This is a genomic window from Candidatus Zixiibacteriota bacterium, from assembly GCA_019038695.1.
Lineage (GTDB): Bacteria > Zixibacteria > MSB-5A5 > GN15 > FEB-12 > B120-G9.
On record JAHOYZ010000031.1, the window covers coordinates 1 to 55,885 of the forward strand.

45 protein-coding genes and 3 tRNA genes are annotated in these 55,885 nt (G+C 50.1%); 40 read left to right on the plus strand and 8 right to left on the minus strand.

Annotated features, from left to right (window positions below):
- Positions 1-82: 82 nt before the first annotated feature.
- The gene (locus KOO62_10510; protein ID MBU8934425.1) at positions 83-853 is read right to left on the minus strand and encodes a DUF4184 family protein; all 771 of its coding nucleotides are present in this window, start codon (positions 851-853) and stop codon (positions 83-85) included.
- Between the two features lie 176 nt (positions 854-1,029).
- Here KOO62_10510 and rpsU point away from each other — a divergent pair, with 176 nt between their 5' ends.
- The 22 genes from rpsU to KOO62_10620 all read left to right on the plus strand — a co-directional run bounded on the left by rpsU (position 1,030) and on the right by KOO62_10620 (position 22,357).
- A complete protein-coding gene (gene rpsU, locus KOO62_10515) occupies positions 1,030-1,227 on the plus strand; it encodes a 30S ribosomal protein S21 (protein ID MBU8934426.1) in 198 nt (65 codons plus the stop codon).
- 5 nt (positions 1,228-1,232) lie between these two features.
- Positions 1,233-1,679: a GatB/YqeY domain-containing protein gene (locus KOO62_10520; protein MBU8934427.1), complete on the plus strand. Its 447-nt coding sequence runs from the start codon at positions 1,233-1,235 to the stop codon at positions 1,677-1,679.
- A gap of 61 nt (positions 1,680-1,740) precedes the next feature.
- Positions 1,741-2,373, plus strand: a complete 633-nt coding sequence (locus KOO62_10525; GenBank protein ID MBU8934428.1) for a CvpA family protein — start codon at positions 1,741-1,743, stop codon at positions 2,371-2,373.
- Positions 2,374-2,474: 101 nt separating this feature from the next.
- Positions 2,475-4,838, plus strand: coding sequence for an endonuclease MutS2 (locus KOO62_10530; GenBank protein MBU8934429.1), 2,364 nt, complete (start codon positions 2,475-2,477; stop codon positions 4,836-4,838).
- Between the two features lies 1 nt (position 4,839).
- Positions 4,840-6,564, plus strand: a complete 1,725-nt coding sequence (gene dnaG / locus KOO62_10535) for a DNA primase (GenBank protein MBU8934430.1) — start codon at positions 4,840-4,842, stop codon at positions 6,562-6,564.
- Positions 6,561-8,222, plus strand: a complete 1,662-nt coding sequence (gene recN, locus KOO62_10540; protein MBU8934431.1) for a DNA repair protein RecN — start codon at positions 6,561-6,563, stop codon at positions 8,220-8,222. The genes dnaG and recN overlap by 4 nt, the downstream gene beginning before the upstream one ends.
- 36 nt (positions 8,223-8,258) lie before the next feature.
- Positions 8,259-9,296, plus strand: a complete 1,038-nt coding sequence (gene queA, locus KOO62_10545) for a tRNA preQ1(34) S-adenosylmethionine ribosyltransferase-isomerase QueA (protein MBU8934432.1) — start codon at positions 8,259-8,261, stop codon at positions 9,294-9,296.
- Between the two features lie 41 nt (positions 9,297-9,337).
- On the plus strand, positions 9,338-10,036 hold the full coding sequence (gene ispD / locus KOO62_10550) for a 2-C-methyl-D-erythritol 4-phosphate cytidylyltransferase (protein ID MBU8934433.1): 699 nt from the start codon (positions 9,338-9,340) through the stop codon (positions 10,034-10,036).
- A complete protein-coding gene (gene ispF / locus KOO62_10555) occupies positions 10,029-10,517 on the plus strand; it encodes a 2-C-methyl-D-erythritol 2,4-cyclodiphosphate synthase (protein MBU8934434.1) in 489 nt (162 codons plus the stop codon). Before ispD ends, ispF begins: the two co-directional genes overlap by 8 nt.
- Positions 10,510-11,136 carry a DedA family protein gene (locus tag KOO62_10560; GenBank protein ID MBU8934435.1) on the plus strand — a complete coding sequence of 209 codons (627 nt, stop codon included), beginning with the start codon at positions 10,510-10,512 and terminating at the stop codon, positions 11,134-11,136. The genes ispF and KOO62_10560 overlap by 8 nt, the downstream gene beginning before the upstream one ends.
- Complete coding sequence (locus KOO62_10565) at positions 11,137-12,150, plus strand: D-alanine--D-alanine ligase (protein ID MBU8934436.1); 1,014 nt, start codon at positions 11,137-11,139, stop codon at positions 12,148-12,150.
- Positions 12,151-12,159: 9 nt separating this feature from the next.
- Positions 12,160-12,897, plus strand: coding sequence for an HAD family hydrolase (locus KOO62_10570; GenBank protein ID MBU8934437.1), 738 nt, complete (start codon positions 12,160-12,162; stop codon positions 12,895-12,897).
- Between the two features lie 94 nt (positions 12,898-12,991).
- Positions 12,992-14,068, plus strand: a complete 1,077-nt coding sequence (locus KOO62_10575; protein MBU8934438.1) for a M42 family metallopeptidase — start codon at positions 12,992-12,994, stop codon at positions 14,066-14,068.
- A 7-nt stretch (positions 14,069-14,075) separates the two neighbouring features.
- The gene (cysS, locus tag KOO62_10580; GenBank protein ID MBU8934439.1) at positions 14,076-15,479 is read left to right on the plus strand and encodes a cysteine--tRNA ligase; all 1,404 of its coding nucleotides are present in this window, start codon (positions 14,076-14,078) and stop codon (positions 15,477-15,479) included.
- A gap of 73 nt (positions 15,480-15,552) precedes the next feature.
- Positions 15,553-15,625 (plus strand) — tRNA-Thr (locus tag KOO62_10585).
- Between the two features lie 277 nt (positions 15,626-15,902).
- Positions 15,903-16,475, plus strand: a complete 573-nt coding sequence (locus KOO62_10590) for a hypothetical protein (protein ID MBU8934440.1) — start codon at positions 15,903-15,905, stop codon at positions 16,473-16,475.
- A gap of 122 nt (positions 16,476-16,597) precedes the next feature.
- Complete coding sequence (locus KOO62_10595) at positions 16,598-17,551, plus strand: ABC transporter ATP-binding protein (protein MBU8934441.1); 954 nt, start codon at positions 16,598-16,600, stop codon at positions 17,549-17,551.
- A complete protein-coding gene (locus KOO62_10600) occupies positions 17,548-18,339 on the plus strand; it encodes a hypothetical protein (GenBank protein ID MBU8934442.1) in 792 nt (263 codons plus the stop codon). Before KOO62_10595 ends, KOO62_10600 begins: the two co-directional genes overlap by 4 nt.
- 95 nt (positions 18,340-18,434) lie before the next feature.
- Positions 18,435-19,802 (plus strand): dipeptidase, encoded by a 1,368-nt coding sequence (locus KOO62_10605; protein ID MBU8934443.1) that lies wholly within the window; start codon positions 18,435-18,437, stop codon positions 19,800-19,802.
- 2 nt (positions 19,803-19,804) lie between these two features.
- Positions 19,805-20,584 carry an SDR family oxidoreductase gene (locus KOO62_10610; protein MBU8934444.1) on the plus strand — a complete coding sequence of 260 codons (780 nt, stop codon included), beginning with the start codon at positions 19,805-19,807 and terminating at the stop codon, positions 20,582-20,584.
- 25 nt (positions 20,585-20,609) lie between these two features.
- Complete coding sequence (locus KOO62_10615; protein ID MBU8934445.1) at positions 20,610-21,443, plus strand: class I SAM-dependent methyltransferase; 834 nt, start codon at positions 20,610-20,612, stop codon at positions 21,441-21,443.
- Between the two features lie 11 nt (positions 21,444-21,454).
- Complete coding sequence (locus KOO62_10620; GenBank protein ID MBU8934446.1) at positions 21,455-22,357, plus strand: DMT family transporter; 903 nt, start codon at positions 21,455-21,457, stop codon at positions 22,355-22,357.
- A 109-nt stretch (positions 22,358-22,466) separates the two neighbouring features.
- On the opposite strand, the gene KOO62_10625 is transcribed toward KOO62_10620, so the two are convergent.
- The gene (locus tag KOO62_10625) at positions 22,467-23,603 is read right to left on the minus strand and encodes an aminopeptidase (protein ID MBU8934447.1); all 1,137 of its coding nucleotides are present in this window, start codon (positions 23,601-23,603) and stop codon (positions 22,467-22,469) included.
- Positions 23,604-23,898: 295 nt separating this feature from the next.
- Here KOO62_10625 and KOO62_10630 point away from each other — a divergent pair, with 295 nt between their 5' ends.
- Positions 23,899-24,399: a chemotaxis protein CheW gene (locus tag KOO62_10630; GenBank protein MBU8934448.1), complete on the plus strand. Its 501-nt coding sequence runs from the start codon at positions 23,899-23,901 to the stop codon at positions 24,397-24,399.
- Positions 24,400-24,461: 62 nt separating this feature from the next.
- Here KOO62_10630 and KOO62_10635 read toward each other — a convergent pair whose 3' ends face one another.
- Positions 24,462-25,202, minus strand: coding sequence for a protein-L-isoaspartate(D-aspartate) O-methyltransferase (locus KOO62_10635; protein MBU8934449.1), 741 nt, complete (start codon positions 25,200-25,202; stop codon positions 24,462-24,464).
- 330 nt (positions 25,203-25,532) lie between these two features.
- Between KOO62_10635 and KOO62_10640 the strand changes: the two genes are divergently transcribed.
- The 3 genes from KOO62_10640 (at position 25,533) to KOO62_10650 (ending at position 31,697) form a co-directional block, all read left to right on the plus strand.
- Complete coding sequence (locus tag KOO62_10640) at positions 25,533-27,185, plus strand: SpoIIE family protein phosphatase (GenBank protein MBU8934450.1); 1,653 nt, start codon at positions 25,533-25,535, stop codon at positions 27,183-27,185.
- A complete protein-coding gene (locus KOO62_10645; GenBank protein ID MBU8934451.1) occupies positions 27,179-30,310 on the plus strand; it encodes a protein kinase in 3,132 nt (1,043 codons plus the stop codon). Before KOO62_10640 ends, KOO62_10645 begins: the two co-directional genes overlap by 7 nt.
- A gap of 163 nt (positions 30,311-30,473) precedes the next feature.
- A complete protein-coding gene (locus tag KOO62_10650) occupies positions 30,474-31,697 on the plus strand; it encodes an MFS transporter (protein MBU8934452.1) in 1,224 nt (407 codons plus the stop codon).
- Between the two features lie 3 nt (positions 31,698-31,700).
- Here the strand turns inward: KOO62_10650 and KOO62_10655 are convergent, their stop codons facing one another.
- From KOO62_10655 to KOO62_10665, 3 genes are all read right to left on the minus strand, one after another.
- Entirely contained in the window at positions 31,701-34,187 is a 2,487-nt protein-coding gene (locus KOO62_10655) for a hypothetical protein (protein ID MBU8934453.1), read from the minus strand.
- A 140-nt stretch (positions 34,188-34,327) separates the two neighbouring features.
- Positions 34,328-36,895: a hypothetical protein gene (locus tag KOO62_10660; protein ID MBU8934454.1), complete on the minus strand. Its 2,568-nt coding sequence runs from the start codon at positions 36,893-36,895 to the stop codon at positions 34,328-34,330.
- Between the two features lie 240 nt (positions 36,896-37,135).
- The gene (locus KOO62_10665) at positions 37,136-39,469 is read right to left on the minus strand and encodes a S8 family serine peptidase (protein ID MBU8934455.1); all 2,334 of its coding nucleotides are present in this window, start codon (positions 39,467-39,469) and stop codon (positions 37,136-37,138) included.
- A 386-nt stretch (positions 39,470-39,855) separates the two neighbouring features.
- Here KOO62_10665 and KOO62_10670 point away from each other — a divergent pair, with 386 nt between their 5' ends.
- The 5 genes from KOO62_10670 (at position 39,856) to KOO62_10690 (ending at position 45,037) form a co-directional block, all read left to right on the plus strand.
- On the plus strand, positions 39,856-40,539 hold the full coding sequence (locus KOO62_10670) for an outer membrane beta-barrel protein (protein MBU8934456.1): 684 nt from the start codon (positions 39,856-39,858) through the stop codon (positions 40,537-40,539).
- Between the two features lie 72 nt (positions 40,540-40,611).
- Complete coding sequence (locus KOO62_10675; GenBank protein MBU8934457.1) at positions 40,612-41,985, plus strand: sigma-54 dependent transcriptional regulator; 1,374 nt, start codon at positions 40,612-40,614, stop codon at positions 41,983-41,985.
- A gap of 193 nt (positions 41,986-42,178) precedes the next feature.
- Complete coding sequence (locus tag KOO62_10680) at positions 42,179-43,033, plus strand: hypothetical protein (GenBank protein ID MBU8934458.1); 855 nt, start codon at positions 42,179-42,181, stop codon at positions 43,031-43,033.
- A 20-nt stretch (positions 43,034-43,053) separates the two neighbouring features.
- The gene (locus tag KOO62_10685; protein ID MBU8934459.1) at positions 43,054-44,661 is read left to right on the plus strand and encodes a DUF4384 domain-containing protein; all 1,608 of its coding nucleotides are present in this window, start codon (positions 43,054-43,056) and stop codon (positions 44,659-44,661) included.
- A 61-nt stretch (positions 44,662-44,722) separates the two neighbouring features.
- Entirely contained in the window at positions 44,723-45,037 is a 315-nt protein-coding gene (locus KOO62_10690; protein ID MBU8934460.1) for a hypothetical protein, read from the plus strand.
- A gap of 61 nt (positions 45,038-45,098) precedes the next feature.
- Here the strand turns inward: KOO62_10690 and KOO62_10695 are convergent, their stop codons facing one another.
- Together KOO62_10695 and KOO62_10700 are read right to left on the minus strand one after the other, a co-directional pair.
- Entirely contained in the window at positions 45,099-47,276 is a 2,178-nt protein-coding gene (locus KOO62_10695) for a T9SS type A sorting domain-containing protein (protein ID MBU8934461.1), read from the minus strand.
- Positions 47,273-48,760, minus strand: coding sequence for a T9SS type A sorting domain-containing protein (locus KOO62_10700; GenBank protein MBU8934462.1), 1,488 nt, complete (start codon positions 48,758-48,760; stop codon positions 47,273-47,275). The genes KOO62_10695 and KOO62_10700 overlap by 4 nt, the downstream gene beginning before the upstream one ends.
- A gap of 175 nt (positions 48,761-48,935) precedes the next feature.
- Between KOO62_10700 and hisS the strand changes: the two genes are divergently transcribed.
- The 9 genes from hisS to KOO62_10745 all read left to right on the plus strand — a co-directional run bounded on the left by hisS (position 48,936) and on the right by KOO62_10745 (position 55,884).
- On the plus strand, positions 48,936-50,378 hold the full coding sequence (hisS, locus tag KOO62_10705; GenBank protein ID MBU8934463.1) for a histidine--tRNA ligase: 1,443 nt from the start codon (positions 48,936-48,938) through the stop codon (positions 50,376-50,378).
- A gap of 55 nt (positions 50,379-50,433) precedes the next feature.
- Positions 50,434-51,402, plus strand: a complete 969-nt coding sequence (locus KOO62_10710; protein MBU8934464.1) for an ROK family protein — start codon at positions 50,434-50,436, stop codon at positions 51,400-51,402.
- Between the two features lie 26 nt (positions 51,403-51,428).
- Positions 51,429-51,803 (plus strand): hypothetical protein, encoded by a 375-nt coding sequence (locus tag KOO62_10715; protein ID MBU8934465.1) that lies wholly within the window; start codon positions 51,429-51,431, stop codon positions 51,801-51,803.
- Positions 51,804-51,860: 57 nt separating this feature from the next.
- Positions 51,861-51,933 (plus strand) — tRNA-Phe (locus tag KOO62_10720).
- A 458-nt stretch (positions 51,934-52,391) separates the two neighbouring features.
- Entirely contained in the window at positions 52,392-53,453 is a 1,062-nt protein-coding gene (rfbB, locus tag KOO62_10725; protein ID MBU8934466.1) for a dTDP-glucose 4,6-dehydratase, read from the plus strand.
- Positions 53,454-53,465: 12 nt separating this feature from the next.
- Positions 53,466-54,359, plus strand: a complete 894-nt coding sequence (gene rfbA / locus KOO62_10730) for a glucose-1-phosphate thymidylyltransferase RfbA (GenBank protein MBU8934467.1) — start codon at positions 53,466-53,468, stop codon at positions 54,357-54,359.
- The gene (gene rfbD / locus KOO62_10735) at positions 54,346-55,251 is read left to right on the plus strand and encodes a dTDP-4-dehydrorhamnose reductase (protein ID MBU8934468.1); all 906 of its coding nucleotides are present in this window, start codon (positions 54,346-54,348) and stop codon (positions 55,249-55,251) included. The genes rfbA and rfbD overlap by 14 nt, the downstream gene beginning before the upstream one ends.
- On the plus strand, positions 55,236-55,706 hold the full coding sequence (locus KOO62_10740) for a dTDP-4-dehydrorhamnose 3,5-epimerase family protein (GenBank protein MBU8934469.1): 471 nt from the start codon (positions 55,236-55,238) through the stop codon (positions 55,704-55,706). Before rfbD ends, KOO62_10740 begins: the two co-directional genes overlap by 16 nt.
- A 96-nt stretch (positions 55,707-55,802) precedes the next feature.
- Positions 55,803-55,884, plus strand: a tRNA-Tyr gene (locus tag KOO62_10745).
- Position 55,885 lies beyond the last annotated feature (1 nt).

Here is a 55,885-nt window from a genome sequence, read left to right on the forward strand (position 1 = left end):
AAAGCAGCATGAATAATATGGATACACACTTTTACACACAACTCTTGACATTACCCACAACTCTGGGTGCACAGTTCCTGCCTTAGTGACGCCTTAACCATCGAACACTTGAGTAAAGCACAACCGTCCAGAACATCCCGGCCCAACTACCTAACCCCAAAGTGTTCACCAGACGAATCTCTAGCGACGGGAAAATCGAACTATAGAAGATCAAGATTCCGACTGCGAAAAGCGCTGAGGAAATTCCGATTCCTAGCCAGAACCAAAGTTTCTGGTGTTGACTTCGCGAAACATTGTCGGTGATCTGCTCAGGCAAGATAGTTCCCTTGACGGCATAGACCACAATAGCCACTGCTCCCAACACAGTACTGGCATGTTGCATTATGGATACGATATGTACTTCAAGATTTAGAATGCTAATTCGTGCGTGAAGGAGTGGAAAGTGGTGGGCAATTTCGCCTTCTGCATGCGTGCAGGCATCCCACAGGAAATGGCTGAGGATACCGACAATAATTGAGCTCAGATAGACAAGCCACCATCGGAGACCGTTCGGTTTCCACCTACTTGCGGCCAGACCGGAAAGCCGACGGTCGAACGGAGACGGCAGGTTTCGGATGAAGTGGTATTTAAAGAGCCAATGGAAGGCGAAGCCAAACAGTGCCCCAGCCGGCAGACAGAAGAGAAATAATCCTGACCAAGAGTGGCTGACACCCCTCGGAACAGTGGTAGCGATCAGGAAATACAACAGGTCGGGCGCCATCGCGCCAGCCATGAGACCAGTGAGTGAGAAGTACCGCGGCCAGATTGTTTTCAACGGCAGGACAATGGCTGGATGAGAAGTAGTAAAAGGCATATCTATTATAGTCGGTCAAAACAATCTGGTTGCATCGTTATTGCCAGTTGTTTTGCCGTGTTTCGAGATTCAAATATGTGTTGACAAGCTGGCCGATTACGGTATCATACCGATAGAAAGGGCATTGTAGCCCTGAGTTGTTTAACCTCAAGAGTTGTTCGAGGAGGTGTTTAGTATTGCCGGGCGTAAAAGTACGGGACGATGAGTCCTTTGAAAAAGCCCTACGTCGTTTCAACAAATTCTGTGAGAAGTCGGGAGTTCTCTCTGACATCAAGAAGCATCAGCATTTTGAGAAACCGTCGGAGGCCCGCAAGCGGAAACTTGCAGCAGCCAAGCGTAAAGTCAGACGACTGAGACGATTGGAACGACATTAAGATCGATGAGTCTTCTCGATAGAATAGACAAGGATCTGATTAAGGCCCTGAAAGCGCGTGAAAAAGAAAAAGTCACGGTGCTTCGGGGCCTTAAGTCTGACCTGAAATACCGGCGCATTGACAAGCAGGAAGATTTAAACGAGGAGGACATAATCACGGTCCTCTCCAGCTGTGCTAAGAAATGCAGGGATTCTTTGGTCGACTTCGAGAGGGGTAACCGGGATGACCTGGTGAAAAAGACCCAAGTTGAACTCGACATAATCAAGGTTTATCTCCCGGAGCAATTATCTACTGAGGAATTGCAAGACCTTATCAGGGTCACTATTGATGAAACAGGGGCGGATTCTCCACAGAAGATAGGGCTGGTAATGCAGGCTGTTATGCCGAAAATACGCGGCCGCGCCGATGGTAAGGTCATCAGCAAGCTGGCCTCACAAATGCTTGCCAACTGATTTAACAACTCCCTATATTTCTCCTAAGAGCTTCTCCAATCCTATATCGGAGTGAGGATGAATGAATTGGGTTGATGCTGTGCTTCTGGCGCTGTTGCTGGCGATGGTAATTGTTGGCATGAAGAAGGGACTGATTCGAGAATTGACAGCCCTGGTGATTTTCTTTGTCGCTATCATTATTTCAATTAATTACATAGATCACTTTGCTGTCTGGGTCCACAATCAGTTAGGTGGCTCGCCCGTTGTATCCGCCTTTTTGTCCTTTGTGATTCTTTTGACCGGAAGCTATGCCGCCTTCAAGATCGTTGGCCTGATTTTCTACAAGATCGCCGACATCAAATGGACTGGTAAGAAAGATCAGATGGGCGGTGCGCTGGTCGGATTCCTTCGTGGCTGGCTCTTGATAGGCTTTGTTACTTTCCTGGCTTTTTTATTGCCGTTGCCCAATTCTTTCTACATATCGTTTGAGAACTCTCTATTCGGTCCTGCGATTGCCAAGACCGTACCTTTGATATATGATGGGACATCGCTTTTACACCCGAACAATCCGGATTTCATAGAAAAGATCGAAACTACACTGCTAATGACCCAATCACAGACCGAGGGAGGAGCAACGTCGGAGGCCAGGGATGAGGTCTATACCGCACTACAGAATCTTCATCGGTTTTTCAATACTGGACTGGGTAGTTCCTGATTTGCCTTTCATTTCCATATGATCTGCTTATATTGTGTCCGGCCGACGGGGAAGTTACCGTCGGTCAGTGGTTTGAACTATGCTAACACCACTCGCGGGACATGATGATGTTTGATAGCCACACTCTGGAAGTACTGGAGTTCCCCAAGATCCTCGAGCTGATCTCCGGCCGGTGCATGACTCCGTTCGGTCGTGCTGTCGTGGAAGAGATTGGCCCGCTCTCCGATACTGACGAAATCGAACGCTGTGGGACTGAGATATCGCAGATGAAGGACATCATCATCTTCGGTCAGGCCTTTCCTCTCTATCGATTAGAGGACTGCCGTGAGCTGTTGAGAACATCTCAGACTGAGGGTGTTTTCATTGACCCGGAGGAGATGCTCAAAGTTCTTGAACTGGTTGAAGTATCGATGGATATCCATGACTACGACGTAGAGCGTCGTGAGCATTTTCCGACAATAGCTGTCTACCTTGAGAAAGTGCGCGCATTCCCGGAATTGAAAAAGGAAATACGGCGTTCTATCGACGAGGATGGTCACATTCGAGACAGCGCCTCATCGAAACTGAAGCAAGCGCGGATTGACCTGGCGAACAGTCGAAGACGCATTATGGCTCGTCTTCAGAATATGCAGGCAGATCAGCCGAAACAGGCCGGATACCAGGACGATGTCGTTACTATGCGTAACGGCCGATATGTCATTACGGTTCCATCTCACCGGTATAAGAGCAGTCTCGGGATTCTTCACGATCGCAGTCAAACCGGTGCCACTTTGTATATCGAGCCACAGGAGACGGTGGAACTCAACAACCGGATCAACATGCTGATGCAAGAGGAACGGTTAGAGATGGACCGTATTTTGCGCGCTATCACTGCCGAAATCGCTACACGCTCCGAGGCTCTTCTGGAGAATACGCGGTTGATAGGCAGTCTTGATGCGATTCATGCCTGTGCAGAGTTCTCCAAACGGACCGAAGGCAACCGCGCCACTGGAGCCGACAGAGCATCCTTTAATCTCATTGAAGTACGTCATCCTTTGCTCCTAATGCAAGCCGGCAAAGCCGAAGATGTTGTCCAAAATAGTCTGGAACTGAACGAAACGCGACAGGCGATTCTCGTCACCGGCCCGAACACCGGGGGCAAGACGATCGTTTTGAAGACGGTCGGCCTGGCTGTAGTGATGGCTCAGTCGGGGTTGCATATTTCTGCTGACGAAAAATCATCGGTGGGGCTATTTACGAATGTTCTGGCTGACATTGGCGATGAGCAATCGATTGAGTTGTCCTTATCGACGTTTTCGTCGCACATGGTTAATTTGATCCGGGGTGTTAAGCAGGCATCTGAAGATACGCTCCTGTTGTTTGACGAGATTGGTGCCGGAACCGATCCCAGGGAAGGGGCTGCGTTGGCGGAGGCAATCATTCTCCATGCCATCGACCACGGGGCACGCCTGTTGGTCAGCACGCACTATTCGCAATTGAAAACATTGGCCATGGATCACCCGGAGCTGGAGAACGCCTCGCTTGAATTTGACCGCAAGACTTTAGCACCCACCTACAGGCTACGGCTTGGAATCCCCGGTTCGTCCTACGCCGTTGAAATCGCCCGGCGGCTGGGTTTGCCGGATGAGTTATGCGGCGTGGCATTTGATCTGGTCGGTAGCAGTGAGAAATCCCTGACCAATCTGATCGCCTCTCTCGAAGGAGAACTGGCAATCGTCAGGAAAGACCGGGCAGATTTGACTGAACGACTGGCCCGGGCTACTGAGCTTGAACAATATTATAAAGTCCGCTCCGAGAATCTCAAGAATGACATCGAGCAGGAGAAGAAGCAAGCTCTCCAGGAGACAGAGCAATTTCTCGATCAAACCCGACGCGAGATCGAGGCGCTGGTGGCCGAAATCCGACATTCGCAAGCTGACCAGAGCAAGGTGAAGGAGTTTCATCATCAGGTCAAGAGTCGTCAGAAACGAGCCAGGGACCTTCGGAATAAGATGCGCCCCGCGCCCTCGGCACCGGATCGATTCGATGTCGGTAACAGAGTGGAGATTCTCTCACTGAGTCAGAAAGGGGAGATCGACGAGTTGATCGGGAAGAACAAAGCGAGGGTGAAGGTCGGCAATGTTCTGACCACCGTTGATATTCGTAATCTTCGCAAACTCAATCAGCCTGCCGGCCCGGCACCGCAGCCGACCTCTGCCCGCGTATCTGTGGACAGCGATCTCTCTCCAGAGATTCATCTGCTCGGCATGACTGGCGACGAGGCCAAGGAGGCGATGGACAAGTTTCTCGACCAGGCTTCTCTGGCTGGACTGTCGCAGGTTTACGTTGTGCATGGCAAGGGAACAGGGGCGCTTCGACGCATTCTGACAGCGTACTTGAAGGGTCGTCGTGAAGTCGACTCCATTCGCCTTGGTAATTGGAATGAAGGCGGTTCTGGAGTTACAATCGTCAAGCTGAAGAAGTAATTTGATTCCATCGGAGACCATAGAGCAAGTACGCCTCGCGACTGATATCGTTCAAGTTATCGGCGGGTATCTCAAGCTGAAGAAGCGGGGATCACGTTATCTGGCCGTCTGTCCATTTCACACAGAGAAAACGCCGTCATTTAGTATCTCGCCGGATAGACAACTCTACTATTGTTTTGGATGCGGACGGGGTGGGACAGTGTTCACTTTCCTGTCCGAACACGAAGGTATGTCATTTGTTGAAGCGGTGAAGTATCTGGCCGACAAGGCCAATATTCCAATTCGCGAAGACCGCGCATCAGACCAACGTCGGGAACAGACAGAAAAGATCGCTTTCGCCAACCAGGTTGCGCTGGAGTATTTTCGGAAACAACTGTCAGAGCCACGTTATGCTAAGGTGTTGGATGCTTATCTCATGACGAGGCGTGGTATCACAGCCGAATCGATTGAGAGCTTCTCACTGGGGCTGGCCGGTGAGGGATGGGACGGCCTCATCAATTATGCTAAACCGAAGGGACTGACAGCGAAGGATTTGGCCGATAGCGGCCTGGCTATCTTCTCAGAGAAGAGTGGTAAACACTTTGACAGGTTTCGGCACCGGTTGATGATCCCGATTTTCAGTTTGAGTCAGAAGCCGGTGGCATTCGGCGGTCGCACTCTGAAAAAGGGCGAACCGGCCAAGTACGTCAACTCTCCCGAGACAGCTATGTATTCTAAAGGGAATGTTCTCTACGGACTCAACACAGCTCGGGATTACATCAAGAAGACATCCTCTGCTATTGTGGTCGAAGGGTATTTCGATGTCATTTCTCTTTGGCAGGCAGGCGTCAGAAACGTCGTTGCTTCGTCGGGAACAGCTTTCACATTGGCCCAGGCAAGATTGTTGGCTCGATTTGCTGAAGAGGTCTTCCTGTTTTTCGATGCCGACTCAGCTGGCCGTAAGGCGGCTATGCGTTCGGTGGATGTTCTCTACGAAGCCGGTTTGGAAGTCAAGGTTGTGGTCGCTCCGGCTGGAGAGGACCCGGACTCGGTGGCGCGCGAACATGGCGAGGAAGGGATAAAAGAGCTTCTTGAGGCTTCCCGTGATTACCTCACTTTTCGTCTGCATGACCTTGATGTCGGGTCAGCAGGTATTATCGGGCGTGAAAAACTCGTCAAGGAACTGGGCGCTCTGGGCAGTAGAATCAGCGATCCTACTCGTCGCTCGCTTTTTCTGGCCGAGGCAGCCGCTGTCCTTGGAGTCGCCGTTGATCTGATCACCAACGTGCCGAGTGAACCAAGTCGATTTGTCGAAGACGAACAGAATCGCCCCCATCGACTGCATGCGGTTGAATCGGACCTGCTGTCACTTCTTATGAGCAATCCCGGAGCTATTGATAGTGTCTTCGAGCAGATTGGCCCCGACGATTTCGAATCGCCGGAACTTCCCCGGCTGTTTGCAGCCATGGCGCAGCAATATCGTGATCTGAGTCAGTTGGACGCGGGAGCGCTTGTTGACGCAGTACAGGATAACAAACTGGGATCATTGATTTCTTCAATCGCGGCCAAAGAGTGGAACAAAGATAAGATCGACAGCGAACTACACAGCGTTTTCACTCAATTCCTACAGAAGAAACAGAAGCGAATTCGCGAACGGTTGAGAGGAGAGCTGGAACAAGCGGAGGCGACCGGTAACCAGGAGGCGGCTAACCGCATAATGGAAGAACTGAAGAAACAAGGGTTATGATTCTCAAGCGACTTACAATTCGCAACTTCGCTCTCATCAATGAGGCCATAATCGATTTCGAAGCGGGCCTTACGGTCTTAACAGGCGAGACAGGCGCCGGCAAATCGGTTGTGGTCGGCGCGTTGGCGTTGGCCCTTGGCGGTCGAGGGGACAAAGAGTTCATTCGTCACGGTTGCGACTCGGCTAATGTTAGGGCTGTGTTTGACAATCCATCGGATGCGAAAGAGATAGAGATAAGTCGCCAGGTCAGCCGGAAGGGTGCCTCCAAAGTAAGAGTAGACGGTCAGCCATCATCAGCAAAGCAATTGCGTGAATTGACCGCGCCAACGGTTCAGATTGTCAGTCAGCATGCCGGTCAACTACTGACGGACGAGGAGAACCATCTTGACTTTCTGGATCATCTGGCTGGTACCTCGGAACTGTGTGAGGAAGTTGCGGATCTTTATGCGAGTTGGCAGCACAGCGCAGTCGAACTCCGTCGGGTTTCAAATCGACGCCAACAGTTGATCAACGAGCGTGAACTGTTGCTGTTTCAGAAGGGTGAAATCGAGCAGGCGTGTCTTCGATCCGGGGAAGAGGAAGAACTGATAACAGAGCGCAGACGTCTTGACTCGACCCAGAGTTTGATGGCTTCCGCATCTCAGATTGTGGGGAATCTTTCCGGTGACGCTGATCATTCGGGAGTGGTGGATATGGTGGGTGCGGTTCGCAAAGAACTGGAGAACATGGCCGAAGATGATCCGACGCTCAGCAAACAAGTCGAAGCGGTGGCAGAGATTGATTTTCAAGTTGAAGAACTAAGGCGTTCTATTGAGCAGTATGGTGGAACGCTTCATGATGATCCGGTTCGTCTAGAGGAAGTCAATCTGCGGTTGGATGAAATATATAAATTAAAAAAGAAGTATGGCGGTTCCGAAGAAGCTGTACTGGTGACGCTGGAGGATATTACAGCTCATTTGAAGGACCGTCCAGATATTGACGGCTTGCTCGACACACTGACTGCCGAGACGGACAAACGACGTCAGACCTATGCTGGGAAAGCGGTTGCGCTTCATCGAGCACGGAAGAAAGCCACAAAGGATATTGGTCGGAACGTCGTTAAAGAACTATCCGGTCTGGCTATTGACGGCGCTCGATTTGAATGTGAATTGGTAAGTGATGATGATGATGACGGAATTTTCGTTAATGGCCGTGCTCTCAAACCATCCTCTTATGGTTTGGAGACAGCCCGGTTCCTCTTCTCCGCAAATCCGGGTGAGCCTATGAGGTCGTTAGTGAAGACGGCATCAGGGGGCGAGATGTCCCGTGTTCTGCTGGCGTTGAAATTGATTGAGCGAGGTCGCGCCGGACTAAAAGAGAATCTGTTAGTGTTCGATGAGGTTGATGTCGGTATCGGCGGCCGTACGGCGATTGAGGTTGGGCGCAAATTGAAGACGTTGTCGGAGAGTTGTCAGGTCGTTGTCATTACTCATCTGCATCAGATCGCCCGCCTTGCCGACCACCACTTCCTGGCTACAAAGATCGGCGAGAGCACGAGTGACATATCTGAGAAGAGCGGAATCCGTACGACAATAACGATCCGTAAGCTGGACGCAGTAAATATTGATTCTGAACTGGCGCGGATGGTGGCGCTCCCGGAAGAAGAAGTACAACCGTAGGCATATGAATTTTGACAGCTGCGATACTAACCATCTATGAATATCGAACTATTTGACTACGAATTACCACGCGAGCTGATCGCCCAGTTTCCGGCTCGTCGGCGAGATCAATCGCGTCTCATGATTCTGAACCGCGACGATGACAAAATATCGCGTATCTGTTCGTTTGGGAATATTACCGATTATCTTCATTGTGGCGACGCGCTCGTTGTTAACAATACGAAAGTGTTCAAGGCTCGTCTGTTTGGCCATCGTAAGACCGGTGCCAGGGTTGAGGTCTTTCTTATCCGCACAGTCGGTGACGACAAGTTGGCCTGGTATGCTTTTGTCTCTCCATCGCGACGAGTCAAAGTAGGTGAGACGGTTCTATTTGACGTATTGGGATTGCTTCTGGAGCAAGATGTCGGTGGTGGGCGTTGGATAGTTCGGTTTGGATCACTATCTCAGCGTGAGAAGATCATCAGTCGCTATGGCCATGTGCCCTTACCACACTATATCAAGCGTGATGATATCCCCGGTGACCTACGCCGGTATCAGACGCTTTTTGCAGATCAATCGAAGATCGGAGCAGTTGCAGCACCTACGGCTGGATTTCATTTCACTCGCCCATTGTTGGGTTCGTTAAAGGAAAAGGGCGTTCGTCTTGTTGAACTTACATTGCATGTCGGTCCCGGCACGTTCAAGCCTGTCTCGGTTGATAAAATTGAGGATCATGTGGTCGATCCGGAGTTTGCGGAATTGACGCCGGAATCGACAACAATCCTAAATGAAGTCCGACGAGAAGGGGGGCGAGTCATGGCCGTTGGCACGACATCAGTGCGAACGCTCGAATCGGCGCCGATTGTCGATGGTGTTATCCAACCCTTTTCCGAGATGGTCGATCTGTATATTCGACCAGGATACGATTTCAAAGTTGTTGACCACTTGATTACAAATTTCCACCTGCCCAAATCTTCATTACTGATCTTAGTTTCCGCCCTGGCTGGGCGGCAGCGTATTATCGAAGCCTATCACGAGGCGATTAGGCAACGTATGCGCTTCTACAGTTATGGCGACGCAATGCTGATACTATAAAACCCTTTCTTGACCGAAGTGTCACACTTATATTCAACAACATGAAGATCGGTGCCATTATCGTAGCGGCTGGTAGTTCGGTTCGCTTTGGTGGAGATGTCCCCAAGCAGTTCCGTCAGGTATGTGGTCGACCATTGCTGTCATGGACAATCAGCCGGTTTCAGGCATCTCAGCGGGTTAGTCAGATAATAGTGGTGGTGGCTGAAGAACACCTGTTGTTCGCGGCTGAGAAAGTGGTTGATCCGTTTCGATTTGACAAGGTAACCAATATTGTCAAGGGCGGTGATACGCGGCAAGAGTCGGTAGCTCGTGGTCTCGCGGCGTTGCCAATCTCTACGGAGTATGTGGCTATTCATGACGGCGCACGTCCGCTGACCTCGACAGGCGATATCGACCGCGTGATTGACACGGCCGTCAAAGAACGGGCGGCAATACTGGCCGTGCCGGTGGCCGACACGGTCAAACGGGCCGCTGATGGCTATGTCATTGCCACACTTGATCGGTCGCGGTTGTACGGGGCGCAGACACCACAGGTGTTTCAGTACGATCTCATAATAGAGTCTCACCAGGCTATGGAGACGGGTGATTGTGAATTCTCCCCGACCGATGATTCGGAATTGATCGAAGCGCGTGGATTCAAAGTCAAACTGGTTGAGCCAGAAGACATCAATCTAAAAGTAACCACCCGCGATGATCTGGCAATTGTTGAGGCCATTCTTCTGAGGGACAATAATGACTGAGATAAGAATTGGATCTGGTTTTGATGTTCACAAGCTGGTGGAAGACCGCGATCTTGTTATCGGCGGAGTCAGGATTCCGTATGAGCGTGGGCTGGAGGGTCACTCCGATGCCGACGTATTGCTCCATGCAATCATGGATGCTCTACTCGGTGCGGCAGGGTTGCCTGATATCGGGCAGCAGTATCCGCCTTCTGATCCTGCTTACAAAGATGCCGACTCGAAGGGGTTGTTGGCTCAAGTAGTTCGCATCGTACAGGATGCAGGTTTCGGACAGATCGTGAACATTGATGCGACTATCATAGCTGAACGACCGAAGATGGCGAACCATATTCCAGCAATGAAAACGGCGATAGCTAACCTCCTGAAGATCGACCCTGGGCGGGTGAATGTGAAGGCAACTACCACCGAGGGGCTTGGGTACATTGGCCGAGAGGAAGGAATAGCCGCCAGCGCGGTTTGCCTTATCAGCAACGATGGGTGAAAATGTTCAACAAGTAAGCCAGTGGTTGGATTGGATATTTACCTATGGTTCAGGATGGGTGTATGTCGTTCTTTTCGTGGTCTGTTTCATAGAGAATGTGTTTCCGCCGTTTCCGGGTGACAGTTTTATCGTTGCTACGGGAGTACTCGTGGCGTTTGGTCGACTTGACTTTGTGTTGAGCGGTGTTCTTATCGCGGCCGGTGGACTTTCGTCGGTGATGCTCATGTATTATCTCGGACGACGATATGGACGAGATTTCTTTATGCGAAGGAACTTCAAGTATTTCCCAACTGATGATATTGTTCGTTTTGAGAAACAACTCAAGAAGTGGGGGGCATTGCTGATGATCTTCTCGCGTTTCGTAGTCGGTTTCCGTTCAGCGATTGCGGTGGGTGCCGGTATGGGGCGCTACGCTCCGGTGCGTATGGTTGCCTATTCATTCATTTCGTACACTTTGTTTGGCGGTTTGTTGATCTATTTGGGTTACGCATTGGCCGAGAACTTCGACCGTATCGCATATCTCTGGCGCACCTATAACTCAGTAGCCTGGGGTGTCGTTATCGTTCTGGTTAGCAGTCTGGTTACCTGGAGAGTCCTTAAGGTGAGGAGAGGAGTATAGATGAAAGTGCTTCTGTTAGCAGGCGGCAGCAGCTCCGAGCGGGAGGTTTCTTTTGATTCCGGACGGGCCATCTATGAGGTGCTGCATCGTCTGGGACATGAGGTGACGGCGCTTGATCCTGCTTTTGGGGTTGGACTTCTAAATGAAGACCAACGATATGTTATCCCCGAATCAATAGAGGGGGAAACGTTACCCAATACGATTGACGAACGGGCCGTCGTTACTTCACTGACACCTGACGCGCTCGAAGATGTAGACGTTGTTTTTATCGGTCTGCACGGCGGGACCGGTGAGAATGGGACGATCCAATGTCTGCTTGATCTGGCTGGGAAGAAATACACCGGGTCCGGCATGACTGCCTCGACGGTGGCGATGGATAAGAATATGACCAAACGTCTCGCAAGGTCAGCCGATGTTCGCACTCCGACCTGGGCACTCTGTTCCATCGAGGACGGCATAGAAGAGACGGAGATCCTCGAACAGATTCGCAGCAATTTCAGTCTACCTTTGATAGTAAAACCCAATCAGGGTGGTTCGACGGTCGGCCTGACAAAGGTCGAGACCCTTCGACAACTCTATCCAGCACTGGTAAAGGCTTCTGCGGAGTGTCCTCAGGTGTTGGTGGAGCAGTACATCAAGGGCCGTGAACTGACAGCAGCGGTGTTGGATGGTGAGGCATTACCGGTGGTCGAGATAGTACCCGAAGGCGGCCTGTATGATTATGAAGCGAAATACACCGAGGGGAAGTCTAACTATATTGTCCCGGCGGAGATTAGCCGCGAGATCAAGGAGGGGTTGCAGGAAGATGCGACCATCTTATATGACATGGTGGGGGCGTCAGGTTTGGCACGAGTAGATTTCAAACTTGATGAGAACGAGAAGCACTTCTTCCTGGAAATAAATACATTGCCAGGAATGACCGCGCTATCTCTGGCACCTATGGCGGCCAAGGCAGGTGGGATCACATTTGACGATTTAATTATCAGGCTTCTGGATTCGGCACTCAAAAGATAAGGTACGTTTGTGGATAAGTTATCACCAAAGGCAGTCATTTTTGACCTCGGATCAACACTAATCGAATACGAAACGCTCGGTTGGAGTGAGTTGGCCATGCAGGCCACAAACAGTACCTGGGATTTTTTGTCTTCCCGGGGATATGAGATTCCTGAGAAGGAACACTATGTTGAAGTGTTCGAGAGCATCAAACATCGCTATCGCGATCATGCTCTCAAGACTCTCCAGGAGTGGACTGTTCCTCAGGTTGCGACTGAGGTGTTGAAGGGGCTGGGATTGGAGCCGGACGGTAAGTTGATCGATGATTTCTTTGCCGCCTACTATGCTCCGGTAGAGGCGCAGTTGTTCGCCTACGACGACACTATTGAAACTCTTGAGAAGATTCGAGGGACCATTCCGGTCGTGGGTTTGATCTCCAACACGATCTTCCCTGAGCAAACGCATCATGGCGAACTAGAACGTTTTGGAATAACACCCTTCCTGGATTTCACACTCTTCAGCTCCACTTTTGGCAAACGCAAACCGCACGAGGATATCTTTATCAAGGCGGCTAATCTTGCCGGACTGGCTCCGGCGGAATGTGTGTATGTGGGGGACCGGTATGTCGAGGACATTGAGGGTCCATCCGGAGTGGGGATGTCGGCTATTCTCAAGATCAAGGAGGGTCGGGAGTATCCTGAAGAGATGCCTCTGGCGACGCGCAGGATTCACACCCTGGCTGAGCTTGAGGAGCATCTCGAATTATGAGTGGACGAGTAATGCGGGGTGGATTATATTCTCTGAATGTCCCGACCGCCGCACGAAACGGCAATGAAAGACACGAGTAATTAATGGAGATAATATGGATCGCACAGAACTCTTGCTAAAAGAAATCACCGAGGCCAATGGCGTGTCCGGCTATGAAGGTGAGATTCGCCAGATACTGAAGCGCGAAATGGAAGGGCTGGTTGACGAAATTCAGCATGACCGGCTCGGATCGATTATCGGCATCAAACCTGGAACATCCGACCGACCCCGTGTGATGATGATTAGCCACATGGACGAAATTGGCTTTATGGTCAAGGAAATCACATCTAACGGCTACATCAAGTTCCTGCCCCTTGGAGGTTGGTGGGGTCATTTAGCTATGGGCCAGCGTGTGCGGGTTATGACATCCAAGGGACCGGTATTGGGAGTCGTTGGTTCTCAACCACCTCACATGGTGCCGATGGAAGACCGCAAGAAGGTTGTGGAACTTAAAGATATGTACATCGATGTGGGTGTTCAGAAGAAGTACGACATCAAAAAGAAACTGAGTATAAAGGTAGGCGATCCGATCGTACCCGACAGCGAGTTCACAATTATGGGCAATCGCAAGATGTATATGTCCAAGGCGTTTGATAATCGGGTTTCCTGCGCCATTGTTCTTGATGTTCTGAGGAAACTCCAGAAGACCAAACACGCCAGCACAATCCTTGGTGCTGCTAGTGTGCAGGAAGAGGTTGGCCTTCGTGGTGCTCAAACAGCCGCGTTTGTCGGCGACCCTGATGTCTGCATCGTTATTGATACTGGTATCGCTCGTGATATGCCGCCGGAGGGGATGGATCGTGACGAGCGTCTGGGAGCCGGACCCGCAGTGTTGATATATGACGCTGTGATGATCCCAAATCTCAAATTACGCGATCTGGTGATTAGTACAGCCGAAACCAAGAAGATACCATATCACCTGTCGTATATGGAACGAGGTGGCACAGATGGTGGTCCCGTACATAAGACAGGTGCCGGAGTACCTTCGATTGTGATCGGTCCGCCCGTTCGGTACATTCATACCCATAATGCAATTCTGAATCGTACCGACTATGACAATACGGTCAAGCTGGTTGTGGAAGTGATTAAAAAACTCAACGACCGGACAGTTAAGTCATTTACGAAGGATTAAAACGACTATGGCGCTGAGATTCAAGAACAGCTTTACGCGGACCAAGGAAGAATTTCGCTCGATTGACGAGGGCAAAGTGCGTATGTACACCTGCGGCCCGACGGTTTACAACTATGCCCATATCGGCAATTTTCGGACATATATGTTCGAGGATTTGTTACGACGGTATCTCAAGTACAAGGGTTACGATGTAACCCAGGTGATGAACCTGACAGATATTGATGATAAGACGATTCGTGATTCGCAGAAGGAAGGCGTGTCGCTGAAGGAGTTCACGGACCGGTTTGTCAAGGCGTTCTTTGATGACCTGGACAGTTTGGGTATCGAGCGTGCTGAGCACTATCCACCTGCTACCGAACATATCCCCGAGATGGTAGTGTTGATCCAGAAACTGGTCGAGAATGGACTTGCCTACGAAGTCGATGGCAACTACTACTTCCGCATATCAGCGTTCAAGGACTACGGCAAATTAGCTCATCTTGACTTGGATGGCCTCAAAGCTGGAGCGCGTGTTGCGGCTGACGAATATGAAAAAGATTCAGTCTCGGATTTCGCACTCTGGAAAGCATGGGATGAAGCCGACGGTGATGTCTACTGGGAAACGGAACTTGGCAAGGGCCGTCCGGGTTGGCATATTGAATGTTCGGCTATGTCGATGAAATTTCTTGGCGAGACATTTGACATTCACACCGGCGGCGTGGACAATATGTTCCCCCACCATGAGAATGAGATTGCTCAATCGGAAGGGGCTACCGGTAAGAAGTTTGTCAACTACTGGATGCACAGCGAGTACCTCATTGTTGAGGGACGCAGGATGTCCAAGTCCCTGGGCAATTTCCACACGCTTCGAGACCTGATGAAAAAGGGATACTCCGGCGTTGCCGTACGATATTTGCTACTGGCGACTCATTACCGCCAGCAGTTGAACTTCAGTCTTACCGGTTTGGATGCTGCAAGAAAGGCGGTCAATAGGTATCTTTGCTGCGTGTCGAATCTGGGCGAGTATTCCGGAGGAGATTCTTCGGGAGGTGAGGTCGAGAAAGTTATCGAAAAGGCGAAGTCCGGGTTTGAATTGGCGCTGGATGATGATCTTAATATCTCGGGAGCACTGGGTGTCGTGTTTGATTTCATTCGCGACATCAATCGGCTCAAAGCGGAGAATCGACTTTCAATTGAAGAGCGCGACAATGCCCTATCCACGATTCGTCGGCTTGATGAAGTCCTGAATTTCTGCTTTGAGGCTGGAGAAGAAGGCATCGATGCTGAGATTGATGGCCTGATTGAGCAGCGAGCAGAAGCCCGTAAGAACAAGGATTTCGCATTGGCCGACAAAATACGAGATGACCTGGCTGCGTGTGGAATTATTCTTGAGGACACTGCTCAAGGTGTAAAGTGGAAGCGGAAAGCATGATTCTCATATTTGTCGAGCGATCTTAAGGACTTGACAAGGACGTCCGTTTTTCGTACAACCAAGTGTTGATATGGCCGGCGTAGCTCAGATGGTAGAGCAGCTGATTTGTAATCAGCAGGTCATCAGTTCGATTCTGGTCGCCGGCTTATCTTACACCGCAACAACTTAACAATTGTCAATTATGCGTCTCTGATTGGAGTCAGCAGGTCTCCATCAGGGGCGCATTTTCCCACGACAATCGGGCCAGTCCTTTCCAAAGCGCATATTGGGCCACGCCGACATCAGAGAAAGGTACGTTCACATAGACGAACGTGCCATGGTGGCTGTTCATGAAGCCCACAGTCCGGTCAGAAAGTTGGGAGTAGGTTGACAAATGAGAATGCGAAGCGTATAGTCGGGATACGCTAACAGAGGAGAGAAAGAATGAAACAAGTAGCGACTATTCTTATATGTCTACTCACTTTAGGGTGTACTCGAACATCTATACAATCTTTGATACACCCTGAGTTGGGAGACAGGGTATATACACATATTTGTGTCCATGGTAATTTCGACAATATTGAATTGAAGAAAGCAATCGAGGATAAGGTAGCTTCTGAAACGAAGAAGCGCAGAGTTGAATGTATCAAATTCAGCGAAGTCTATTCGTTCTACTCCAGCGATGATTCTATCCTTGCCGATCTCCATGCTAAACGAGTACAGGCGATACTTGTTATTACGCCAGGTAAAGCGGGGACAACTGAATTCTATATCCCACCAACAACTACTTCGACAACGACAGGTTCAATAACCAAGACAACTGCATCAGGTGGCTATAGGGGGGTGAATCCTTGGTCTACCACAACTGCTGAATTATACGACATTCAGACGGGGAATAAAGTTTGGAGAGCATCCGCCTCAACAAAAGGTAACGCTTTTGCTAATTTTAAAAACTTAGCGCGTTCTGTCGGAGGGAAGATAGTTGTAAAACTTATGCAAGACGGACTTATCCCCTAATGCACCCTCGCTATTGGTGGCTGTTCAATTGCTAAGTTGCTCGACCGACAAGCCAAACATTTTCTTGACTTTGTCGTATTGGATATGCAATACAGTTGTAAGAATGCAAATGAAGGAACGTGATGACCGTTATTGATGCACAGGAACTGTCCAAGGCCTATACCGATGGGTTCAAGAAACGCAGTATCCTGGCGCTTGATGCCGTCACGTTTTCTGTCACTCAGGGGGAAATCTTCGGCCTGCTGGGACCTAATGGGGCAGGCAAAACCACGTTTATGAAGGTAGCGCTGGGAATCGTGCAGGCTACATCCGGACGAATAAACATTACGGGGCGACGCCCCTCTGATCCTCGATCGCGCCGCAAAGTGGGTTATCTTCCAGAGAATCATCGTTTTCCGATTCATCTTACCGGTCTGGGATTGCTTCAATTTACCGGTCGTCAATACGGTCTTAGTGCTTCAGAAATCAGTGATCGGACAGATTTGTTGCTTCCGATGGTAGGCATGGACAAGTGGGGAGAAACGAAGATTCGAAAATACTCCAAGGGCATGCAGCAGCGTATCGGTCTGGCGCAGGCACTGATGCCTGACCCGGATGTGCTGATGCTCGACGAGCCGACTGATGGTGTCGATCCGGTGGGCAAGGTAGAGATACGCACCGTGCTAGAACGGATCAGGGGGGAGGGGAAGTCGATTGTTCTCAATTCGCATCTGCTGGCGGAGGTCGAGAGCGTGGCTGATCGAGTCGCTATCTTGTCGCGTGGTCATATAGTACGGATCGCCAGTATCGACGACCTTACCCAGCGTCAGTGCCAGTTCAAAATCAGAGCTGAGATTGGCAATCGTCTGGTTGAGGTACCCGAGGAAGTGGGTAGAATACTGAGCTTGTCCTCTGGAGGGCTGGTGGTGGAGTTGGTAGACGATGATAAGATTAACTTCGTTATCGACGAGCTACGGATGAAGAAAATAGCCATTCGATCCGTAGAGCCACTGAAAGTATCGCTGGAACAGTCTTTCATCGAGGCCATAACCCAACCAGTTGCGGACGATGGGGATGGAGAAAAGGCGGAATCATGAATGGGATGATACATGACTGCCTGCTGGAGATGGTTGACCGCAAAGCTATCTGGATGTTCGTGGTGGTGACGATCATTGCCGCACTCATCATAGTGGCTACCAGTTCGTTCAGCGCTCAATTCGAGATCGAGGGTCAACCCGATGTTGACCCACTTGGCGGTGTGATCGATGTTGCTGCCACCAAGGGACTGGCGTCGCATCTGGGCTTCATGATGTTTCTGGCTGTGTTTGCAACGGCTGGAATTATCCCCAATATGCTGGTGCGCGGACGGGCGGAATACTATCTGTCGAAACCGATTTCGCGTACTACTTTCTATCTTGGTCGTTTGGTCAGTATCTGGTTGGTGTACGGTGCCACGATTGTTGTTTGTGGCCTTGTTACGTTGCTGCTTCTGTATCTATCCCACGGTTATTCGAATGCGAACGTGGTCTATCTTTTCGTCGAGTGTTTGTTTTCGTATTTTATATGGCTGAGCATCACGACTTGCGCCGGGATTGTTTTTGGCTCGACGGCGCTGGCGATGATGACCGCTTTTCTGACGTATGTCTTGCAGATAATATTGAGTTTCCACGAAGTATTCCACGATTTCGTTGGCGATAAGGCTATCGCCAAAGTGGGTGACTTTCTCTACTATATATTCCCGAAGACGGGCGAGATCGGTGAGATCGGCGAGAGTTTGGCTATGGGTGAGACAGTTGGTAGCTGGATGCCCGTCTGGTCGTCGCTTCTGTTTGCGCTGGCTCTAATCTGGACTACAGTGCTTGTGTTCAATCGCAAGGACTATTAACAACCGGGGCACTGACTCAATCCGCTTTACACTCCAAAGCTTGCGTCATATATTCCGCTAGCTAAAATTGGTGATAATGACTCAAGGAGGACTCGATGACGCCGTTCGCCTACCTGAAGAAAACTGAGAAGCAACGCAGCAAAGACCTCTTCACATTTCTGAAATTCCCCTCCGTCTCTGCCAAGTCCGAACACAAAAAAGACGTAGCGGCGTGTGCTCGTTGGCTCAACGATCACTTGAAGGGTATTGGATTCAAATCCCGCGTCGTCAAGACAGCTGGACATCCAATAGTCTATGCCGAGTACATGGTCGACAAGAAACTTCCGACCGTGCTCTACTATGGTCACTATGATGTCCAGCCACCAGAGCCGCTTGAGCTATGGAAATCACCGCCATTCAAACCGGAAGTCAGAGCCGGGTACATTTATGCTCGTGGTGCTACCGACGACAAAGGACAGACGTTTGCCCAGATTAAGGGTCTTGAAGCTGTGATCAAGACGACCGGGACGCTTCCCATCAACGTCAAATTCGTTGTTGAAGGAGAGGAAGAAACACACTCGGTCAACCTCCCGAAGTTTATTCGCCAGAACAAGAAGCTGCTTAAAAGCGATATCGTGGTTGTATCCGACACTGCCCAGTTCAACAAACAGCTACCGGCCGTAACTTACGGTTTGCGCGGGATTGCATCAGTTGAAGTATTCGTATATGGTCCCAATCGCGACGTACACTCTGGATCATTCGGCGGTGCCATTGCCAATCCAGTGAATATTCTTTGCTCGATGGTTGGTCAGCTCCATGACAAGAATGGTCGAGTGACTATACCTGGTTTTTACAAAAATGTGAAAGCTCTGACCAAATGGGAACGTACTCAGTTCCGCAAACTGCCCTATAAGGAAAAGGACTACAAGAAGTCGCTAGGTATCGGGGCGATTCATGGTGAAAAAGGCTACACGACTTATGAGCGTCAGTGGGCACGTCCTACTTGCGATGTCAACGGAATAACCGGCGGATATCAGGGTGAAGGTGCCAAGACGATCATACCGTCAATGGCGTCCTGCAAGATTACGATGCGTCTGGTGCCGAACATGGACCCTAAGGACGTTTGCAACAAGATCGAGAGATTCCTGCAGAAGATCGCTCCCAAATCGGTCAGAGTCAAAGTTGACAAGCATGGCGGCGCCAAGGGTGTTGTTGTGCCTACCGATGGTCCCTGGCTGGAAGCATCAGCACGGGCTATCAAGGCCGGTTTCGGCAAAGCTCCGGTATTTATGCGTGAGGGAGGTTCGATCCCGATCGTTGTCGATTTTAAGGAAGTCCTTGGTTTGGATACCCTGCTGATCGGGTTTGGTCAGAACGATGACAACATCCATTCACCGAACGAACGTTTCCGAATCGCCGACTTCGAGCGCGGTTGCAAGACATCGGCCGTGCTGCCGGTGGAACTCGCAAAAGTGGACAAGTAGCCATGGACTTGGGATTGAATGGTAAACGGGCGCTGGTTACCGGCGCCTCGGCCGGGTTGGGCAAAGCGGCCGCGACGGCTCTGGCTCAAGAGGGAGCTATTGTTACTATTAATAGTCGCGATCAGGAAAAACTGGCACAGGCAGCCTCCTCAGTTGAAGAACAAACGGGGCAGAAGCCAGCCCTTGCGGTGGGTGATCTATCAAATCCGGAAGATGTAGCAAAAGTCATTAAGACCGCCGGTCAGGTTGATATTCTCGTATCTAATACGGGCGGTCCGCCACCGGGAGATTTCCTCGTTCATTCCGCTGAACAATGGACTGAGGCAGGGGAGTTGTTGCTGCACTCAGCGATCAATCTCACCCGTGCGGTTATCGGTCCCATGAAAGAACAGGGCTGGGGACGGTTGATCTATATTACGTCGGTGGCTGTGCTGCAGCCGGTGGACAGCTTGATATTATCAAACGCGTTTCGGGCTGGATTGACCGGGTTTTGCAAAACAATATCAAACACCTACGCCCAGTATGGTATTACCGCCAATACCGTCTGTCCGGGATATACGGCCACTGAGCGTCTACAGCAACTTGCGGATAAATTGGCTGCCGATGCCGGATCTTCGCCTGATGATATAATGGCGGGATTTGGCGATGCAACTGCGGTCGGAAGAGTTGGCCAACCGGATGAGCTTGCCTCACTGATTGCGTTTCTCGCCGGAGACCGGGCAGCGTATATCACTGGTACTTCGATTCCGGTCGATGGTGGACTGGTCAAGAGCCTGATTTGATTCACTGCCCCCAAAGGGAAGATCGATGAAGATATTTCACCCGCGAGGAAGAGCAATCGAACTAGCTCTGAACAAGCTGAAACAGGATGGTGTTGTACACCCGGAAGCCCAGTTCAATTACGAAGCTGAGGACGGTTTAAGGCGAGAAGTGACCTATCGTGACGACGACCTGCAATATCGGCTGGGTAGATCTCCGGCGGAAGTAGAGGTAGTAGATACTGCCCTTGAGATGCTCATATCGATGAAGCTTGTGTCTACCGATGCCGGCTACAACAAGCAGAGCTTCGACAGCCTTAGGTTTGCAGTGAAAAAGGAATTCAAGGGTTCGTGGACAAGCATTACGCCTGTGATGGAACGCTTGCTGTATATGCTGACTGCGGTCAAGAGACCTAAGCGACTTGTTGAGCTTGGCAGTTTCTGGGGCAATACGCTGGCCTGGTTTGCGGGTCCCTGTGTTGGACGTAACAGGGAGTACCAGGCAGAGAGAATCTATGGCATAGACATTGATATGAAAATGACAGAACTGGCGAAAGAGAACTTCGCCCGATTGGAGAAAACTGAGTCAGTAGAGTTGATTGGCGAGGATGCCGCTGTCACATTGGAAAGAATCGACGCTCCGATAGATTTTCTGTATCTGGAAGCAAAGGATGAGAACTGCAACAGCGGTTACCTCGAGTTCCTTCAGCAGGTTTATGACAAGCTACCCGAAGGATCGTGGGTGATCGCGCACGATACGACAGCTTATGATCATCAGGATGATCTGCGAGAATACCTGGTCTGGGTGCGGGATGTACGCAATTTCTCAGAGAGCATTTCATTCGATGTCGACCGCTTCGGCCTGGAGCTATCCATCAAGTAGCTGATTACCTGATGAGCAATACAGCACCAGAAAAGTCAGAGGCTACCACATCGGGCGCTCTGGTCGTTGGTGTTCTGCTAGGGCAGCAACTACTCGGAGCGCTGACGTTTCCAATTGCTAAATTCGGCCTGGACTTAATCGAACCCTTTACATTTGCCTTCTATCGCTTTGTACTGTCGTCAGTTGTATTGTTGGGTATCGTTCGATGGCGGAAGGCCGGTATTCCGATAGAGCGCAGTGATTACATCAAGATTATTGGTCTTGGGTTCTTGATTATTCCGTTTAATCAGGTTGCTTATCTGTATGGACAGAGGCTTACTGCCGCCGGGCATGGGGCATTGCTTTTTGCAACGGTGCCGATTTGGGTGTTCATCGCGGCACTGATTCATCTCAAGGAGAAGTTCGTGTTACGCCGGGCAATCGGAGTTGCCATAGGTCTGATTGGTGTTTCCGTAGTGGTATCGACTGGCGCTATTGAGTTGGGAACCGAGTATCTTCTGGGAGATCTCATTATCCTCGGAGCGGTGATTGCCTGGGCATACTATTCCGTATGGGGGAAGCCACTGGTGGAAAAATACGGCGCTCTTCGTGTTACAGCTTATGCTTTGGCCTCCGGGTCGGCTCTGTATTTTCCATTTGGGCTGTATCGGGCAACTATCTTCGACTACACTGCAGTATCGATCGGGGCCTGGCTGTCGGTAGTGTACGTGGCCCTGGGTGTATCAGTAGCGGCGTATGTGATGTGGTACTGGGTTTTGGCGAGGAGAGAGGCTTCAAGTGTCGCGGTTTATCACAATATCCAACCGGTGATTGCTGCGGTGGTAGCTTACGTCTTTCTGGCCGAACCGATCGGCTGGCCATTCGTAATTGGCGGTGTGGTTGTTCTAGCCGGTGTCGTTATTACTGAGTCTTAGCGAGTATCTCCCATTCCGGTGAGTAGCTTTTTCAGCATGATACAGTGCAGTAAACGTGGGCAGGCGATTACGCCCGCCCACGTGTGAGCTTGTGACTATTTCTTCAAACTCAAAATGCGTCTGATTTCAGATTCGCCGCAGAGAAATCCTGCTCCATTTTATCGTCGGTGAACACGCCGTCTTTACGGATCAGTTTGTCGTCAAAGAAAATCTCGCCACCGCCATAGTCTTTGCGTTGAATGAGAACCAGGTCCCAATGGATAGTCGACTGGTTGCCATTGGGAGCTTCATCGTAACACTGGCCGGGGGTTAGATGGAACGAACCGGCGATCTTCTCATCAAAGAGCGTGTCTTTCATTGGATGCAAGATGAACGGATTGACACCGATAGCGAATTCGCCGATGAAACGGGCGCCCTCATCGGTATCGAGAATCTCATTGAGCTTTTTGTCGTCGCCGTCACAAGTGGCCTTGACGATCTTGCCGTTCTCGAAAGTGAACGAAATCCCAGTATACACGTTGCCCTGATATAGCGACGGGGTATTATAAGTAATAGTACCATTGATGGAATCCCGCACCGGGGCAGTATAAACTTCACCGTCAGGGATATTCCGAAGACCGTCACATTTGACAATCGGGATATCTTTGATCGAGAGAGTCAGGTCGGTACCGGGTCCTTTGATATGAACTTTGTCGGTCGCTTCCATCAGGGCCAGCAGGTCATCCTGTGCCCTTGACATTTTGGGATAGTCAGCGCAGCAGACTTCGAAATAGAAATCCTCGAACGCTTCCTGGGATGTCTCGGCCAATTGCGCCATCGCGTTGTTGGGATAGCGAAGAACAACCCAACGGGTGCGCTTAACTCGTTCTTCCAGATGGACAGGTTTATAGAAGATGTGGTTCTGCTTCTCCAGTTGCTTGATCGGGATGTCGGCCATATCAAAAGGATTGTCCGATCCGCGCAAACCGATGTAGGCGTCAGCGCGTTTCATTAATTCCAGATGCAAGGCCGCCTGGGTTTCGAACTGATCATCATTGGCATGACGAATCCATTGGCGCAAGAGCGATTCGTCATTGTAGAACCAGAATGGAATTGCGCCTTTCTCGGTGGCTAGACGAATGATCTGCTTGCCTAATTCAAGCGTTTGCTTGCCCTTGATTTCCAAGTAGAGGATTTCATCTTTCTGTAGCTTGACCGAGTAGTCGATCAATTGGCGGGCGAGAATCTCGTTACGTCTATCTTTCATGATGTGTCCTTTTCGGCTTAAGGTCTTATTTGTTTTGGGCCGAAGATACAACATTTCGATATCATTGGCAACCATCCAAGTCGGTGTCGTATGAAAGTTACACGCTTGGAAGGAGTTAGCGTTTCACTATGAAACGGCCCATCAATTCGTGGAATACCGAGTTTCGACAAGTTCAATAAAAGGACTAAAGGGTTTACACTATGCACCGACATTTTTGGTAATAGGTGGGCTTATGCATGATTCAGAGGTCTCGTGCTATATTGAAGAAAAGAAATCTGCTATAGAGGGAGTTACCATGGGAACAAGTATTTCTGCAGAACCTGGTCAGTCACTGGGAACGAAGGATTCCGGAGAACTGCTACAGATGGTTTCGTTCAAGATTGCTTCCGAGGAGTTTGGTGTCGATATCCTGAAGGTACAGGAAATCAACAGAATGGTCGAGATTACGAAAGTTCCACAGGCTCCACACTATGTTGAGGGAGTTATTAACTTGCGTGGTAAGGTGATTCCGATTGTTGATTTACGTAAGCGATTTGGTCTTCCTGACAAAGAATACGATAAAGATACACGGATCGTAGTCGTGGATATTAGCAGCAACATTATGGGTATGGTCGTTGATTCCGTAGCTGAAGTGCTCCGTCTGCCGGCCGATACAATCGAACCAGCTCCGGAAATTGCCGCCGGTGTGAATTCTGAGTATATCAAGGGAGTCGCCAAGTTGGAGAATCGTCTTCTGATATTCCTTGATCTCTCAAAAGTAATTGATATGTCAGAACTTGCTGGTATGGACGCCTGAGCTACACGGATGTAAATTGGGTTTGTGAGTGAGGCCGGTCAGATGACCGGCCTTTTATTATGTCATTTCCGATCTTCGTTAACCCCCTTGCCGGTCATCGGAACAAAGCGCACCGGGGTAATCTTGGTTTTCTTGAGCTGGCCATTTTCCTTTTCCAGTAGCACCAGTTCCTGCCAATTCACCCCAACCGGGAGAATCATGCGACCGCCCTCGGCCAACTGCTCAACCAGCGGAGAGGGAATCTCCGGCGGCGCACAAGTGACAATAATGGCGTCGAACGGCTCTTTCTCGGGCCATCCCCGGTAACCGTCACCACATCGGACTACGATATTGGTGTAGCCAAGACTGTCCAGTAGTTTCGCCGCGCGCGTGGCCAACGGTTCTACAATTTCGATAGTGTAGACGGTATCAACCAGTTCCGCGAGAATCGCAGCCTGGTAACCGGAGCCGGTGCCTATTTCAAGAACACGATCAAGGCTGTCCAGCTCAAGCAGGTTGGTCATAAGGGCAACGATGTAGGGCTGTGAGATTGTCTGACCGTCACCGATCGGCAACGGATGGTCGTTGTAAGCCAGGGTCTGATGACCTTTCGGCACAAAGAGATGCCTTGGCACACGACGCATGACCTCCAACAGCAGGGAATCGGAAATGTCTCTGGACTCAATCTGGGTCGATACCATAAGCTTCCTGGCTGGAACATCCCAGTTGAGATCGTTGGGGTTCCCCTTGTTTGTGTCGTCGCCAGAGGTTGTCGAGAGAAAGAAAACCAATAGTCCGATAATAACGCGCATGATAACCCTCATTGATTCGACTGATAATCCGCCCACTATTGACATATAGCAGGGCGAGACATATCTTCGAGACGATTTTATGTTCCAAGATGTCAATTTATCAGGAGCGGGTCAATCGAAATACCTAAATGCGAGTGGCCTGTCTACTGAAACCAAATGGTGCCAAGATCGAACAAAAAGAAGATATATCCGGACCGCCACAACTGGAGGTGTTGTATACGAACATCGGCTGTGGTCACCCTATCTACTCTAGCCATTTTTTTAGTTAGAATATCCTCTCGGGAAGTGTAGTATTAACTTGGAACGGTAATATTGAAATGCTGGTATGGGAAATAGTTGTATATGCTGAAACTTATTGGTAGTGATGGTCGCAAATTGTATTCTTGGGAATTGGAACCGGGAGAGTATTTGGTGGGACGAACTCCGGAGTTTGATTACTACATATCTGATCGGACCATTTCCAGAAAACATGCCAGGATTACTGTGAGTTCAAGTGGCGATAGTGTCGAGCTTGAAGACCTTGGCAGTCACAATGGAACTGCCGTAAATGGAGCCAGAGTCGTCGAGCCGGTGAAACTCAAAATTGGGGATACAGTACTCTTCGGTCAGGTAGAGTTCCGTGTGTCTGGAAAGGGCGAACCGACCGCAACCGCTGTCGGACCGACCACCAAACTGGCCGAGTACGAACCGGAGAAATCGGTTTTCCTGGACATTGCCGAAGCTCTCAAGCCTTTGCCATCTAAGATATCTGAGAAGCCGGAGGTTCTGCCTACACTTTTAGAAATGGCTCGAATGCTTGTGTTGCCGGAACCACGTGAAATCATGTTACAAAAATCCCTACAACTGGTCTCCAAGGTGATTGACTCGGAACGTCTGGCTATTTTATTTCTGCAGCCTGATAGTGATGAAGTTTACACAGGAGCTGCTCATCTTACGAGCGGCAAGGACCTCGGACAGTTTCGTCTCTCGCGTACGATCATCAATGAGATTCTCGCCAATCCACAGGTCATTCTCATTGGTGATCCAAAACATGACCCGCGCTTTGCTGAGCAGCACTCAATTATTATGTCCGATATGACCTCGGCTATGGCCGTGCCACTCCTCGACGAGGACAAAGTTCACGGTATTTTGTACGCTGATACGTCCAATCCGATCCATCATTATGACGACGAGTCTATGCGATTGCTGGCTACCTTTGGCCACCTCATCGGGTCCCGACTTCAGAATTACCAGTTGCTTGAAGAACGCCAAGAAAGGGAGGTGCTCGACGCCGAGCTCAGGCGTGCATCAAATATCCAGAAGACCCTGGTTCCGCAATCGGTGCCGGACATCGCCGGTTACACCGTGCACGCTTTTCAGGAACAGTGTCGGGCCGTCGGTGGTGACCTTTATGATCTCATTGTTCTGCCAAATGGTGAACTGCTGTTTATGGTTGCGGATGTGAGCGGCAAAGGAATGGGGGCCGCCTTGTTGATGTCCAATATTCTTGCTTCGTTTCGCATTCTCTATGATCAGCCCGAATTTGATCTGTGTCGAGCAGTCAAGTTGGTATCAAATCAGTTGCGCAAACATAGTGCGTCGGAGGATTTCGCTACGCTATTCGTCGGATTGTTGAATCCGGTGAAGAACGAAGTCCGCTACGTCAATGCCGGACACAATCCTCCTATGTTGATTCGCTCTGATGGAAGTATGGAATTGCTTGATGCCACTGGGATTATAATAGGAATTATGGATTCTGTTGAATGGACCGAACAGAAGACAACCATGGACGAAAGTGACTTCATCGTGGTTTTCACCGATGGGGTCACGGAAGCGGAATGCGGCGACGAACAGTATGGGGAAGGGTGCCTTGAGGACAGTTTACACGCAAGTCGACATCTTTCTGCCGTAGAAATTGGGGATAGATTGATTGAGGACGTTTTGTCCTTTATAAAGGATACACCTCGGTGCGATGATATCACGTTGACAATTGTGCAAAGGAACAAGTCATGTTAGAAGCTGGTCAGACATTCGCGCACTTCAAAATAATGCGACCGCTCGGGGCGGGCGGCATGGGGGAAGTTTATCTGGCCGAGGATCAGAAGCTGCATCGCGAGGTTGCGATTAAGATCCTATTGGCGGATTATTTCGATGATGCGGAACGATTGCAGCGTTTTGAGCGTGAGGCAAAAACAGCCGCTCAGATTTCGCACGCCAATGCTATGGGTATTTTCGATATGGGAACAACGCCCCATCCGACGACCGGCAAAGATGTGCAGTATATCGTGATGGAAAGGGTGCATGGTGTACCTCTCTTTGAGTTTCTTAAGGAGCGGCAACTCAGTCTGGGACGAACCATCCGCATCGCTGAGAAAATCGCCTCCGGACTCAGCGCCGCCCACAAGCTCAACATTGTTCATCGCGATATCAAATCTACGAACATTCTCGTTGATGACGAAGGCAACCCCAAGATTCTCGATTTCGGGCTGGCCAAGCCAATCGACCCGGTCCAGATGGGGGATGAATCCACCGACACGGTCTCGCAGGAATTGACCAAGGCCGGGAAGATCGTTGGTACAATTTCGTACATGTCTCCGGAGCAAGCCCGGGGTGAAAAAGTGGATGCCCGTTCCGACCTGTTTTCTTTTGGAGTGCTTGTGTACCACATGGTGGGCGGCGATTTCCCGTTTTCCGGTCCTTCACAGGTGGCGACTTTGGCTAAGATACTCGAAGCGAAACATGTGCCCCTCCCTAATGTTCCGCCCGAGCTACAGCGTATCCTCGACAAATGTCTGCAGAAGGATCCTTCTGACCGGTACCAGAGTGCGGCGGATCTGGTTGTTGATCTGAGAAATCTCCGGCGGCAGGTGGACAGCGGTATCAGTGACTCGATTACCGGGCTGTCGTCAGTAAGTGGCCAGGCTGTGAAGCAGGTCTTTGTATCTCGGTTATCGGGCCGGGCAAAATTGTGGTCTATAGTAGGTGTTGTATTTGTTATTGCCTTGATCGTGGCTATCATTGACAACACCAATGAAGCGAGTCAGCCCGTCATTGATACCTTCCCCGTTGAAGCAATAGAGGGTGATGCGCTGGCGGTATTGAGTTTCAAGAACAAGACTGGTGACCCCGAATTCGATTGGATGGAAACGGGTCTCCCCGAGATTCTCACCACTGATCTGGCTCAGAGCGCAACTATCTCGGTCATCAGTCGTGAACGAATTCTTGACTATCTCAACCATCAGCATAGAACCGGGGAAATTGAAGGTGGTGAAGGTTTTGATCAACTCGGAGATGCTATATCCCAAGCGGTTGCCAAATCTCTGGAGGGTGTACCCGGCGCTGCCGATGCGCTCAAGGAGATAAGAGCGCAGGCTCGCGGCAAATCGTCCCCTCGTTACGACCATGCGGCCAAGCTTGAGGCGGCCAGAACACTCGGCGCGACAAACGTGCTATCGGGTTCGTTCTACAAGATGGGGGATAAGATACGCATAGATGCCCGTCTGGAGGACATTGCCTCCGGCCAGATCGTTCTCGGAGAAAAAGTAGTTGGGAGTGATCCTTTTGCGTTGGTCGATAGCCTGACGATAAAAATTGTGGCGTCACTTAACATCTCAGGAAGCTCGATACCGGCTAAGGCGGTAGCTTCGATGGTGACATCCTCGCCGGAGGCATATAGGCTGTATCTGGAAGGGCAAGAGTTGTTCCATCGGAATCTGTTCGAGCAATCCATTGAAAAATACAATCTGGCTATTCAGATCGACCCCGCCTTTGCTATGGCCTATATGCGTCTTGGTGTTTCGCATGTCTTCAGTGGTCATCAGCAGGAAGGGGCGGTACAGTTTGCTCTGGCCCAGGAATATAAGAGCAAACTACCCATCAGAGAGAAAAGTCTGCTTGACGTGTATTCCGACATATGGTTGGTCCAGGAGTATGATGCGGCCTTTGTGAAGTTGGCAGCCTATGTGGACAACTATCCCGATGACAAGGAAGTGCGATCTCTGTATGGCATCACTCTACGTCAGTTCAATCAGGATACGGTCGGAGCCTTTGCCCAGTGGGATACGGTTCTCGCCACCGATCCGGGCTACCAATGGGCTCTCTCAAACTATGCTCAGTCATACCGACGTTACGGGAATCCAGACTTGGCTCTGGTGTACCTGAAGCGCTTGCGCCAGCACCATCCGGATTCTCCCGAACCATATCGAGATATGGGTGCCCTCTATCGTGAAATGGGTCGCATAGACGAAGCTATTGCGGAATACGAATTGGCTTATGAACTGTTCCCTGAGAAGACAAGTAGCCTGACAAGTCTGGGAATCCTCTATATAAGAAAACGGCAATTTAGCAAAGCAGCCGAAACATTTGAGAAGTTCGGTGAGGCAGTGATCGACAACCCTTACCAAATGACGGCATACTATGCTGGACTCGCCAATCTTGCTAATTGGGAGGGGAAGTTTATTGAGTCCAGAAAATATCTCTTGTCAGTTCTGGAAGAAGCACATAAGAGTGGAGACAGTGGATATGTGGCCGGGGCACTGCAGAGGATATCGGATCATTATCTTCGATTCGACATGGCAGATAGTACTATCTACTATAGCAAACAGTCAAGTCTGTGGGAGCGGCAGTTCCGTGGACTCAATTATTGTCTTCAGGTGGTTGCCGTCGATCCGAGTCGATGTGGTGAGGTTCGGCAGACTATGGAATCAGCAGTGACTACGTTCAAGGAATCAATGCCAGCTGGACTGTGGCCACTTGTTGATGCTGTGGAAAAATTGTTCGAGGCTGGATGTGCCGCAGATACGGTGTTAGCCATTGCCGCTATGCAGGATCTTATGGTCTCTCAGGGATCACAAAACGAAGTTGAAACCAAGCGCGGTATTGGTGTGTTGATGATCCACATCGGCGACTTCCAGGCTGGAAAGGAACTAATCCAGGACTACTTGACTGGGCCAAGACAGGGTACGTCAGGATATAGCTACCCGCTCACTCTCTACATGATGGGACGCGCCAACGAAGGTCTGGGTAACACCGCTGAGGCGATCAAGAACTTCGAGGAGATGCTGAAATACTGGAGTAATCCTGAGATTGAGACCAAAGAGATCAAAGACGCCCGCGAGAGGTTGGCCCGGCTGACGAGTTAGATCATAATGTCAAATCGATAGGCAGCTTAACCTACTGAAGACAGTTTAGACCTCTGTCACCTATCTTCCTCTGGCAGGAGCACAGGGCTCCTGCCCTACCAACGCTGTATTATTATTTGCAACGCTTGTTTGATTGCGAGATGGGCTGTTTATTGGGCAGACTATGTTGAATAACAGTCTTGGATACGTTCGTCAATTTGACAGGAATCTGTGGATTCTATCTATTGGCTGGCTCGTCAGCGCTGTCGGATTTGCCGCCTCTCTGCCGTTTATTGCAATATATTTCCACAACGAGTTCGGGCTGTCAATGACTGACATTGGTCTTTTCTTTGCCCTCATGGCCGTCGTTCGCTCGGTGTTTCAGTTGGTAGGTGGGGAGATTTCAGATCGTATTGAGAGGCGTTCGGTCCTGATTTATTCTCAGTATGCCAGAGGTATCGCATTTCTGGGAATGGCGGCCGCGATCTATCTGGACTGGGGGTTCTGGATGGTGGCTACGTTTCTGCTGGTTAATTCTATCTTTGGGGCAGTTTTTCAGCCTGCCGCCAACGCTATGGTGGCAGATATTCTTCCCGAAAGACAGCGATTGGATGGGTATGCCATCACGCGAGCAGCGGGAAATCTTGGTTGGGCGCTCGGACCAGCGATAGGTGGTTTCCTTGCCACAAGTTCCTATGCTCTGCTCTTTCTAATATCCGCTGGGCTGACATCGATTTCCGGTCTGATCGTAGCACTTTGGCTGACAGCACCGAACTCCATAAAAGCATCCGACCGATTCAAGCTCAAGGATATTGTAGCGGTCAAAGATGACGCCAATCTGGCTATTCACCTTAGTCTGTTAATAGTACTCTACTTGGTTGTGGCACAATTGATCGTTCCGTTTTCAGTTTACGCGGTCGATGTGGCAGGCATGACTGAGACACAACTGGGATACCTTTTTTCTCTCAATGGTCTTCTGGTTGTGGCCCTACAAATTCCAGTTACGCGGATTCTTTCTCGATATAAGCTGACGGCACAACTGGCGGTAGGCTCGCTGTTGTATGCGATTGGATACGGGTGCATGGGCGTTCTGGTTGGATTTGGCTACTTTGCGATGGCCGTCACCGTGATCACTATAGGTGAGGTGTTTATGTCACCTCCTTCTTTGACCCTGACCTCTCGTCTCGCCCCGGCCGGGAGAATGGGTCGTTACATGGGCATTCATGGTTTTGCACTTGCGGCTGGCTGGTCGTTTGGACCGCTTTACGGGGGTGCCTTGCTGGATGCTTTCTCAGACCAACCGATAACAGCCTGGATGCTGATTTCATCACTGGCACTGGTATCGTTTATCGGCTATTCTCTATTCCAGCGAAGATTGCCCCATGATGTCAATATCAGAGAAACGTGACAACTACTCGATAATGACAATCTTGCCGATTTGGTACTTCTTGTCCGATTCCACAACGAAGTAATACATTCCGGACACGACAGCCTGAGTGTTTCGAGTGACGAGGTCCCATGAATCATGAGCCGACTGGGGATCTCCCGGCGGAACTTCATGATCAATTTCCCGTACCAGGTCTCCGTCCAAACTGAATATACTTATCTTGCACTTGTGTGGTAAATTGGCAAAATGTATCTCCCGCAGACGGTAGTCGGGTTTGTCGAGAACCCCTCGACCTTCGAATCCCATATGGCGATAATCGGCATCAATACGGTATGGGTTGGGATAAACGTAAACAGAATCCCCTGCGGACAGGTGTCCCGCACCCAACTGAGGGTACTCAACAACCATGTTATTGATCGGCTTTGATTCCAACGCGGGCAATTCTACGGCTGGCGAGCCGAAATCGAACGACGTCACAGCGCAGTAGTACGGCACAGTGGGCAGGAGATTGCCAATAACGTATTCATATTCGTAGTACTTTGGCAACGGCTCACCATAATCATCAACAAGCTCGGATTCCGACCACATTTCAGGATTGGAGTGCGGCTCAGACGCATATGGATACACCTTACGAATCGTACCGATCAGATCAAGGTAAGATTGATTGAAATCCTGAGCCTCAAAGTAATAGAAGTTGCCGCTATGTGTATATGGATTGGTACGCGAGTATGCCAGGGGATCAAACTCCGGATCCTGGAACAGGATTCTGAGGGAGTCGATGGTGAATGGGATATCCTCGAGTACCCATTCAAGCTGCCCCGACGTGGACTCTCGCAACCGATATCTATTATAGTTCTCTCGATCATATGAGGTCAGTACAGAGAAACTGCCGGGGCGATCATCACGTGAAATGTAGACCCGATAGCCCTCAAAATCTACTTCGCCCAGGAAAAAGTCCGGTGTTGTTTCTGAATAGTATCCATTCCACCTGATCGTCAATTGGCTCTGGCCAGGAATGACACGCATGCGCGGTGCTGGAGGAGGTCCAGCTCCCCGGAAATCAGGTACGCCATCACCTTTAGTCCACTGCAAATCGGCTGCTGTAATCTCCCACAAAGTATCCAATTGAATGGGGTCCACCGTAATTGTGTCGATGTTGTAAATGGCGGAATCCCGAGCGCAGATGCGCTTTTCGCCGAAATAGCCGTCACCGTCGGTGTCGATGCCAGGGTTATCATAGACCCACGAAGCCCAAAGCGAGTTGGCGGCAAGTTTGTCGAAGTTGAGCGCATTGTAATAGATATGGGGCTGGCTTGGTGACCATAATCTTTCGAAATCATCCGGCCTCTGGTGAAAATCTTCACCGCCGACCCAGGCAAAAGAAACCGGCAAGCTCTGACCGGGGGATATGTTGAAGGGACCAAACGAAAGGAGATAACGACAGTCGTAGCCGTCGGCAAAATCATCAGCATACTCAGGTTTGGGAAACCAACCAATACGCGAATGATCCACAGCTGTGTACATAAGATCGTAATCGAATTCCTCACGCCGCATGACGTAGTACTTGTTGCGATCTCCTTGAGGCGTGCCGAACATGAGACCGAAGTTGCGATATGGTTCCTCATCGGTCTCGCTTTGGCGTGGTCCGAAATCGTATTGAGGATTCGTATAGCCTGTAATCCACCAATTGAAGGAGTACTCCAACTCCTTTGAAGGTGTGCGAACTACTCGCACTCCAACCGCACTCCTGGTTGATTTGGCATTCCACATACCGTCCTCGGGGTCGCCGTCGTTGTCGGCATGAAAGGCAACGTTGATAGTATCAAGGGAGCCTTCACATTTGGGAGAGGGGTGGGTAGGATAGAATCCAACAATGTCGTCGGTCCATCCAGGAGCACCACGATTGATTAAATGCCAAACATCGCCATCGACATAGATGCCGAGGTAGACATCCTCTAAATTCTTGGTGCCAATGTTCTGGACGCGGTAGTCAAATAATATGAAGTCGTCGGCGTAGGAGAAACTCCAGGACATGGAACGTTGATAGATTCGTACTCCCAGTGGGATATGCGATCGACCGTCAACCGGGTCGGACTGCACAAAGGCCGGGTCAGCATAAGTGTCTGAATATTCGCAGGTGATGTCCTGCTCTGAATAAGCATCGGGATCATAGAAGGGGCTGTTGATGTCGATCGAGGAATAGGTGAAGGGTTCGAATCCGCCCACATCAGGCCATAGTTCTCTGGTTTCGTAGTAGTCGTCCATGCCGATCGATACCAGAGTGTCACGACCTACAATAGCACCGATCCACATTGAGGCTACCCAAAGGTACACCAGGTCAGTGTTCTTGGGATACTCACATGACTGGATCTCAAATCCGGTGAAAGGGTCGGCAACGCCTCTACCCTCAGTTCCGAACGTGCCGTTGTTGGCGATGGCTAACTCGATGTTGCCTCGATTGTGAACTGCAAATGCTACTGAAGGTGCAGATGCTGATACCAGAGTGGACATATCCTTCTGACTTTTGTCCATCTTGGGATTGAAACTGCGGCTACATAACTGGGATGGAATGATGAAGCAAAACAGAACCGACAAGATTGGCAATGTGAATCGGTGGAATTGACGAGATGATATGCTCAAGGTCGGAATTCTCACATTATTATGACTAGTTTTCCGATGTGTGTCTTATTTCCCTCAGACTCCACCGTGAAATAGTACAGACCGGATGTCGCCAACTGGGTATTGCGTGTGATCAGGTCCCAGGTCTCATGCGAGGCTTCAGGGATAGACGGATCGACATCGTGGTCAATTATTCGGACCAGGTCACCATCAAGTGAATAGATACTGATAGTACACTTGGCTGGGATGTTGGCAAAATGGATTTCCATCTGACGATGTTCAGGTCGATCAGGGATCCGGCCTTCGAAACCGCTTGGTCGATACGAGGCGTCTACACGATATGGGTTCGGATACACAAGCACTTCCAGGTTACTCTCGGCGACAACATTTGCATCCGCCATAGGATACGCCGAATCGTAACCAACTGTGGGCGATGTCTCCAGAACACCAACACCAAACTCAGGGGAGCCGTAATCAAAGGCGGTTACATTAACAAGGTATTCGACTGTCGGTAGCAAGTTTTCAATCACGAACCCGTACTCGTAGTATTTCAGGTAACCGTCGGGTGTAAGCTCGTCAGGGCGAGCCGAATCGGCGATCAATATAGAAGGACGAGGCTGGTCAGGATACAATTTGTAGATACTGTGTTCGAGTCCGATCTCAGATACATTGTAGCCCTGTGGTTCGAAATAGAAAAAGTGTTCAGTTGTGTCCGTTACTATATAGGGATGAACGCGACTATAAGATAAAGGATCAAGATCGGGATCGTTGAAGTACTCGCGTAAGTCGGCCAGTTCCATTGGTAACTTGATCAGTTCCCATGTATTGGACTTGTACTCGAAAATGTTATAGTCTTCACGATCGTAAGATGAAATCACCTGGAAGCTCTCACGTCTATTATCGCGAGCGATGTAGATATTGTAACCTTCGAAGTCTCTCTCACGAGTAAACAAGTCGCGGGCAGTTTCGCTGCGAAGGCCGTTAATTCGGATAGTCAGCCGACCATTATCAGAACTCAACCAGAAGACAGGGGCCGGGGGAGGAGCAGCTCCTCTGAAATCGGGTACGCCATCACCCCTATACCAGTCAGTGTCGAGCGCTACTTGTTCGACCTGAGCAACCTGGTAATCGGCATCTCTATCCGACCAAGGGCTTGAAGCGGCCTTGTTAATCTCACAAGTACGGAATTCCCCGCGATAACCATCCCCATCAGTATCAATGCCGGGGTTGTCATAGACTTTCTCAGCCCAAGTAGAATTAAGAGCAAGGTCTTCAAAGTGTAGACTGTCATAGAATCTGTGTGGCATCATCGGAAGATTGATCTCTACATTGTCTGCCCAGGTGTGCAACCCCTCACCGCCTAAGTACGCGAATGACAATGGCAGACTCTGGCCCACGGCAATGTCGAATGGCCCGAACGAGAGAAGATAGCGAGTGTCAAGTCCGTCCGCCCATTCGTCCACACCTTCCTGCAGCGGCAGCATCCAGAGCGGATCAGTTGTCTGAATACTGGCAACCCAGGCCTGGTCATAGTCAAACTCACCGTTTCGCATAATATAATATTTATTACGATCCCCTTCGGGTGTACCCAGTCCGCCTGTTCCAAAGTCCCGAAAATCCTCCATCCACTGCCCAACCCCAGCTTTCTCACGGGGTCCGAAGTCAAGAACCGAGTTGCTATTACTGATCCACCAATTGAAAGAAACATTCAGCTTTGTAGCTGGGGTGCGAATAATTCTCATCGCAGTGAGATCAGGTGATGGATGAGGGGTTTTCAGATCACCATCGGCATCGGCTGTCCAGGCCACATTAATCGTATCAAGAAATTCGCAATCGTGAAATTTAGTATTCATAGTGGGAAGGAACCCAGCAATGTCGTCCATATAATGGGTGCCGTCATCGAAACCGACATCAGCATCGACATAGAACCCCATATAGACATTCTCCAACAATCGAGTTCCAATGTTCTTGATTCGGTAATCGAATAGAACAAAATCTTCGGCGTACGAATACGACCAGGCGTATGAGGATTGCTTGATTTCAACATTTAGCGGCATGTGCCTCTGGCCAAAAGCATCAGCATCAATGCCTGTGATAAAGGTGTCCGTATAAACGCAAATATAGTCTTCCTCCGACACAGCCCCCTCAAATCGAGGTTTGTCTGGGTCGAGAATGGATCGATGCATCATATACCCAAAAGGCGCGATATCAGGCTTCAACTCCCGTACAAACGACCAGCCGTCAGCACCCACTGATACCAAAGTATCCCGCCCTACAATTGCTCCGATCCAGAAAGCTCCCGCAAAAAGGTGGTCGATCGACGAGCCCTTCGGGAACTCGCAGGAGGGGACCTGCCATCCAGTGAAGAAATCAGCTCCTCCTCCCTCAGAAAAGCCTGTTCCGAAGGTTCCGTTATTCTGAATCCCGAGTCTGATGTTGCCTACCCTGTGGGCTGCATTGCACAATGCATACTGAACGGTAACAAACGAGCGATCAGAGTCTTTCCGGGGATCCTCGCTAAACTCGGCCCGACCCCAAACCGACGATCCCAGTATTAAGCATAAGGCAAATATCACAACAAGTGATCTAAGGCTCATCATATTGAGTGAATTCCTCATCTCCAGTCTGTTGATTGACGTACCAGACATTGACGATAATTGACACAGCCGGTAAGTGTACAACAGCGTATAGCATTTCTTTAATATTATTGTAGTAACCGTCATTCCGCAAGGGATTTCCCTCGTCAGTACGTGAGCGAATCGTGTTAGATCACAAAGCAGAAGCGCCGTCCATCAGGCGGCGCTTCGAAAAATCAACATGAATACCAACTACTAATTTTCTCAGCAGCCACAAGGTGGGTCACCCCCAAGGAACAGATATTCAACAAATAGAGTGAGGTCTGCGATATTAATCTCCCCATCGCAATTTACATCACCGGACTCAATTGGTGACGGTGCGAGCCCACCAGCAAAGAGATATGCCACGAAGTATGTCAGATCAGAGACCACTATCCCGGGTGTTCCATCCATGTCGCCGCGAGGTTGACAGATTGAGACTATCCCGGACGCAATCCGAGGTTCATACAGTAGTATTGGTCCGTTGAATACTGGGGTGTAGGAGGAGCCGTAGCCACCCAGCTGTATCGTGGTAGTCTGGCCGAATTGAGCCGAAGGAGACACTGAGAAATACAGCTTTACAACGGGGCCGATTCCGGACTCCATATTAGGCGTTGTCCCATTCTGTGAAGAGGCCAGTTTCAGTGTCTTGCGTTTCGCCCAGGGATCCTCGTGAATGAACATTGTATCCTCGAACTGATCCGTGCGACAGCCAGCGGTAGAGAACGAGTCGAGGTCCAGGTCAAGATCTCCGGCATATTCGATTGGAATCTCGATAGTGTGAAGCGGAATGGTATTCCTGGCGTACACGGCTACTTCAACAGTCTCACCGGCTGAGCCTTCGGCGTCATAAGAGAGCATCGTATCAGCCAGCGCCACGACATAGTTTGCTCGCTCAGCAGCTCGAATATCACCTCCGGCATTGACCTCCAGCCTCACGTCGAACATTCCCTGGTCAGTGTAAGTGTGGGCTGGTGATTGTATTAGAGCAGAATCACCGTCACCGAAATCCCATGTCCATGTATCAACTGACAGACCCGAACTGGCTGTGAAGTTGATATCATATGGAACCCAGCCGATAGTCGTATCGGCCGTGAAAGAAACACCGACAATTTCATAGACCGATCCTTGAAGGTCGGGTAACGGGCCGATGAGCTTACCGTGCGGGGCTTGTGGAGTTGAATGAGATATGAGCATGGTTCGCATCTCAGCATGGTTTAGAATGCGGCCATGAGCGGCCAGATGCACTCCCTGTAGACAGGCACACGCCCCAACAATAATTGGAGAAGCGCTGGAGGTTCCGGCAAAGGACGAAGTGTAATGATTGTTTGGATTGGAACCATAGAGATCACCGTAACCAAGCGTGTAGACATCCCACGTCCCAAAGCCATGAACATCAACACGTTCACCATGGTTAGTGAAAGACGCAGGATAGTGGTACGAATTAGAAGCGCCTACGATAATGGCTCCCGAGTTGCGATAATTGGTGTCAAAGAGACTACCGTACAATCCCACATCATCGAAATCCTCGTTTCCATTGCCGGCTGCTTCAACAACAATCCGACCAAGGGCCGAGGCGGTCAGGATAGCGTCAAAGTTCTCCTGCCAGTACTCCATACAGACATAGCCCAGTTGATCATCGCGTGGTTCAAAATCATAGTGAGGTCCCGGCGCGTGCAATTCAATGAGGATGATATCACCTGTGTCGGAGTTATTTGTTGCCGTTACCAGGGCTTGCGCGGTGGTCATTGACCCGATTGATACTGTTCCAAGGTCAACATTAAATGCAATACCGGTCATGCCGAAGCTATTGGAGTCAGCAGCGATTTCGCCCAGTACAGCCGTTCCATGATTCCACCAGCTAGGGTCGTCGTAGCGGTAACCGGCGATGTGGAAATTATCGGTACCGCCGTGAAGGTCTTCATGAGTTTCTATCCAGTTGCCTTCAATGTCAATCACTTTGACACCTTCGCCTTTACCTCCCGGGAAGCCCCAGGCATAATAGGCGTCAATGCCAGTTGGAGCGGCTTGCAAATAGTACTGTTCCGATTCCCAGCCCGGTGAAACATTCGTTTCATTGATGCTGGCCAGTTCGGGGATGGGAGCGAAATAGGCGATTTCGACTATTTCCAGAGCATTCAATTCGTTCACCCGGGCCAGTCGATCCTCAGGTGACATTGATTCTGGAAGTGCCAGACGGTGGTAGAGAGAAAGATCCGGCAACAACGTGCCCAGACGCTCCGAGCCGACCATCCGCATCTGGTCCAGCGTAGTCTTGTCGGTCTGAAAATGTGACTGCACACTGAGCGCCTTATTCGATGAAGCAATGGCTGTGTTGAGACGGTCCCATTCATCACCAGTTCGAAGGAACCGGGTGCCATCAAACTCCGGCTGGCCCATTCCTTCGGCCAGTTTGAAGACGATTTCGTCGAGGTTCTCGTTAAGCGGTAATTGGTCGTAGGACGGTTTGTCGACGACCCTGCGCTTGAGTTCGGGGGCCATACTCGCCAGGGCCGATCCTGCAAACACGACCATGAATAGTAAAATTGTTGGGAACACCCAAGAGCGACTCGAAAACACCATTTCACCTCATGAAATAAATTTAGAATATTTCTTCATAGCAGTATCTCAGACGGTTAGGTCATCAATAAAGATACCCCAATCCCGGTAATTTGCAAGACAAAACCGCTGGATCAACGGAAGTATTCTTGTCAGGAAGAGCCCCGTGCGCCAGCCGTCCTCAGCGATAAGGTATGTGTACAGTGGACACGGCATTTTGCAGGGAATCCCAATCACAACGGTCGCTCATATATTCTATTGACAAAGCAATTACTTCGCTGTTAATTTGACGCCAAGTTTGACGGCACATTGTACTAAACATCTGATGCCGCTACAAACGTCTATGTTGGAAAGAGAAACGGACATACATATTCGAGGATTGCTCAATGAATAGGATTTCGATTCTGGTTACAGTTCTGCTGGTACTCACTTTGAGTTGTGTCGCCCTGGCGCAAGAAGATGAAGAGACTGGTGATATTCTGGAAATTACGCTGTCCGGTGGAATGGCTATACCGATGAGTGGGCTTGCCGACTGGCAAACAGGCTTCGACCTCGAAGATCAACCTGAGATTGTCGATCGTGCCCCAAACAACGGGTGGGATATTGGTATCGATGTTGGATACTTCATCAATCCCAAGCTGATCGTTGGGCTCAATTTCACGTACACTGCCTTTGGGATCGACACCGATGTGGATCTTGATCATCGGCATCGCCTGTTTAGTCCTGCTCTTTATGGTAAGTATTACTTTGAAGGAGAGACGAATCTAGTGCCGTACGTCAAAGCCAGTGTCGGGCTGGAGAATGCCAAGTTCAGCACATTTGTTGAGAATCCTGGTGGACGACGGTTCCGCGAAATTTCGTATGATCCGACTCTTTTCTACGCTGCTGCTCTAGGATTATTTTATTACACAGCTGACTATAGTGGAGTCTTCATTGAGGCTGATTACAAAATGGCCAGCGCTGAGAGTACCGAAAGTGTATATCTCGACGACACCTATTTGTTTGGCGAGAATATTGCCGTTCTACAGATCAATTTCGGCGTTCGGCTGCTGGTTGGTTCTGGAGACTGAGATAAACAGATACTGAAAGAAACCCGTCGGCTACCGGCGGGTTTTTTTGTGACTTGAGGGCAATTGGAAACTATGCAGAAGAGTGTTATACCGAAGACAAGGCTGCTACTTGTTGATGACGAGAAATCGCAACGAGAGCTCCTGGGGGGTTTCCTGTCCAAAAATGGTCTCGATGTCACCTTGGCCTCGACTGGAGAACAAGCCCTGGAATGTTACCATCATGTATTTGCTCCGGTAGCGTTGGTGGACATGAAAATGCCCGGAATGGGGGGGATCACGTTATTGCAACGGCTGCGAGAAATCAACCCGTTTATCCAGGTGATTGTCCTCACTGCTTTTGGTACTGTCGAGACGGCTGTAGCGGCTATGAAGGCAGGGGCGTTTGACTACCAGACTAAACCGGTCAACGACCTGGAGGAGCTACTACTGAAATTACGCAAAGCTGCCGACCAGAATAAGCTGGTAGTGGACAATGCCGTAATGATGGAACGCCTCGCCGAAGTCTTCCCGACGACTGAAATATTAGGCGAATCAGAAGCCATACTACGTGTCAAGGAGTTGATTACGTTGGTCGCTCCCAGAGAGGCGACAGTTCTGGTTACAGGGCCATCAGGAACCGGGAAAGAGCTGGTCGTCAGGGCCATACACGCTTTGTCGCAACGGGCTAATAATCGTCTGGTTGCTATCAACTGTGCGGCGTTTCCGGAACATCTGCTGGAGTCAGAGTTGTTTGGCCACGAGAAAGGGGCTTTCACAGGAGCGGATAGGGCAAAACAGGGACGCTTCGAACTGGCCGACGGTGGTACGCTTTTTCTGGACGAGATCGGTGATATGCCGCTGTCTATGCAAGTGAAACTGCTGAGAGTTATTGAAGAAAAGAAAATACAGCGACTGGGATCGGTCAAAGAAATTTCGCTGGACATTCGTATCATCACCGCCACCAATCGCAGCCTGGAGAAAATGGTCGCCGACGGTTCTTTCCGAGAAGATTTGTACTATCGTCTAAATGTTATCGCGATCAATCTTCCTTCTCTGGCCGAACGGCAGGGTGACATCTTATTGTTGGCCGAGAGTTTCATAGATCGGTTTGCCCAAAAAACCGGGCGGAATATTTCCGGTATCGATCCCGAGGCGGCCGACATTCTGGTCAATTACTCCTGGCCGGGTAATGTCCGGGAGCTTGAGAATATGATTGAGCGGGCGGTTGTAATGTGTCGCTCGGATTGTATTACCGCCGATGATCTGACAGGTCTGGCGAAGTCTGGGGAGGGCGCAACATCGGCGCGCAAAGTCATGCCCTTGGCTGAGATTGAGAAAGAGCACATCGCCTTCTGTCTCGACCAACTTGATTGGAACCTCGGGCTTTGCGCTGAGAAACTGGGCATCCATCGCAATACTCTTCGATCCAAGATCAAAGAATATGACCTTACGCGCGAATCGGATTAGTTCCTTCTGACTTTCACATTTCCGTGCATGATCGACTTGGGATGCACAAATATTGTGCGTCGCTCTCTATAGAGACAGTTTCTCTCATAACTTAACATGCGTGCTGGTAATGGCTTGAATCATTTGGCACGAATGTTGTTACTATCTTACTCAGACAACAGCAATCCAATGGATTTGGAATGGAGAAATCAAGATGTTGAACAAGTTATTTCCGCTTATCGCTTTGATCGGTCTGCTTCTGGTAGCCGGGTGTGAAGACGATGAAAAAGTATACGATCCGGCCCCAGAACCACCGCAAGGCGTTCTGTCCATAACTGGTGACGGTGAAGTTACGATTGAATGGATGGGACCTTACGATCGAGATATTGATGAGTTCATTGTGTATCGCAATAGTGAGGCCATTGATGCCCAATACACCGAGATCGGTCGCGTAGCGGCGGTGGCTGATGCTGGAGTTCACCTTGATATCTACACCTATGTCGATGACGAAGTAACCAACGGCATTACCTATTTCTATGCAGTGGGGTCTGTCGATCATGCGGGTCAGGTGTCGGATTTATCGGCCGAGGACGTCTTTGACACGCCTCGTCCCGAAGGAATTGAGTTTCTGGAGGATATTTTCACTGATACGTTAGATGCGGGATTCAACTTCGAAAGCCAGTCAGTTATCTCTGCTCTTAGCTCGCTTTGTGATATCTACGTCGATTCGTATGAAGGTATCATGTACTTCAATGCCGGACAAATCGGAGATCCCCGAGAGACTGTGATTCAGGATATGGGTTACACTGGTCATTGGGATGACATTGGTTGGGCTCCGACTATCGGATGGTCCGAACTGGGTTATGTCGAGGTCATACGCAACCACACTTATGTGATTTGCACGGATGACACCACATATGCAAAAGTCTTAGTGAAAGCAATAGATGGTGGTGCTGGTGTTACTTTCCAATGGGCGCATCAGGAAGTGCCGGGCAATCCCGAGCTGACAGCACCCAATGGCAATACCGACATTTCGAATAATGACAAGAGCGACGTGTCGCTCCAGTAATGGAAAGATGAGGTGAGATCATGTTACGACGAATCATACCTACGTTAATAGTGGCTGTCCTGGCTGTCATCTTGATGGCACCTGTGGCATCGGCCCAGAATATCGCCCGTCAATACGATGACGACGACTATCGGTATCAGCAGGAGGACTACACTCCTCGCTACGATGATCCTCAGGTTGGTGATCGTGGACGAGTAGATCGCTACCTGGATGCCGAGGTCTGGACCAATCATGACGATGGTGAGTACTACGAAGGTGACAACATCACGATCCATTTTCGGGTTAACCGTGATGCTTTTATCGTTATCTACACCATCGATACCCGGGGACGTCTGAATATGCTGTTCCCGACCGATCCGACCGAGAGCAACTTTGTCAACGGCGGTGTAACTTATCATCTGCCGGCTGGATGGGATGACTACGATCTCGTCGTCACTGGTCCGGAAGGAGTAGAGACGATCCAGATCATCGCCTCTCGCGAACAGATTCCGATCCCGGATTGGTATCCTCAGTCGGGGGTGGTGTGTGATTGGGAGGATCGTCACGAATTTCTTGACTACGTCAACGATCGCCACTTTGTGCGCTACGAAGGACAACGGTTTGCCTACGACCGGGCCTCGATTTACGTCGATGAATGGGAAGAACACTACTTCCGACCGGTGTACCAACCAGTGTACCACCACTGGACCATGTGCGGCAATGTATACCTGGATTATCCGTTTGGAGCCTCGGTCTATGTGAATGGCATCTACTGGGGATGCACACCGTTGTATCTGCCGCGCGTCTATGTTGGCTGGCATACGTTCACTATCTATGATGAATGGGGTTATTGCTGGGAATCAGACATTCATGTTTCTCGTTACAATACGGTCGTACTTGATTACAACGTGGTACGACCGAGACCGCATGTGCAGTCCAAGTTCAAGCAAGTCAGACAAGTTGCGTATCGTAACCCGGCCAAGAATGGCTACCCCAAGTATGTCGCCCGGAAAACGGCTATCCTAAATTCCAAAAAGGTAAGCCGGAAGAACGTTGTCCTGGCAGATAAGTCAGGTAATAACGTTACCAAGATGGTGACGGTAGGATCGAAAAGAAATATTCGGGGTAGTGGCTCAATGACGAAGAGTGAGCGTGGATGGGGAACAACCGGATTGATTGGAAGTGCAAGCTCCAAAGCAAAGCGCGACAAATCGACGCGCCGGTCTGCAATTGGTGAATCGTCAAATGATTGGAGAAGCAAGAGCGGTACTCGGACCAAAGACTATTCTTCGAAATCTGCGGGTAGCTCCAGCAGCGGGAAGTCTCGAGGTTCGTCTGTGTCGAGGAGCAGCCAGTCATCGGGGTCATCATCGAAGGCCAAGGCGGCTCAGAGAAAGACGGTAACCCGTAGCAAGGAATCATCCTCAGGTTACTATCAGAAAAAGTCTTCCGGCTCGCCTTCCAAGAGCAAGAGTTCAAAAGGGAAGTCCGGTTCGGTTAAAAAATCGAAATCATCCGGCGGTTCAAGCAGTTCCGGATCGAGTGTGAAAAACTCGGGCAGCAAATCATCAGGCACGAGTACGAAATCAACAGGAACCAAGAGTAAGTCATCCGGATCGAAGTCTAAGGGAAAAGGAGGCCGGAAGTGATATCAGCTTTTGGACTGGTCATGTCGATCTGTGGGACAATTGACAGACATGAGGTGAGAAGATGAAACGAATTCTGACATACATTCTGGTGGTCTGTTTTGCGGCGGTGTCTGTTGGCGGCAATTCGTGGGCGGTCAAGAAGAAGACCAACAAGAAAAAGGTCACGGTTGTAAAAAAGGCACCGGTAAAGAAACCGATTGTTAAAAGCGTCAAAGGCACCAAGGGTGCGAAAAAGAAATACGATACGTTTATTGATAAGAACAAGAACGGTATCGACGATCGCCGCGAGAACCTCAAGAGCACCAAAGGCAAGAAGAAAGCCGCCAAAGCGAAGAAGACCACCAAGACCAAGAAGAGCGACTCGAAGAAGAAATAGCCTTGTAGGTCACGGTTGTTTGCATCCTGATACAATGTCAGGACTGGAAGGGTCTCCTGATCTACTTCAGAAGCAGCATCTTTCGCGTGACGGATTCAACGTCGGAGCGCAGTCGATAATAGTATATTCCACTGGCGACCGGGAGACCGTCATCATCGGTCCCTTCCCACATTATCTGGTGCTCACCCTCAGAGAAGAACGCCACATGGCGGTACACTTGTTCGCCGAGTACATTAATAATCACCAGTTCTACAGTCTCAAACTGAGAGACATAGAAGGGAATCGCCGTACCGGTGTTGAACGGGTTGGGGTAGTTCTGATACACCGTGAAACGGTCGGGCAGCCCCGGTTCCGTATCCGATTTGGTGGGCAAATTGTCTAGAATCGTCAGATCGACGGGATAGCCTTCGTAGGTCGCGAAAGACGCATCAAGCAACTCACTTCCTGGGGGATAGGACAGGAGCAAGCCGCTGGAGATGTACTCAGATCCAATGTCGTATACCAACACATGAGTGGCGCTGTCATCAAGTCGGTAGGCGTATTTCATACCCATCTGATCGGCGAGTAGCGTCGGAGATATTACACCATTGAATACGAGGTATGCCGCACCGAGAGGCCAATCGGTCTGGATTCCGATATTTGTTTCTTCAACCATCATACTCACCGGAGTTATTGGCGGGTCTGGTGGATAGGGGAGAGCGTCGCCGACAATAATGCGGATTTGATACACAAAATCCTGGATTGTAAGAGTTATGCCGTCTTTGTTCACGTCGGATTGTGAAATCTGTGCTTGTTGGTTATCGAAGACACTCAAACCGTAGACGAAGTAGTTGGCATACAGCACGGCGTCGGCGATCTCGTTGGCAATCCCATTGATATTGATGTCGCCCCGGTTAGCCTCAACTGAGTCGCAGCCGATTATGTCAATGCCGCCATTGATGAAGTCGACATAGCGAATCGGGGTTTGCACAGCACCTTCGAGGCAGATGTTTGGCGCTCCAAAGTAGGTTGGGAGGGCTGCCTCTGGATCAGTCAACTCGCTACCGTAATCGTAATCGAATACAAAGCGAGAAACCCCTGTCGATATCGAATACGGGTTCTGATCATCGGTCCGATGAAAGGTCATGACATTATCGCCGCAATCCTCCCAATAGAACCTGATGGGAGCATAATAACACTCATATGTGCGATCGTCGGTGACAAGGAAGTCCATGGTAAACAGCGTGAACGGCTTGGTCTCAAGGTTGTAACAAGTGGGATGATACGGGCCATTATTAGTTTCGGCCATACCGAACACTCGCAGCCGCCCTCGAGCACCTCCAGGTTCCTCACCGGGGAGGTAATTGTAGCGATAAGTGAAATACTCCCAATCGCATGCTTCGTAAATCTCACCTTCGGTAATTGTTTGGAAGGCCATGGCTGAGGCATTGAAGACAATCAGAAGATCGAAGCCGAGTATGCCGAAATCGCCTGCCTCAAGCGTGACGTCGATGTACTCATGCATACCTTGCAGGCTGTTGTGAGTCTTTTCGATGCGGAGAACGTAGGGTTCGGGAATGACGGATTCTGCGCGAACGTTGAAGAAAACCTCACAATAGCTCGTGTCCTTACCGTCAGTGGCTCCGCAGACGATTCTAAAGACCTTTCCGGTATCCGGTGCCGTTGCTTCAAGGTGTAGGATACCGGCCTCTGCGTAGTGAAGCCAACCCGATGGTTCGGGTTCTACTGCAGCAATAAAATTCGTGGTAGGGTCGCACGGATCTATGTCGTGCGAAAAAATCCATATGGTGTGGTTGCCAAGCCCGTTGAAGTCATACCATGAGCCGCACTCGCCAATATTGGGAGAGAGAGTGGGAACAGAGTTCGTAACGGTCACATCAAAACGACAAGCTTTACTACCAGTTGTAATGTTCCGGCCTTCGACAGCCGCGATTACGACCGTGTAGGTCATGCCTGATTCTTCTATAGAAGGACTCCATTCCCAGACACCGGTGCGAGAATCGACAACGCCAGGACCTGACAACACACGATACTTGATCGGGCCAAGCCGGACATCAGGCACGAGCACACGGCTTTTCGCTTTGACCGTAGCGGTGAATGTCTCGCAGTGCGAACCGGACATGTCGTCGGGTCGTTCGGTCCATTCAGGCGAGCGGTAGTGCTGGCCCTGGATGGTGGAGAGCGGAATGACGACCGCAACAAGTAGTATCAATAGGCAGACGAGCGTGTTTTTGTTCATTCGATTAGCATCATCTTTCTGGTATGAGTCTCATCACCTATTGTGATTCGATAGAAGTATATCCCACTGGCGACTGGTTGGCCTGCATCGCTTGTTCCATCCCACGTTAACACTTGGTCGCCTTCGTAGAAATGCGAGGCTTGATGATGGACCTGTTGTCCGAGCATGTTGTAAATCACCAATTCGACAGTTGTCGATTGCGGGACATAGAAAGGAATAGTCGTGCTGCCGTTGAACGGGTTAGGGTAGTTCTGGGCTGGTGCTTCTGATCGGAGCATGATCATCGACCCGACGGTTGACTCACCATCAATTGTGACGCGATAGAAATACACACCGGGGGATACAGGCTCCCCTGAGTTATTGGTTCCGTCCCAAGTGAACTTGGTGGAGCCAGCTTCATAGTGCCCGGTCGTATCGTAGACCAATTCCCCCAGTATGTTGAATATCTCCAGGGTTACATCATTTTCGGTCATCAGGTACACTGTTATGGTCGTAGAAGTACTAAATGGATTTGGGTAGGGCTGGTATATGTAGTTCTGTGCATGCCATTCCTCAATTCGGACCGGCTGGCCCCTCCAGGTGGCGAGTTCGAGGTTCAGGACATTACCGTTGGGTCTAAGAAACGGACCTTGGATTCCCTGGTTCCACTGAAAACTGTAAACCAGCACACGAGTTATATCCTCCTCAGCATCGTAGGCGTAACGCATTTCAACTTCATAGTCCATCAGTTCCGGGGTCGCGTTTCCTTCAATGATTATATGTGCAGCCCCCAACCAATCGCCCAAGTCAATATAACTTCCAATTCTCACTCGTACCGTCGCCTGTTTCGTCCCCCGATAAAACCAGTCGCCGTTAATGTATCGAATATTGCACACAAGGTCTGCCACAGAAAGCACATCTCCGTCGCCGTTGATATCGCTTACCAGGGACTGAGCTTCGTAATCCCACAATACATCAGGTCCATAGACGAAGTAATCCGTGTACAGTACGGCATCAGCAATTTCAAAGGCCAACTCATTCAAATTAAGGTCGCCTATTTTGTGGCATGGCGAATCCTCGCAAAGAATGACCTTGAATCGACAAGCGTCATTACTAGTGGTTATCATTCCGTCTTGAGAAGCGGCGATCACGACTGTCTGGGTGTCGCAATCTGTGAAATAAGACGGTCGCACATATTCCCACTCTCCGGTTGCCGAGTTGAGTGTGCCGGGCCCCGAGCGGAGTTGGTATCTGATCGGACCGATTCGGACGTCCGGCACCAAAACTCGACTGCGAGCGCTCACTGTGGTGCGGTAAGCGCCGTCTACGCATGGCACGAACTCCCCGGGAACATCGACGAATTCCGGCGCTCGCCGGTGAGAAGCCTGAGTTTCAGATACAGTCAAGAGGGCGAAGAGAATGAGACATCCCACCAAATAGGTCAAAATAGGTGTTCTGTCTTTCTTTGAGTTATCGACTTCAGCGAGGTATCTTTCTTTTGGCATGTCAAGTCCCCTACATAATGTACACTTGCTTCAATATAGCAGATTGCCGGGTATTGTCAATCGGGCATAGACGCGACGATGTCGCAGAAAAAACTTTCCCCACCTGTCAAAAGACGTAGATTGTACCAACGGATAAGAACAATGTACGACGATTGAGAGGTATTCAGGTCGTCCAATGGCGAAGCAGAAAAAGGTCAAACAGAAACGAGTTAAACCACAAATTCTCAAGGGATTCAAGGACTACCCGCCCAGCGAGCAGATTGCCCGCGAGAGGATGATCGGCAAGTTGCGTGAGGCTGTCGAGATGATGGGCTTCCTGCCACTGCAAACCCCATCGCTTGAGTTCGCTGGGACGTTGCTGGGGTCTCACTACAATGAGGATTCACTGGCGGAACTATTTGGTTTTACCGGTCCCGACGATGTAGACATGGCTTTGCGCTACGAGTTCACGGTCTCGCTGGCGCGATATGTAGCGGGTAATCCGACCCTGGCTTTACCGTTCAGGCGTTATCAATACGGAAATGCCTGGCGCGTGGATAAGCCGGGTCCGGGGCGGTACCGCGAGTTCATGCAGTTTGACATTGATATTGTGGGGACGGTTAATCTGCTGGCCGATGCTGAGATCATTGCCGCTATGGTGACGATGCTTGAGCGTATCGGTATCGAACGGTTCAGGGTACGCTATAGTGATCGCAAGATTCTCAATGGCTTGATTGAATATGCCGGTATCCCGACCGAGCAGGGACCGGATGTTATGCGCATAATCGACAAACTTGAGAAACAGGGACGTGAGGCAGTGATCAACGAACTCGGTCCGGGACGTACCGACAAATCGGGCGACAAGATCAAAGGTCTGGGGCTTGAGACGGATCACATTGGACAGATTGAGAAATTTCTCGATATTGCATCATTACCCAATGACAAACAACTGGAATCTGCCGAGCAGATGCTGGGGGATATTGAGGTTTCTCGGGTCGGCATAAATGAATTGCGTGAGATCCAGGGCTACCTTGAGGCAATGAATATCAGCAACGACAAAACCGCTGTAGATCTGACTATCGTTCGAGGTCTTGGCTATTACACCGGTCCCGTGTGGGAGACGACGCTTCTTGATTTACCAGATTACGGTTCGATTTTCAGCGGTGGCCGGTATGACAATCTGGTCGGGCGATTCCAGGGACAACAGGTTCCGGGGACCGGGTCGTCGGTCGGGCCGGATCGACTGCTAGCAGCACTTTTGGCGACGGACAAGGTTGATATGCAAACGGCTACTTCAGTCGTTCTGGTAACAGTCATGGATCGAGACAGATTGCCGGACTATTTACAAATCGTTCGCCGGTTGAGAGAGGCGGGGATTGCATCGGAAGTCTACGCTGGCGACACAAAGAACCTGACCAAACAGATCAAGTATGGCGACAAAGTCGGAATCCCGTTTGCGGTGATTGCCGGTTCTGATGAGTTTGAAGCGGGGACGGTGACGGTGAAAAATCTCGCCGCCGGGCGGGACAAGGCCAAAGAGACAACGGATCGCGAGGAATGGCTGAAAGCTGATGATATTCAGCAGACAATTCCGCTTGATACACTTGTGGAATATTTGCATGCAAATCATCAGCAGTAGGACATTGTGCCAGACGGAGATCGGCAATGATCGAGTTCGGGTGGAATAATTTGTTATGACAGACAATCAAGTTCTGGCAGGGATAGATATCGGGGGGACATCGGTCAAGTTTGGTCTTTTCGACACAACCGGTAAGATTCTGCACAAGGAAAGACGCCCGACGATGCCTGAAAAAGGTGCCACAGTGCTGATGCATCTGGTTACCAATATCGCTGAGCGATTGTTATATTTTGCCGCCGAGGAAGATTACGATGTTCATCACCTGGGTGTTGGTACTCCGGGAGCGGTTGATTTCAATGCTGGTAAGGTCATTGGTACCTGTCCCAATATAGATGGCTGGCAGGGAATGGAGATTGCGACAATTCTGAAGGAACGGCTGAACATGCCGGTCTGGGTTGATAACGATGTCAACGCGATGGCGCTATCGGAGTTGCATTTCGGTGCCGCTCGTGGGGCGAAATCGGTTGTGTGTGTAACAGTGGGAACCGGAGTTGGCGGAGCAGTTATGTTCGACGGCAAGCTCTGGCGTGGAGCTAACCATAGTGCCGGCGAACTGGGACATATGAGTATTGACTACGATTCGCCGCAAGTACATTCCGGCATTCCCGGTAGTATCGAAAGTTTCTGTGCCTCCAAAGCGATAATCGGACGACTCAAGGAAGCAATGACCGATGGTATGACACCCGCCTTTGAGAAAGTGCTCGACGGGGATTTGTCGCACCTGACAATCCGTAAACTGTTTGCCGCCGAACGGGCGAGGGATGAACTGGCAATCTCGACTATTGATGAAGCCGCGCGTTATCTTGGCACAGGCCTCGCCGGGGTCGTGAATCTTTTGAATCCGGAGGTCGTAGTGATAGGCGGAGGGATCGCCGAAGGGGGAGTGCGGTTTGTCGAGACTGCGACCGCGACTATCAGGGAACTGGCGTTCGACTCGGCGGTAGAAAAGCTAACTGTGGTGCGCGCCTCGCTTGGCAACGATGCCGGTTTTGTGGGTGCAGGCCTTTTAGGTGAGATTGGCTGATGAGTAATGACAAGGAGAATATCGGTATGAACGAGAAAACAAATGAATGTCCGCTTGTGTTCAAACTCAGCTATTGGTGGGCGTTTGGAATGGCGACGGTTTTTCTGCTGTATGGCGGAGTTAATATTGTCCTGAGTTTTCTTGACCACAATTTCAAGGACATCTCGCAATCGATTATTTTTCTACTGCTCGGCATCCTGCTGTTGATTGTGGCCTATGCCTACAAGGGACTCAAGCCGTGGGGATGGTATGCTCAGATCGTAATCAACGGCCTGATTGTGCTTGGGGCGTCTATTGGTTTTGGACATTATGAGAACATTATTCTGTTGATATTGGCGGCTGGGGCGTTGGTGTCACTTTTTTCTTCGGAGACAAAAGCTCATTTGGCGGGAACGCGCTAAAATAGACATTGACATCGGTCGAAAAGGTAGTTAATTGGCCGACTGTAGACGATCTATGGCGCCCTAGCTCAGTTGGTAGAGCAACGGACTGAAAATCCGTGTGTCCCCAGTTCAATTCTGGGGGGCGCCACTTTTTTTGAAACGCCGTTAGGCGTTTTTTTGTTGGGGGGAAGGAATTCTAAGAGTGATAGCTCTTGTAGGTCGGGTTCCGGTTCGTCTTCGAGCCGAAACCCGACATCGACTTGCACAGTGTCGGGTTTCTCATTCGTCCATCCGCTATCGCGGACTATCCTCATTCGGAACGCCGACCTACGAATAAAGCGGTTGACAAGGGCAATTGTCGAAACTGAAGAAAGTGTCGACCTACTCGGAGAAGCAGATCCTTTGGTTTGTCATTCCTGCGCACGCAGGAATCCAGGCTTATCGTTGGCTGCGAATACTGGGCCCCTGCTTTCGCAGGGGAGACAATGGTAAAACACCTTTTCGGTAGGATGAAAAGGATACGAACCTCAACTAATACTTGCAACAGAACAGATCAATGGCGAACTTATCCACAGAAGACAATAGTGGCCTCAGGACAGGATCATAGTGGAGTACGAACGGCGAATTATCATCACCGGTGGAGCCGGGTTTATCGGATCAAACCTGCTCTTACATCTGGTCCCCAAGTACTCCGATACGCTGTTTATCAATGTCGATTGTCTTACCTACGCAGGGAATTTGTCAAACCTCAAAACAATCGAGTCAGCCGACAACTACACTTTTGAGCATATCAATATCTGTGACTTCGCCGCGCTGGAGGATTGTTTCAAACGACATCAATCAACCGGGTTAGTTCATCTTGCCGCTGAGTCGCATGTTGATCGATCAATTATGGGGCCAACGGCGTTTATCGAAACCAATATCATTGGCACCTTTAATCTCCTCGAATTATCTCGACGCATGATGGACAACAACCGAGCCAATGGCCGTTATAGATTTGTTCATGTTTCTACCGACGAAGTTTTCGGATCGTTGGGAGAGACGGGGTATTTCACCGAAGAAACGCCCTACAATCCTAACTCTCCATACTCGGCATCGAAAGCATCGAGCGATCATTTGGTGCGGTCGTATGGTCAGACTTATGGGCTGGATGTGGTGACGACAAACTGTTCCAACAACTATGGGCCATATCAATTTCCGGAGAAGTTGATTCCGTTGATGATCCGCAACGCCCATGCTGGAGTCGCGTTGCCTGTTTATGGTGATGGTCGATATATTCGGGACTGGCTCTATGTCGAGGATCATTGCCGCGCGATTGACATTGTGCTGCACAATGGACGCACGGGGGAGACGTACAATGTTGGTGGCCATAACGAAATCGAGAATATCAAACTGGTGCAATTGATTTGCGAAACATTGGACGAGTTGCTTGGTGGCGGTCCACGTTCGGATTTGATTGAGTTTGTCAAGGATCGCCCCGGACACGACCGCAGGTACGCAATCGATGCGAGCAAGATCGAGCGTGAGCTTGGATGGACACCGAGTGTGACATTTCAAGAGGGTATCCAAAAAACGATCAAGTGGTATCTTGCAAATGAGGCATGGCTGGAAAACTGTATCACTGGTCAGTATCGTGAATACTATGAGAAGATGTATGCCAAGCGATAGGAAACGACAGCCATGAGCAGCAACATCAAGAAGGGGATAATCCTGGCCGGTGGCAGTGGCAGACGGCTTTATCCTGTAACGCAAGTGGCGTGCAAACAACTGATGCCGATCTATGATAAGCCGATGATCTACTATCCGCTGTCCACGCTGATGTTATTTGGGATCACGGAGATATTGATTATATCCACACCGCAGGACATGCCCAAGTTCGAGCAACTATTCGGTGACGGGCACCAACTGGGTCTCAATATCAGTTATAAGGTGCAGGAGAAGCCGGAAGGGATCGCGCAGGCATTTCTTATCGGCGAGGAGTTTATTGGTGATGACGGCGTCGCACTTATTCTGGGAGATAATATATTCTACGGTGTGTATGATTTTCTCCGGGATGCTCAATCATTCGATGATGGTGCGCTTGTTTTTGGCTACTATGTCAAGGACCCGGAGCGATACGGAGTGGCCGAGTTTGATGATGACGGACGGATTCTTTCTATCGAAGAGAAGCCACAACAACCGAAATCCAATTACGCCGTGACTGGGCTTTATCTTTATGACAACGATGTCGTTTCGATTGCCAGGGGACTGAGCCCCTCCGATCGAGGGGAGCTGGAAATAACTGACATCAACCGAACGTATTTCGAACGTGGTAAACTTCAGGTAGTCCGGTTGGGACGAGGTATCGCGTGGCTCGATACGGGGACTCATGAGAGCCTGCTGGACGCGAGTAATTTTATCGCTACGATAGAAAAACGACAGGGACAGAAGATAGCTTGTATCGAAGAAATCGCTTATAGAATGCATTTCATCAATCGCGACCAGATGAACGCGCTGCTGGAAACGATGGGAACTAGTTCCTATCGCCAGTATTTGCAGGATGTTGTCACCGAGGTAGACGGTGACCGATCGTAAGATACTCGTAACGGGCTGTCGCGGGCAGTTGGGAAGCGATTTGATGCGAGGTCTTTCGGCTTATTATGATGTGAGTGGTATTGATATCGAAAACGCCGATCTCACTGACGCCAATTCAGTCAAACGTGCCATTGAAAAACAACGGCCGATGGCCGTGCTTCATACGGCGGCTTTCACTGATGTAGACGGTTGTGAATCGGACCGTGACCAAGCTATGGCAGTTAATGCCGACGGCGCTGAGAACGTAGCCCGAACGTGCAGTGCAATTGACGCCCGGATGATATATTATTCGACCGACTATGTTTTCGATGGTGAGATGAAATTGCCCTATGTGGAATCAGATATTCCTGATCCGAGGACGGTGTATGGACAGAGCAAACTTGAAGGGGAGAGACGAGTTGAAACTATTCTTGGTGATTACGTTGTCCTTAGATTAGCGTGGCTCTATGGAGAACAGGGTGGGAACTTCGTGCGTACAATAATCAAAAAGGGCTACGAACAGCAACGAGCGGTACAGCGTGGTGAGATCATTGAACCACTAAAAATCGTTGATGACCAAATTGGCAATCCGACCTGGACTGTTGATGTTGTGCGTCAGACTCGGACCATACTGGAAAGCGACTTGACAGGCGTTGTACATTGTTCATCAGAAGGGGAGACGTCCTGGTATGGTTTGGGGCAGACGGTTTTTAAATATCTGGGAATGCCAGTCCAAGTACGACCGTGCAACAGCGAAGAATATCACAGCCCAGCCTCTCGTCCAAAGAGATCAGCGCTGGAGAATAGGCGCTTGCATGAGTTGGGACTGAATCGTATGCGCCTTTGGCAAGTTGCACTGAAAGAGTTTCTATCAGGCAGCAAGGAGAAGTTGTTTTCATGCCATGTGAAATAGAAGGGATCGAGGTTCGCGATTTGAAGCGACACGATGATGACCGGGGTTGGCTGGTCGAGTTGTTTCGTCAAGACGAGGTGGATGAGAACGTTTATCCGGTTATGAGTTATGTTTCTCTCACTCGTCAGGGAGTGGTGCGCGGCCCGCATGAGCATAGAGAGCAAACCGACTTGCTGTGCTTTGTGGGGTCATCAACCTTTCGTTTGTACTTGTGGGACAACAGAAACAACTCCTCGACGAGCGGGAAATACGCGGAGATGGAGTTTGGTGAGAATCACTGGGCGACAGTGATTATTCCGCCAGGTGTGGTTCACGCGTACAAGAATATAGGATCGCGCGATGGCCTAGTCTACAATGCCCCTAATCGCCTGTATGCCGGAGAGGGACACAACGAACCTGTTGATGAAATCCGCCACGAAAACGACACAGGATCTAAATTTCATATCCGGGACTGAATTTGCCAGGTTTATGCAATATTGGGGTTGATTTTTTGACTTTAGTATGTTTATTGTGCTCTGAGTTTCGGTCGTAAGGTCGATACTTTCCATATTGGTGGGGTTCCCGAGTGGTCAAAGGGAACAGACTGTAAATCTGTCGGCGAAGCCTTCGGAGGTTCAAATCCTCCCCCCACCAC

Excerpts from the sequence above, each read along its gene's own strand:
- KOO62_10510 (MBU8934425.1), bottom strand. The coding sequence starts at position 853 with ATGCCTTTTACTACTTCTCATCCAGCCATTGTCCTGCCGTTGAAAACA.
- KOO62_10520 (MBU8934427.1), top strand. The coding sequence starts at position 1,233 with ATGAGTCTTCTCGATAGAATAGACAAGGATCTGATTAAGGCCCTGAAA.
- KOO62_10525 (MBU8934428.1), top strand. The coding sequence starts at position 1,741 with ATGAATTGGGTTGATGCTGTGCTTCTGGCGCTGTTGCTGGCGATGGTA.
- KOO62_10530 (MBU8934429.1), top strand. The coding sequence starts at position 2,475 with ATGATGATGTTTGATAGCCACACTCTGGAAGTACTGGAGTTCCCCAAG.
- recN (MBU8934431.1), top strand. The coding sequence starts at position 6,561 with ATGATTCTCAAGCGACTTACAATTCGCAACTTCGCTCTCATCAATGAG.
- queA (MBU8934432.1), top strand. The coding sequence starts at position 8,259 with ATGAATATCGAACTATTTGACTACGAATTACCACGCGAGCTGATCGCC.
- ispD (MBU8934433.1), top strand. The coding sequence starts at position 9,338 with ATGAAGATCGGTGCCATTATCGTAGCGGCTGGTAGTTCGGTTCGCTTT.
- ispF (MBU8934434.1), top strand. The coding sequence starts at position 10,029 with ATGACTGAGATAAGAATTGGATCTGGTTTTGATGTTCACAAGCTGGTG.
- KOO62_10560 (MBU8934435.1), top strand. The coding sequence starts at position 10,510 with ATGGGTGAAAATGTTCAACAAGTAAGCCAGTGGTTGGATTGGATATTT.
- KOO62_10565 (MBU8934436.1), top strand. The coding sequence starts at position 11,137 with ATGAAAGTGCTTCTGTTAGCAGGCGGCAGCAGCTCCGAGCGGGAGGTT.
- KOO62_10575 (MBU8934438.1), top strand. The coding sequence starts at position 12,992 with ATGGATCGCACAGAACTCTTGCTAAAAGAAATCACCGAGGCCAATGGC.
- cysS (MBU8934439.1), top strand. The coding sequence starts at position 14,076 with ATGGCGCTGAGATTCAAGAACAGCTTTACGCGGACCAAGGAAGAATTT.
- KOO62_10590 (MBU8934440.1), top strand. The coding sequence starts at position 15,903 with ATGAAACAAGTAGCGACTATTCTTATATGTCTACTCACTTTAGGGTGT.
- KOO62_10595 (MBU8934441.1), top strand. The coding sequence starts at position 16,598 with ATGACCGTTATTGATGCACAGGAACTGTCCAAGGCCTATACCGATGGG.
- KOO62_10600 (MBU8934442.1), top strand. The coding sequence starts at position 17,548 with ATGAATGGGATGATACATGACTGCCTGCTGGAGATGGTTGACCGCAAA.
- KOO62_10605 (MBU8934443.1), top strand. The coding sequence starts at position 18,435 with ATGACGCCGTTCGCCTACCTGAAGAAAACTGAGAAGCAACGCAGCAAA.
- KOO62_10610 (MBU8934444.1), top strand. The coding sequence starts at position 19,805 with ATGGACTTGGGATTGAATGGTAAACGGGCGCTGGTTACCGGCGCCTCG.
- KOO62_10615 (MBU8934445.1), top strand. The coding sequence starts at position 20,610 with ATGAAGATATTTCACCCGCGAGGAAGAGCAATCGAACTAGCTCTGAAC.
- KOO62_10620 (MBU8934446.1), top strand. The coding sequence starts at position 21,455 with ATGAGCAATACAGCACCAGAAAAGTCAGAGGCTACCACATCGGGCGCT.
- KOO62_10625 (MBU8934447.1), bottom strand. The coding sequence starts at position 23,603 with ATGAAAGATAGACGTAACGAGATTCTCGCCCGCCAATTGATCGACTAC.
- KOO62_10630 (MBU8934448.1), top strand. The coding sequence starts at position 23,899 with ATGGGAACAAGTATTTCTGCAGAACCTGGTCAGTCACTGGGAACGAAG.
- KOO62_10635 (MBU8934449.1), bottom strand. The coding sequence starts at position 25,202 with ATGAGGGTTATCATGCGCGTTATTATCGGACTATTGGTTTTCTTTCTC.
- KOO62_10640 (MBU8934450.1), top strand. The coding sequence starts at position 25,533 with ATGCTGAAACTTATTGGTAGTGATGGTCGCAAATTGTATTCTTGGGAA.
- KOO62_10645 (MBU8934451.1), top strand. The coding sequence starts at position 27,179 with ATGTTAGAAGCTGGTCAGACATTCGCGCACTTCAAAATAATGCGACCG.
- KOO62_10650 (MBU8934452.1), top strand. The coding sequence starts at position 30,474 with ATGTTGAATAACAGTCTTGGATACGTTCGTCAATTTGACAGGAATCTG.
- KOO62_10655 (MBU8934453.1), bottom strand. The coding sequence starts at position 34,187 with ATGTCCACTCTGGTATCAGCATCTGCACCTTCAGTAGCATTTGCAGTT.
- KOO62_10660 (MBU8934454.1), bottom strand. The coding sequence starts at position 36,895 with ATGATGAGCCTTAGATCACTTGTTGTGATATTTGCCTTATGCTTAATA.
- KOO62_10670 (MBU8934456.1), top strand. The coding sequence starts at position 39,856 with ATGAATAGGATTTCGATTCTGGTTACAGTTCTGCTGGTACTCACTTTG.
- KOO62_10675 (MBU8934457.1), top strand. The coding sequence starts at position 40,612 with ATGCAGAAGAGTGTTATACCGAAGACAAGGCTGCTACTTGTTGATGAC.
- KOO62_10680 (MBU8934458.1), top strand. The coding sequence starts at position 42,179 with ATGTTGAACAAGTTATTTCCGCTTATCGCTTTGATCGGTCTGCTTCTG.
- KOO62_10685 (MBU8934459.1), top strand. The coding sequence starts at position 43,054 with ATGTTACGACGAATCATACCTACGTTAATAGTGGCTGTCCTGGCTGTC.
- KOO62_10690 (MBU8934460.1), top strand. The coding sequence starts at position 44,723 with ATGAAACGAATTCTGACATACATTCTGGTGGTCTGTTTTGCGGCGGTG.
- KOO62_10695 (MBU8934461.1), bottom strand. The coding sequence starts at position 47,276 with ATGAACAAAAACACGCTCGTCTGCCTATTGATACTACTTGTTGCGGTC.
- KOO62_10700 (MBU8934462.1), bottom strand. The coding sequence starts at position 48,760 with ATGCCAAAAGAAAGATACCTCGCTGAAGTCGATAACTCAAAGAAAGAC.
- hisS (MBU8934463.1), top strand. The coding sequence starts at position 48,936 with ATGGCGAAGCAGAAAAAGGTCAAACAGAAACGAGTTAAACCACAAATT.
- KOO62_10710 (MBU8934464.1), top strand. The coding sequence starts at position 50,434 with ATGACAGACAATCAAGTTCTGGCAGGGATAGATATCGGGGGGACATCG.
- KOO62_10715 (MBU8934465.1), top strand. The coding sequence starts at position 51,429 with ATGAACGAGAAAACAAATGAATGTCCGCTTGTGTTCAAACTCAGCTAT.
- rfbA (MBU8934467.1), top strand. The coding sequence starts at position 53,466 with ATGAGCAGCAACATCAAGAAGGGGATAATCCTGGCCGGTGGCAGTGGC.
- KOO62_10740 (MBU8934469.1), top strand. The coding sequence starts at position 55,236 with ATGCCATGTGAAATAGAAGGGATCGAGGTTCGCGATTTGAAGCGACAC.